Source organism: Pseudomonas nabeulensis (genome assembly GCF_004682045.1).
In the GTDB taxonomy this organism is placed as follows: domain Bacteria; phylum Pseudomonadota; class Gammaproteobacteria; order Pseudomonadales; family Pseudomonadaceae; genus Aquipseudomonas; species Aquipseudomonas nabeulensis.
Map to the genome: position 1 here is coordinate 55,803 of NZ_QUZT01000014.1, position 55,888 is coordinate 111,690.

A 55,888-nucleotide genomic window follows, 5' to 3' on the forward strand; every position below is an offset into this window, starting at 1 on the left:
TGCTGCCGGTGGTGAACAAGCCACTGATTCAGTACGGCGTCGAAGAGGCACTGGATGCCGGCCTGAACGAAATCTCCATCGTGACCGGTCGCGGCAAGCGCGCGCTGGAAGACCACTTCGACATCAGCTACGAGCTGGAAAACCAGATCAAGGGCACCGACAAGGAAAAATACCTGGTTGGTATCCGCAAACTGCTGGACGAGTGCTCGTTCTCCTACACCCGTCAAACCCAGATGAAAGGCCTTGGCCACGCGATCCTGACCGGCCGCCCGCTGATCGGTGACGAACCGTTCGCCGTGGTACTGGCGGACGACCTGTGTGTGAACCTGGAAGGCGACGGCGTACTGACCCAGATGGTCAAGCTGTACCAGAAATACCGTTGCACTATCGTTGCCGTACAAGAGGTTGACCCTCAGGAAACTAACAAGTACGGCGTAATCGCTGGTGACAGCATTGGCGATGACCTGATCCGCGTACGCGACATGGTTGAGAAACCAGCGCCGGAAGACGCACCGTCGAACCTGGCGATCATCGGTCGTTACATCCTGACTCCGGACATCTTCAAGCTGATCGAAGAAACCGAGCCGGGCAAGGGTGGCGAGATCCAGATCACCGACGCCCTGTTGAAACAAGCCAAAGACGGCTGCGTGATTGCCTACAAGTTCAAGGGCCAGCGTTTCGACTGCGGCGGCGCCGAAGGCTACATCGAAGCCACCAACTTCTGCTACGAGCACTTCTACAAGACTGGCAAGGCCTACTGATTCAAGGTAGTCGGCCTGCTCTGTACAAAGAAAGCCACCTTCGGGTGGCTTTTTCGTTTTTCAGCCCCAACTAAGCCGGTATGCTGATTGCCTGCCGAGGAGAGTGAAATGGCCTACGATTTTGACCTGTATGTAATTGGCGCCGGTTCCGGCGGTGTACGCGCGGCACGTTTTGCGGCGGGCTTTGGCGCCAAGGTGGCGGTTGCGGAGAGCCGTTACCTGGGCGGCACCTGTGTGAACGTGGGCTGCGTGCCGAAAAAACTGTTGGTCTATGGCGCGCACTTTGCCGAAGACTTCGAGCAGGCCAGCGGTTTTGGCTGGTCACTGGGTGAGGCGAACTTTGATTGGGCGACGTTGATCGCCAACAAGGATCGCGAGATCAATCGCCTCAACGGCATTTATCGCAATCTGCTGGTGAACAGCGGTGTGACCCTGCATGAAGGGCATGCGCGCGTGGTCGACCCGCATCAAGTGGAGATCAATGGCGAGCGCTTTACTGCCGAACACATCCTGATCGCCACGGGCGGCTGGCCACAAATTCCCGACATCCCGGGGCGCGAGCACGCCATCGGCTCCAATGAGGCGTTCTTCCTCAAGGAATTGCCCAAGCGTGTACTGGTGGTGGGGGGCGGCTACATTGCCGTCGAATTCGCCGGCATCTTCCACGGGCTGGGTGCGCAGACGACGCTGCTGTATCGCGGCGATCTGTTCCTGCGTGGTTTCGACGGTTCGGTAAGGACTCACCTTAAGGAAGAGCTGACCAAGCGCGGCCTTGACCTGCAATTCAATGCTGATATCGAGCGAATCGACAAACAGGCTGACGGCAGTCTTAAAGCTACGTTGAAAGATGGCCGCGTGCTGGAAGCTGATTGCGTGTTCTACGCCACCGGTCGCCGCCCGATGCTCGATAACCTGGGGCTGGAAAACACTGGGGTTAAACTCGACAAGCGTGGTTTTGTCGAGGTGGACGACCTGTACCAGACCGCCGAACCGTCAATCCTGGCCATCGGTGATGTGATTGGTCGCGTACAGCTGACGCCCGTAGCCCTCGCCGAAGGCATGGCTGTAGCGCGCCGCTTGTTCAAGCCTGAGCACTATCGCCCGGTGGACTACGCGATGATCCCGACAGCAGTGTTCAGCCTGCCCAATATCGGCACGGTGGGCTTGACGGAAGAAGAGGCGAAAGAGAAGGGGCATAAGGTGCAAATTTTCGAAAGCCGCTTCCGACCAATGAAACTGACCCTGACGGAGTGCCAGGAGAAAACCCTGATGAAGCTGGTGGTCGACGCCGACACTGACAAGGTGCTGGGTTGCCACATGGTCGGCCCGGACGCTGGCGAGATCGTCCAGGGTTTGGCGATCGCGCTGAAAGCGGGCGCGACCAAGCGGCATTTCGACGAAACCATCGGCGTGCATCCTACGGCGGCGGAAGAGTTCGTCACCATGCGCACGCCTGTAGCAGGCTGATCAGTCTTGCGGTGTTGCGTCTGGCGTCGTTGCAACGACGGCCGCCAGGCGCAATGCCTCAATGTTGGACTGGGCCTTGATCAGGTCCAGTTCCAGGGTTTTGTTAGTGTGCTGGTGCTCGGTCAGCGCCTCTTGGCGTGACTGACTTTCCAGCACAGCCACTCGCAAGCGTTCCTGAAGCAGCGTGCGTTCGCTGTCTATTTGGCTCACTTGCTCGCTCAGCTTGAGCTGCTGGGCTTGATCCTGGCGCGATTGCTCTTGCAGTGCAGCCAATTCCTTCGTCGTTACTCGATGCTCAATCAACAGCCGTTCGTTGTCGCGATGCAGTTGGGTGATTTCATCCTGGCGTACCAGTGCGCTTTGCTGCGCCTGGCGCAATTCAGCCTGAACTTGTTGTAGCTGACCCTCATGGCGTCGCTGTTCCTGCTCGCGCTGATCCTTGATGGCATTGCGGTAATGCTCCAGGGCATCGCGGGCGTGCAGGTGTTTTTCCTCCAGTGAACGAATCTGTTCGTCTTTATCGTTGATACGCAGCTCGTAATCGCTGCAAGCCTGGCTGAGCCCCGCATTACGCGTTTGCTCAGTCTGCAGGCTGGTGCTGGCGGTTTGCAGGGCGGCACTTTCTTCCGCCAGGGCGGCTGCCTGAATATCGAATTGCTGCTTGAGCAGGCCGTGGGCCTCTTCGAGGGCCTCTACCTGCGCGAGCAGGGCGGCTTTGTGTTGCTCGAATTGCGCCAGGGCCTGGTCGATAGGCTCCTGGGCTTTGTCCTTGAGGCGCTGCGCGAGGCGAGATACCAGCTCTCCCAGCTCATCATCCAGCGGCGCTTCGGTGATGGTCAGCCGCGTCTCGCTGGCATCCAACTCTTTCAAATAGCGGTGAATAGTGGTTTTCGAGCCGGTATTGCCCATTTCAATGCGCACGGCATCGATGCTGGGGTTTTCGCCGCGGGCGAGGATTGCCAGGCGTGCCGTCTGGACTACTGCTTTGTTGATGCCGCCACGAGCCATGGGGTCTCCGTCGATTTAGTACTGTGGTACGTAGTATGTAGATACATACCTTATCACGAATGAAATCTTGTTTAAATTCATGATTTAACAGATGGGATATTGGCGTATTATCCCGTGTCATACGCGTTTTGAGCGCATAAACACCCGCCAGCAGTACGAATAGGCCCCCCATGAGCGATCTGGATCGATACCTGAATGCCGCCACCCGCGACAACACGCGGCGTAGTTACCGGGCGGCCATCGAGCATTTCGAAGTGAGCTGGGGCGGATTCCTGCCCGCGACCAGCGATAGCGTGGCGCGCTACCTGGTGGCGCATGCGGGCGTATTGGCGGTTAACACCTTGAAGCTGCGCCTCTCGGCCCTGGCCCAGTGGCATACGAGCCAGGGGTTTCCCGACCCCACCAAGGCGCCGGTGGTGCGCAAGGTGCTCAAGGGTATTCGCGCCGTGCACCCAGCACAGGAAAAGCAAGCCGAGCCGTTGCAGCTCAAGCATCTGGAACAGGTGGTGGCGTCGCTTGAAAGCGAGGCAACTGGTCATGATCCCGCTCGGCAACTACGCGCCAAGCGCGACAAGGCCCTGATCCTGCTGGGTTTCTGGCGTGGCTTTCGCAGTGACGAACTCTGTCGCCTGGAGATTGAGCATGTGCAAGCCACCCCCGGCGCGGGCATCAGCCTGTATCTGCCGCGCAGCAAAAGCGACCGCGACAACCTTGGCAAGACCTATCACACCCCGGCATTACTGCGTCTTTGCCCGGTGCAGGCCTACAGCGAATGGCTCAGTGCCGCGGCCTTGGTTCGCGGCCCGGTATTTCGCGGGATTGACCGCTGGGGCAATCTGGCGGAGGAGGGCTTGCACGCCAACAGTGTGATCCCGTTACTGCGCCAGGCGCTGGAACGCGCCGGCATCCCCGCCGAGCAATACACCAGCCACTCTCTGCGACGGGGCTTCGCCACTTGGGCTCACCGCAGCGGTTGGGACTTGAAGTCATTGATGGCTTACGTCGGCTGGAGCGACATGAAATCTGCCATGCGCTATGTTGAAGCGACGCCCTTTCTCGGCATGACCTTGGCCACCCAACCGCTGCTTTAAGATTTCTTCTATTAATACAGTCACCTGATAGGGAAAACCAATCGTCAGCATCAGGTTTGCCAATGAGCCATCGACCGAGAGAGTGGGTAGGATTCACCTCATCAACTTTGTAAGCCCTTTCTACAAACCCTGACGGAGAGTCACCGATGCCTATCATCAACAGCCAAGTAAAACCGTTCAAAGCCACCGCATTCAAAAACGGCAGCTTCGTAGATGTGTCCGACGCTGACCTGAAAGGCAAGTGGTCGGTCGTGTTCTTCTACCCAGCCGACTTCACCTTCGTTTGCCCAACCGAGCTGGAAGACCTGGCTGACAACTACGCTGAATTCCAGAAGCTGGGCGTCGAGATCTACAGCGTTTCCACCGACACCCACTTTGCCCACGCGGCCTGGCACAACACTTCGCCTGCCATCGGCAAAATCCAATACACCATGATCGGCGACCCAACCCTGACCATCTCCCGCAACTTTGACGTGCTGATCGAAGAAGCTGGCCTGGCAGACCGCGGTACTTTCGTGATCAACCCAGAAGGTCAGATCAAGATTGTTGAACTGAACGACGGTGGTGTTGGCCGTGACGCTTCCGAGCTGCTGCGCAAAATCAAGGCCGCTCAATACGTTGCTGCCCACCCAGGCGAAGTGTGCCCAGCCAAGTGGAAAGAAGGCGAGGCCACCCTGGCTCCGTCCCTGGACCTGGTCGGCAAGATCTAAGTCTGTGACACACCTCAGGGCGGGTAATCCGCACCTTAAGTAAGCTGCAACCGCCCTCAAAAATGCCCGGGCGAGATTCGCTCGGGCATTTTTTTGTCTGCAATAAACCGAATTAATAGGAAATCGCCCGTATGTTGGACGCCAATCTTAAAGCTCAGTTGAAGTCATACCTGGAACGGGTCACCCAGCCGATCGAGATCGTCGCCTCCCTCGACGACGGTGCGAAATCCCAGGAAATGCTTGCTCTTTTGCAGGACGTAACCAGCCTCACCACGCTGATTACCCTGAAAACCGATGGCGATGATGCGCGCAAGCCATCGTTCTCCATCAACCGCCCGGGTGCCGAGATCAGCCTGCGTTTTGCCGGCATCCCCATGGGCCATGAATTTACTTCGTTGGTACTGGCCCTGCTGCAAGTCGGTGGCCACCCGTCGAAGGCCAGTGTCGAAGTGATTGAGCAAATCCGCGCCCTCAAGGGCGAGTTCAGCTTCGAGACGTACTTCTCGCTGTCCTGCCAGAACTGCCCGGATGTCGTCCAGGCGTTGAACCTGATGGCCGTGCTGAACCCGAACATCCGCCACGTCGCCATCGACGGCGCGCTGTTCCAGGCGGAAGTGGACGAGCGCCAGATCATGGCGGTGCCCAGTGTGTACCTCAACGGCGTGAACTTCGGCCAGGGCCGCATGGGCCTGGAAGAAATCCTCGCCAAGCTCGACACCAGCGGCATTGAAAAAGCTGCCGAGAAGATCAGCGCCAAAGACGCGTTTGATGTACTGATTGTCGGCGGTGGCCCGGCCGGTTCGTCGGCTGCGATCTATGCGGCACGTAAAGGTATCCGTACCGGTGTGGCGGCTGAGCGCTTTGGCGGGCAGGTGCTGGACACCATGTCCATCGAGAACTTTATCTCGGTCCAGGAAACCGAAGGGCCGAAACTGGCCAGCGCCCTTGAAGCCCACGTGCGTCAATACGATGTGGACATCATGAACCTGCAACGAGCCAGCAGCTTGATCCCGGCGAAAAACCCCGGTGAGTTGCACGAAGTGCGCTTTGAAAGCGGTGCGACGCTCAAGTCCAAGACCGTGATCCTGGCCACTGGTGCTCGCTGGCGTGAAATGGGCGTGCCGGGCGAGCAGGAATACAAGGCCAAGGGCGTGTGCTTCTGCCCGCACTGCGATGGTCCGCTGTTCAAGGGCAAGCGCGTGGCAGTGATCGGCGGGGGTAACTCCGGCGTGGAAGCGGCCATCGACCTGGCCGGTATCGTCAGCCATGTGACCCTGCTTGAGTTCGACAGCAAACTGCGCGCCGATGCCGTGTTGCAACGCAAGCTGTACAGCCTGCCAAACGTCGATGTGATCACCAGTGCGCTGACCAGTGAAGTCAAAGGTGATGGCCAGAAAGTGACCGGCTTGGCCTACAAGGATCGGGACAGCGGCGAGTTCAAGACCGTCGACCTGGAAGGGATCTTTGTGCAGATCGGTTTGCTGCCCAACACCGACTGGCTCAAAGGCACCGTGGAGCTGTCGCCTCGTGGTGAGATCATCGTCGATGCGCGTGGCGAGACTTCATTGCCAGGTGTATTCGCTGCCGGCGACGTCACGACGGTGCCGTACAAGCAGATCGTGATCGCAGTAGGCGAGGGCGCCAAGGCTTCCCTGAGTGCTTTCGATCACCTGATCCGCACCTCCGCCCCAGCGTAAATTCTGCAACGGAAATGAAAAACCCCATGAGTGATCATGGGGTTTTTCTCGTTCCCACGCTCCGCGTGGGAATGCATTCGGTGACGCTCCGCGTCACACTCTGCGCTTACAGCGGCGCTGGCTGAATGATCTCGACCCAATACGCATCCGGGTCCTTGATGAACGCCAGGCTCTTCATGCGGCCATCGGTCAGGCGCTTCTGGAAGTCACAACCCAGCGCTTCGAAACGCTCGCATGCAGCGACGATATCCGGCACCGAAATGCAAATATGGCCAAAGCCACGCGGGTCGGTATTGCCGTTGTGGTAGGCGAAGTCGGCATCGTTTTCAGTGCCATGGTTATGGGTCAGTTCCAGGATGCCTGGGATCGACTTCATCCACTGGGTGCGCTCGGCGGCGTCGGCCGGAATCTGGGACTTGTCCACCAGGGCCAGGAAGTACAGGCTGAATTCGGCTTCCGGGAAGTCGCGCTTCTCAACCAGGGAGAAACCCAGGACGCGGGTGTAGAAATCCAGCGATTTGGTGATGTCCTTGACCCGCAGCATGGTGTGGTTAAACACGAAGTTCGCGGTGGCGGTGTCAGGCTGGGCAGTGACGCCCGGGAAAGTGTTCAGTTCGTGCAGGCTCATGGGCCCTCCAGAAAAAAATGGGGCAAACGCGGCTCCGGTGAGGGGAGCGTTCCCTTGGCTTGCGGCTGGCATCCGTGCAGCGCAGCCATGATACGCAAGGGCCGCCCGCAGCGCCAAATGAAAAAGGTTATGCAGGCCTTGCGAGCAGAGGGGGCGAGCCTCAGACTTTGCGGCTGGAACCTTGGGTGTTTTTCGCAATGATCGAGCTACGTAATTCGCTGTTGACCTGCGTGTGTTTGCTGTTGGCCTGCCCACTTGTATTGGCGGATGACCCGCAGATCCATTGGCCCAGCGGCTGGCAGATCGAAGAAGTGGTACCCGAGGGTGCGGCGGCGGATAAACCTCAATCCGTGTCCCGGCAACGGGCAATCAAGAACGATGAGAATGGTGCGACGCTGATGGTCATGGAGTTGACCGCGACGCCTATCGAGGCAGGACATACGGTTAATCTTGCAGGTGTCTTGCTGGAGATGCGCAAGTCCATCCAGAAAGATTTTGCCCAGGGCGGCTATCAAAGTGTGTGTAGCAAGATGCGCCCGACAACATTGAGTGGTCTTGATGCATTGGAAACTACTTGCGTGATTACCCAGAACGGACGACGTGTGCTCTCGCAAACATTGGTCGGCGCTGTTGATACCGATAAAGCGTATGTTTTCTCATACGCCGGCCAGACCGACGCGTACGAAGCCAGCAAGGATGAAGTCAGTTCGGTGCGCGACAGTCTGAAACTTTAGATTCTGAACAAAGTGAAATGTTATTTAAGTTCGGTTTCGAACGCCCGAAATAAAAGAGCCCCGCGAATGCGGGGCTCTTTGTTAGTGCGCGTTGGTCACTTGCGCAACCAGGAATCTACAGTGGCAGCGCCGTGCTGTTCTTTCCACGCTTTGAGGCCGCGGTGGTTGCCGCCCTTGGTTTCGATCAGTTCGCCGGTGTGCGGGTTCTGATAAACCTTGACCACGCGCGCGCGGCGTTGTTTGGGTGCCGCGGTGGCCGCTGCGCTGGACTTGCCCGGGTTAGGGTCAAGAATCGAAATGATGTCCCGCAGGCCTTTGCCGTAGGTTTTCATCAGCGCTTGAAGCTTTTCTTCAAATTCGATTTCTTTCTTCAGGCCAGCATCGTTCTTCAGGGATTCCAGCTGGGCCAGCTGCTCTTGAAGGGCTTTTTCTGCTGCGCGAAATTCGGCGAGTCTGGACAAAATCTGTACTCCAATAGTGTATTTGGCTGATATCAACTGCAGACAAAGCTATAAGCCAAAAGCTTTAGGCGACTCAAAAGAGAAGTCGTCCTGCGAGTTCTGCACAGGCAGGAAAAATTGTAGTAGTTAATCCGCTAAGAGTAAATCACGTCTTTTGTCTAAATAACATTATTTCTAAATGTCTAGTGCAAGCCCTATTCACTGGTTGGCCAGTGACTTAATGAACTCATCGCACGGCAATGGTCTTCCGAACAGATAACCCTGCAGGAAGTCCACCCCCTGCGCGGCCAGGTATTCGCATTGCAGCGCTGTTTCCACGCCTTCGGCCACGATGCCCAGGTCGAGCTTGGCGGACAGTTCGATGATGCTGTCCAGAATATGCCGCGAGAGGGCATCAGCGCCGATCATGGCGACGAAACTTTGGTCGATCTTCAAGTAGTCGACATTGAAGTTGCGCAAGTAGCCCAGGCTTGAGTGACCGGTGCCAAAGTCATCGATGGCAATCATCACGCCGAGTTGATGCAGGGCATCGAACAGGCGTCGGGTGGTATCGGTAGGTACGATGAGCTCACGTTCGGTCAGCTCCAGCACCAGGATGACCTGGCCGGGCGGGAAGGCTGCCAGGAACTCACGGCAATCGTCTACCAGGTCCAGGTCCTTGCAATGACGTGCGGTGATATTCACGCCGATATGGAAACCCGGTTTAAAACGCTCAGCGTGGGGTGCCAACTGGGCAGCGGTCTGGCGTAGCAAAGCACGGGTCATCGGCAGGATGAGGCCGGAATGTTCGGCGAGCGGGATAAACAAATCGGGTCGCACCAGGCCTTCTTTAGGATGTTGCCAGCGCATCAGCACTTCGCACCCTGCCCATTCGCGGGTACCACCGCGTACCACGGGTTGGTAGTACGGGATGAATTCGTTGGCGCCCAGTGCGCGTTGTAATTCATGGGTCGGCGCCGAAGATCGTTTTTGCAGCCAATGTGCCAACAGGCCCGACAACACGCCGAAGAACAGGACCAGGCTGAACACGGCGGGATAACGATCCTGCATATAACGCCACACTTCACCGGCGGGCATGCCGGCTTCAACACTGTATTGATAGCGCTGCGAGGCCATGTGCTGATGGGCGACCGCAAACGTCGGCACCGCGGTATTGCGGACTTTGCCATCGTCGCTCAACCAATTGGGACCGACTTGCAGGATCAGGTTCGCGTAGCGGCTGATCAGGCGCAGCGCATTGGTCAGGTGGTAACCGTCAATCGAGGCGAAGGCAGCCTTATCGCCCTCGACCAGGCGATACACCAGCAACGCTGTATCCGGCGTGACCGGGTTGCCATTCATCAGCCACAACCGGCCGTCTACATAGTCATCCGGATTCACCGGCGACTGGTAGTTGCTACCGAACAAGGAGCTGCAATAGATGTTCTTCTGCCAGGACAACGTGGTGGCACGCACAAATGGCCGCCGCGTGACCTGCTCGCGCAGGGCCAATTGTGCGCCGTTATCGCACGGCTGGCCGGCCAGCGGCAGTAAGGCCTGGGCGGCGAGCGCGGTGTTGTCGAGCATCAGGTCGAATTGGCGAACGGCCTCTTCGGCGGTTTGTGCGGTGTTTTTTTGCAGGGTGCGTTCGGCCTGCCAATGCAGAATCATCACACCCAAGGCGATCGGCAGCAGGCCGCTGAGAGCGGTGACAAGGTAGCGCGAAGCGCGCTTGCGCGGGCCTGTGACGGAAAGGGGCATAGAGGGGCCGACCTGTAATGTGGATACCTCGATGATAGAGGGCGCGGTGCAAATTAGCTCGCGCTACCTAGCCGTTCGGTCAGTAGGCGCCGTCAGAATAGTTACCTAAGATCGAGCCGTCGGTTTTTGCTTTGATGAGGTATCGATCATGAACAGCAAATGGTTGGCGGTGGCGTTTATGGCAACGAGCACTGCTTTTGCGGCGGATGGGACTATTACGATTACGGGTGAGATTCTAGGGTCCACTTGCACGATCAGTGGCGGTACCAGCGCAACGCCGGGTACCACTGCGAATTTCCCCGTCGTGTTGGAGCGCGTGCAGGCGTCTGCGCTGAGTGCAGAAAAGGCCGTTGCTGCCTATAAGCCTTTCTTTATTCACATCGGTGGAGGCGCCACTAATTGCCCAGCACAATCCGTTGCGGTGCTATTTGAACGCAATAGCCCTGCGATCAGCGCGATCACCGGCAACCTTATAAATCAATCGACAACTCCCGCAGCCAATGTGGAGGTGCAAATCATCGATGTAACGGCAAATGCGGCACTCAACCTAAGCCTGGGAACACCATCAACAACCGTGGCAGTCGGCGCTTCGGGTACCGCAACACTGCCCTTCGCCGCGCAGTATGTGGCCGTTGGCGGCGCAGCGGAACCCGGCAATGTGAGCACAAGCGTCCAGTATTCGGTCACATTCCCCTGAGCATGGCTCGGGCAGGAGGGCGAGATGAGGCGCCGGTGCAGTTTAACGACCTGCATGATGGTCATTTCCTTGTTGCTGGGTGATCAGGCCAGTGCCGGCATCATCATCACCGGCACCCGTCACATCTACCCCGAGCGCCAGCGTGAAATCACCATCCAACTGACCAATGATGATCGGCGCGCCCCTCGTCTGGTCAAAGCCTGGTTGGAGCGGGGTGACAGCCAGGCGCGGCCCGAATCCAGCGATGTCCCGTTCAGCCTTTCTCCCCCGGTGTTTCGCATTGACGCGGGCAAAGGCCAGGCCATGCGCCTGGTGTATACCCGCGAGCCATTACCGGCCGACCGCGAGTCGTTATTCTGGCTCAACGTGCTGGAGGTGCCGCCCCGGGCCCTGGAGCTAGCGGACGAAAACCAACAGAAAAACCTGCTGCGCTTTGCCTTTCGGATTCGTACCAAGGTGTTTTTTCGCCCGGCGCAATTGCCGGGCACGCCCGAGGACGCCGTTGGCCAATTGAGTTGGACACTGTTGCAAGGCCTGGAGGGGACCACATTGCAAGTGTCCAATGCTTCGGCCTACCACATCACTTTCAACGAAATTGCCCTGGCGATGGGACCGCAACCCGATGCGTCATTAGTGAGTGCAGAAAGTGGCATGGTCCCGCCGGGCGCGACGGTACGCCTGGCCATCCAGCGGAGAGTGTCAGACGTGCCGGCCAATGCTCAGGTGCATTTCAAGTACATCAACGACTTCGGCGCGTTTTCCGCGCCCCAGCGTGCGGCGCTGAAGTTCTGATCATGAACGGGCGCTCGCTGTCGGGTGGGCTGATCGGCGCAATCATATTGGCGATTGAAGAGGTGTTTGCCGCTGAATTGCTCTTTGACCTGCAGGCCTTTACCAGCGATATCGCCTCGGATGTCGATGTGTCACGCTTTAATGCCCGCAGTGTGATGCTTCCGGGCCGGTATCGTGTGGATATCATCGTCAATGGCCAACGCTCAGGCCGCCGCGAGGTTGAGTTTCTGGCTGCGGATGAGCGCAGCGATGCACAACCCTGCGTGGACCGTGCGTTACTTGAACAATTGGGGGTTGCGCTTGATCAGGACGACCCCGCTGAGTCGTGTCCGGCCCTGAACCAATGGCTGCCCATGGCGACTAGCCAAGTCAACGCCGCCACGTTGGAGTGGTCAGTCGGTATTCCCCAGGCCTACCTGAAACCTTTGGCACGGGGATATATCGACCCAGTGTTCTGGGATGAAGGCATCACTGCCGGTCTGCTCAACTACACCTTCAGTACCTCCCATGTCACCACCGGCGATGCCGCCGACCGCAGCTATCTGGGCCTCAACAGCGGGCTCAACCTGGGCAGTTGGCGCTTGCGTCACCAAGGCGCACAGGCGTGGAACTCCAATACGGGGCGCCAGCCTTACCAAAACACCGCCACTTTCCTGCAACGCAGCATCGCGCCGTGGCAAGCGCAATTGATCCTCGGCGACAGTTTCAGCAGCGGACAGATCCTTGAAGGTGTGCGGGCACGGGGCGTTACCCTGGCCAGCGACGAGCGTATGCTCGCGCCGTCATTGCAAGGCTATGCACCGGTCGTACGCGGCATGGCCGAGAGCAACGCCACGGTAACCATCCGTCAAAACGGCTACATCCTTTACGAAACCACGGTGGCACCGGGGCCGTTCGAGATTGGCGATCTCTACCCGACAGGTTATGGCGGCGACTTGAACGTCAGCGTGACGGAAGTGGACGGGCGTCGCACTACCTTTGTCGTACCGTACGCCGTCAGCCCGCAATTGCTGCGTGACGGCACCTGGCGATACCGCGCCACGGTGGGGCAGGTCAATCAGCTGGGTTTGAGAGGAAACAACCCGCTAATGGCCCAAGGCACATTGGCCCATGGCGTCACCAGCGATTTTACGGTCTACGGGGGCGGCACCCACTCGGACGGTTACACCCAAGGCAAAGTCGGGGCAGCATTGGGAACCACACTAGGGGCGTTCTCTCTGGATGTGACGGGCTCACGAACACGTCTTGGTGAACAGGCCAGCGTCAACGGGCACCGCTTGGGCCTGGGTTTCAGCAAGCATCTGCCTACCTCCGGAACCCACATTGTGTTGGGTGCCTATCGCTATTCTTCGCCGGGCTATTTCAGTTTGTACGACGCGTTGACTGCCCGCGAGCAAGCGCGCCGGGGCTACCCATTCCTGGCGCGGCAGAAAACTCGCCTGGACATCAATATCAGCCAGCAACTGGGTAGCGGCACACTCAGTCTGTATGGCAGCTCCGTTGCCTATTGGGACCAAGGACGCCACACATCCTTCACCCTCGGCTACGGTTCAACATGGAGGCGCGTCGCCTGGAACCTGTCACTACAGCGCTCACGCATCGACGACACGCCACTACGCCTCAGCGACCGGGAGCGCAGCGACGAGGTGTTTTTCGTGGGCCGGCAGCAACCTGGGCGTTTGGACAACCGCATGGTGCTCAGCCTGTCTCTACCTCTGGGGGGCGATGCCCGCGCTCCGAGCGCCACCACCTCACTGGCGTGGGACCGTGGGGACCGTCGTGGTAGCCAACAACAAGTCGGCATCAACGGCTTGTTGGGCGAAGACGCGTCGGGCCATTACGGCCTCTGGGCCAGCCGGACAACGGGACAATCCGAGAGCGCACGCAACGTCAATGCCTATGCCGGTTACCGTGGTAGCGCGGGCGCCTTGCGCGCAGGTTATGGGCGTTCCAATGACAGCGCCCAACTCTCATTGAGCGCAGAGGGGGCAGTGGTTGCCCACCAGGGCGGGTTGACCCTCTCCCAGAGCCTGGGGGAGTCAGCAGCGTTGGTACATGCACCGAACGCGCAGGGCGCACGGCTGACCAATGCCAATGAGGTGAGCATCAACCCCAGCGGTTACGCCGTTGCGCCGTCCTTGAGGCCGTTTCAACACAATGTGCTAGGGCTCGACCCCCAAGGCATGCCCATGGATGTGGAGTTGCTGGAGTCCAGTCAGAGCGTGGTGCCGACCCTCGGTTCATTGGCCTTGGTGCAATTCAAGGTGACGAGTGGCCGCGCCGTGGTGGTCAAGGCGGCACGGGCAGATGGCACGCCGTTGCCTTTCGCGGCCCAGGTATTTGACGAACAGGGACGCGAAGTCGGGGTGATCGGCCAGGCCAGCAAGGCGTTTGTCAGGGGCATCGCCGATACAGGGCGGCTTACGGTTCAGTGGAATGAACGCGAAGATGGCCGTTGTTATATCGACTACCAACTGCCTGCCCGGGATTCAACCGAGCGCCAGCTCCACGCCGATTGGCTGAGCGGGCGCTGTGTGTCCGATAACCTTCAAGGAGTGAGCCCACCATGAACTGGCGTACGGTGACGTTGCTGGTGTTGAGCCTGTTGGCCAGTCGCTGGGGTGCGGCGGCGGGTGCTTGTACGCCGGCACCCGTGACCCTGATCACAGTGCCGCCCATTCTCAATCTGCCGGCCAGCCCAACGGTGGGGCAGGTCCTGGGGAACCCGGATGGCTACACCTTCGATGTGCCGAATGCCCTCACATGCACCTACGACCCGAGCTTCGTAGAGTATTGGTTCGAGACGTCCGTACCGCCGGAAACGCTGACCGGCGGCGCGTATGTCACCCATTACGGCGTGCGCATGCCGATTTATTTCACTGGCCTGCGCGGCGTGGGGTTTGGCGTGCTCGCCGAGGACCGGGACAGCGGCGGTTTAAAGTCCGTAACCACTGGCGTAACGGTATTGCGCGGGCCAATGTTCCCAGGGTTGCCAACCTGGGGCATGCGGGGGCGCTTGTTCTTCTTTGCTACGGGACCGATCAGCGCAGGATTGATCAGCTCGCGTACCGTTGCCACGGTTGAGGTGCGAGGGGCGACAGGTATCCATGCGGTTATGTTGGGCAATACGGTGATCGGCCCGCCGCAAAAACCCACATGCTCTATTACCACCCCCTCGATCGCCATGGACCTGGGTACCGTGAAGGCCAGTGAGTTCGCCGGTGTGGGCAGCGCCGCCGGCAGCGTGACCAACACCATCGTGCTGCAGTGCGCTGGCGGCTCTGGTGCCAACGCCGATGTGTGGGTGACGCTGACTGACCAGACCAACCCCGGCAATCGCGGTGATCATCTGAGCCTCACCAAGAGCTCAACCGCCCAGGGGATCGCCTTGCAATTGCTGCACGGTGCCAACGTATTGCGTTATGGGCCGGATAACAGCGCCGTAGGCACCCCCAATCAGTGGATGGCGGGCAGTACCGATAACGGCACCTTCACAATCCCGCTGACGGCGCGCTACGTGCAGACCATGCCACGAATATCCCCTGGTACGGCGAACGGTGTGGCTACGTTCACGCTGAACTATCGATGAAAGGCTGGGGGCTGGCGTGTCTGCTCATCGTTGGGCACGCCCACGCAGAGGTTGTGTTGGATCGCACACGCACTGTGATCTTGACCAGTGCTCGCGAAGCCACGGTGCAACTGACTAATGAAGCGGACAGCCCAAGGGTGATTAAACTCTGGATCGACGCAGGTGATCCGCAACAGCCGCCGGAATTCGCTGACGTACCATTCACACTCCCCACACCGATCAAACGTATCGACGCGAAAAAAGGCTTGGCCTTACGGCTTATCTTTCATCCCGACCAGGCGCAACACCTGGCTACAGACCGTGAAACCGTGTATTGGCTGAATGTGCTGAGTGTTCGTCCGACCGTTGCGGGCAACGCCGTACACCTCGCATTTCGCACGCGCATCAAGCTGTTTGTGCGTCCAGAATCCCTGCCTGGGCGGGCCGAGGATGCACCCGGCGAATTACGCTGGCGGGTGGTCGACGGCGATCTGGAGGTACACAACCCCAGCGCCTATCACGTGACGTTATCGAGCGTTGCGTTCAACGCCCGCCGTAACGATGACCCGCCAATGCTTGCCCCTTACGGCACCACCGTAATTCCGCTGAAGACATCCTCGGACGGCACCGGCCTGCGGTTCAGCAGCATCGATGATCATGGCACGATCCAACAACACCAGGTCCAGGGGCCACTTGATTAAACCCCTTGCATGAAAGAGGGCAATGGGGATTTGATAAGAGTACGGACAAACTTCGTTACGCTGTGTAGAATCAATTTACGCATACAAGAATATGGACTTGCGCCTCACGCAAGCCTTAGCCGTCAGAGACTGATGTAACCATGAAGCTATCCGGCTGCCCCCTCATCTTTGGTGACTTTCTCGCCCGCAGCGTGCGAGGCCTTTCCTGTGCGCCACCCCGCAACCTCATCCTTGCTCGCAATTAACCCTGTGTTTATGACAAGAATGATGAGGTGCCACCATGGTCAACCAAAACGAAAACCCAATGGACCTGATGGGCTTTGAGTTTATCGAATTCGCATCCCCAACCCCGGGCACCCTGGAGCCGATCTTCGAGATCATGGGCTTCACCAAAGTCGCGACCCACCGCTCCAAGAACGTGCACCTGTACCGCCAGGGCGAGATCAACCTGATCCTCAACAACGAGCCCCACAGCATCGCCTCGTACTTCGCGGCCGAGCACGGCCCGTCGGTGTGCGGCATGGCGTTTCGCGTGAAGGACTCGCAAAAAGCCTACAACCGCGCCCTGGAGCTGGGCGCCCAGCCGATCCATATCGAAACCGGTCCGATGGAGCTCAACCTGCCGGCCATCAAGGGCATCGGCGGCGCGCCCCTGTACCTGATCGACCGTTTTGGCGAAGGCAGCTCGATCTATGACATCGATTTTGTGTTCCTCGACGGTGTAGACCGCAACCCGCAAGGCGCCGGCCTCAAGGTCATCGACCACTTGACCCACAACGTGTATCGCGGACGCATGGTGTACTGGGCCAACTTCTACGAGAAGCTGTTCAACTTCCGTGAAGCGCGTTACTTCGATATCAAGGGCGAATACACCGGCCTGACCTCCAAGGCCATGAGCGCGCCGGACGGCATGATCCGCATCCCGCTCAACGAAGAGTCGTCCAAGGGCGCCGGCCAGATCGAAGAGTTCCTGATGCAGTTCAACGGCGAGGGCATCCAGCACGTTGCGTTCCTCACCGACGATCTGGTCAAGACCTGGGATGCGTTGAAAAAGATTGGCATGCGCTTCATGACCGCGCCGCCAGACACCTATTACGAAATGCTCGAAGGCCGCCTGCCCAACCACGGCGAGCCGGTGGATCAATTGCAAGCACGCGGCATCTTGCTGGACGGCTCGTCCATCGAAGGCGACAAACGTCTGTTGCTGCAGATTTTCTCGGAAACCCTGATGGGCCCGGTGTTCTTCGAATTCATCCAGCGCAAGGGTGATGACGGATTTGGCGAGGGCAACTTCAAGGCGCTGTTCGAGTCCATCGAGCGTGACCAAGTGCGTCGCGGTGTGTTGACGACTGACTAATCGTTAAACGGTATGACCGAGCCCGGTAGAGCAGTATTTCTACCGGGCTTTTTGTTGTTTAAAGAAATGGAACGTGACCTCAATCCAAGTACACATAGAGGGCAAGGCAACAGGAAACTTCCTGCGCGCTGAAGGAGTGTCTGCCCACCTTGGGCTTCATTTTGAAAGGTACGTTTTATGCGAATCGATACATCCCCCTCCCAAAACACGTTTACACCCGCACATGCCAACCAGGCTCCGTCCGTACGTAGCGTGCGTTCGGTCGATCATTGGCATCCCGTTGACAGGGCGAGACATACGTTCACTCAGCGCGCGCAAGAGGAGTTTCAAGAAGACTCATTGAGTAAAAAGGGGCTGGAACTGGCACGCGCTACGGTTGCACCAAACAAGGTCGGGGCGCCAGGCGTACAGGTTTCAACCTTTGCGGTCGACGGTGTGCAAGCCAATGATATCGTACTGACCAAGCGTGTCCCCCCCACGGCTGATGGACCGAACTTTGTGCTGTTTGTACCCGATGCCGACGGCCCGTCGTTCCACGAGTTCAAAACCGGTGAGGAACTGACCGCCTGGGTCAAGGAACAAGCCAATGATCCGGAAAAACGCGACAAGTTTGCTGCGCATTTCGCCCATGAGGCTGCGCCCAATCGAGAGGCGAGAGTCAAGGACAAGCTCAAACGGTTTGCCGAAGACGATATCAACGTTGTGGTCGGCAGCTACGCTTATGAGAGGGGGGACATTTTTACGCGCTTGGACAAAGATGTCACCCGTCCGCCCGTACCCGTCAACGGTTTAACCGATACCCACTTTTACCGTTTCAACGACCAGGGCGACCCTACCTATAAAGGGTATCTGGCGGACGGGAAACAGATGCTCTACAAGTACGATGCATACGGAAACCTGCACGGAGCCAGCGGTAAAAACACCTTCTATTTCGTGCGAAACGGCCTGAACAACAATGAACCGCTCGAGCCGATATCGTTGAAACAGTACACCCGAAAAGTGATCGCCGAGAGCCTTGACAACGTCGGCGCCAATAACCTGAGCGGACTATTTCACGAATTTATCCGGCAACTACGAAACCCCGGGGAAGGTCTTGGAACCGCGTTGGTCGTGTTTGGGGTGCCCTCCGACGTGGCGTATTCCATCGAAGAAATTGTCAAGAACCCGGTCAAAGGCACCTTGGTGCAATTGAATCATGACAACCGGCTGGGCAAGTTGTTTGGCGTCGACAAGGAAACGATGGATACATACCTTGAAAAGGTCGGCGATGAGCTGCAATCACGCATCCCCCATTACGGTAAAGCCCGGGAACGATTGGATGCCTTTGCAGACATCCTGGAAAAATTTGGTCCGCCTGCACCTGACACGAACACTAAAGTGAATACGCGCTAAGCCCGCAGCGTATGCACCAAGCGGGGTATGGACGCCCCCACACGAGCGCCCATCACGTCCTGCGCTGACGCACTAAGTGCTTGAACCCTTCAAAGACCAGCACCATCACCGCCATCCAGATCGGGATGTAGGTGAACCACTGGCCGCCTTTGATCCCTTCACCCAAAATCAACGCCACGCCCAGCAACAGCACCGGCTCTACATAGCTGAGCAACCCGAACAGGCTGAACGCCAGCAAGCGGCTGGCAATGATGTAACTCACCAACGCCGAGGCACTGATCAGGCCCAGCAGGGGAATCAACACATACAATCTCGGGTGAGTATCCATCACGGCAATTCCCTGTTCACCGCTCTGCACAAACCACCACGCCACTGGCAACATCAACGCCATATCGAGCCAGAGCCCGCCCAAGTGGTCGGTCTTAAGGTATTTGCGCACGATGAAATAGACCGGGTAACCGATGATCACCACCAACGTGGCCCAGGAAAACCCGCCGGCTTGATACAGCTCGTTCAACACGCCGAGCGCGGCAAACACCACGGCAATCTGTTGCAAACGCGACAGCCGTTCGCCGTAGACCAGGCGACCGGTCAGCACCATGGTCAACGGCAGCAGGAAATAGCCCACCGACACATCCAGGCTGTGACCATTAAGTGGCGCCCACATAAACAACCACAACTGCACACCCAACAGGGCCGAAGACAACACCACGCCGCCAATGACGGCAGGCTTGGCTGCCAGCATCTGCAGCAATTCCCAGACGCGGCGCCATTCACCGCTGACGATCATGAACACCGTCATGCACGGCACAGTCAGCAGCATGCGCCAGCCAAAAATCTCCAGGCCGCTCAACGGCGTGAGCAGCGATGTGAAGTAATACATCACGGCAAACAACACCGAGGCCGATACCGATAACACAACACCTTTAGACACGCTGTCCTCGCGAAAACCGATTGATACAAGAGAGGAGGGGATTATGGTGCTTTTGGCGGGCGAGGGTTGCGCTGTTTTGGGGCGATTTTCGCGAAAATGTCTTGGGCTTGCACAATAGGAGTGACTTTAATGTGGCGAGGGAGCTTGCTCCCGTTGGACTGCGCAGCAGTCCCCAGCGCTTTCAGGGGCGCTGCGCCCCCCAGCGCAAGCAAGCTTGCTCGCCACAGTGGAACGGGCTACAGCCGGGCAATGCGGCCCGACACAAAATGCCCCACATCATTAAAGCCCGGCGTCGACGAATGCCCCGGCGTCACCAACGAATCGATAAACGCTTCATCTTCAGCGCTGATCTTCACCTCCAGCGCGCCGGTATAGGCATCCCACTGCGCCTCGGTGCGCGGCCCGACAATTGCCGAACTCACCGCGCCATTATTCAACACCCAGGCAATGGCGAACTCGACAACCCCCACGCCACGCCCTTGGGTGTATTGCTGGATCTGCTGCGCAATGCGCAACGATTCCACGCGCCACTCGGTTTCGAGGATGCGCTTGTCCTGCCGCGCAGCACGGCTGCCGGCTTCGGGGGTGACATCCGGCGCGTACTTGCCGCTGAGCACGCCCCGGGCCAGCGGGCTGTAAGGCACCACGCCCAGACCGTAGGCGGCAGCGGCGGTGATCTGTTCCACCTCGGCCTGGCGGTTGACGATGTTGTACAGCGGCTGGCTGATGATCGGCTTGTCGACCCCCAGTCGCTCAGCCACGCGAATCACTTCGGCAATGCGCCAGCCGCGATAGTTGGACAAGCCCCAGTAACGGATCTTGCCCTGGCGAATCAGGTCGCCAATCGCCGACACCGTCACCTCCAGCGGGGTGTCGTGGTCTTCGCGGTGCAGATAGTAGATGTCGAGATAATCGGTATCCAGACGAGTAAGGCTGGCTTCCAGTGCGTTGAAAATGCGCTTGCGGCTCAGCCCACTGCGATTCGGTACGCCATCGGTGGGGCCAATCGCGACCTTGGACGCCAGCACCCAATCCGAGCGGTGGCGGGCAATGGCTTCGCCGACGATTTCCTCCGAACGGCCGCCGGTGTAGACGTCGGCGGTGTCGATAAAATTGATGCCCTGGTCCCAGGCCTTGTCGATGATGCGCAACGAGTCTTCGGTGCTGGTCTGTTCGCCAAACATCATGGTGCCCAAGGTCAAGGCGCTGACCTTCAACCCGGACTGGCCCAACGTGCGATAAATCATGGAAAGCTCCTCTTGGCCGAAAAACGTGCCTATGCAATACCAGACTCAGAGGCTCTGGAACAAGCCCTTGGCGCGTTTCTTCATGGACTGAGCAACGCCTCACAACGCGCCTGCAGAAATCGATGCAACACCTTGACCCGCTCCGACACCTGCAAACGATGAGGGCACATCAGGTTGAACGGGGTGGGTTCGCCTTGCCATTCGGGCAGCAGTGGCACCAGGCGCCCAGCCTGGAAGTCACGAGCCACGTCCAGGTTGGCTTTATAGGCGATGCCATGTCCGGCCAATGCCCAGCGTCGTACGATTTCGCCGTCATCACTCAGGTAATCACCGGTCACCTCGACTTCCTGGTGCACTGCGCCCTGATAAAAATGCCAGGTGCTGTTGGCCTGGCCACGACGCATATAGCGCAGCGTGCAGTGTCGGGCCAAATCAGCAGGCGTTTGCGGGGTTCCATAACGCGCCAGATAGTCGGGGCTGGCGCAGGGGATGCGATGGTGGCCCGGCACCACAGGCAGCGCGACCAGGCTGGAGTCCCTCGGCACGCCGAAGCGCAGGGCGATGTCGACGGTATCGCGGAACAAGTCGGCATTGCTGTCGTTGAGCAACAGCTGAATGCGGATGGCGGGGTGTTCCACCTTGAACTCATCCAGCCAGCCCAATAGCACATTGCGCCCGAAGTCCGAGGGCGCCGACAGCTGCAACAGCCCACTCAGGCTCTGGCCTTGCTGCTTGATCGCGCGTTCACCCTCTGACAACGTCTCCAAGGCTAGCCGCACGCTGTCCAGGTAACGCGCGCCTTCTTCGGTCAGGCGCATGCTGCGCGTCGAGCGGGCCAGGAGGCGGATGCCCAACCGGGTTTCCAGGCGTTTGAGGGCGATACTGGCCGCCGCTGGGGTGAGGTTGAGGTTGCGTGCCGCCGCCGAGAGGCTGCCGGTGTCAGCGGTGCGCACAAACACTTCGAGGTCGAGGGTTGAACTCATTTGTAAAAATCCTTTAAAGATCTTGTCGTTTTACCGGGATTTTTCGCGGATTGCCAAGCTGGGAACATGAGTGCTCACTTTCTCATCCAGGAATCTTCCCTATGACTTCTTCCCTCAACGGCAAAACCGTCATCGTGATCGGTGGCAGCAGTGGTATCGGCGCAGCGGTTGCCAAGGCTGCTGCCGACCGTGGTGCCCAGGTGGTATTGGCCGGGCGACGCCTGTCTTCAGGTAGCGAGAATGGCCTGCGCAGCGAGCCGGTGGACGTGACCGATGCGGCTTCCTTGCAACGCCTGTTTGAAGCGGTTGGACGTTTCGATCATTTGATCTACACCTCTGGTCCGTCGGTGCGCGCAAAGAATCTGATCGAGACTGACCTCAATGAGGCCCAGGACAACTTCAATGTGAAACTGTGGGGCTCGCTGCGGGCTATCCAACTGGCCCTGCCTTACCTTGACGAACACGGCAGCATCACCCTGACATCCGGGCAACTGGGGCGTAAGTTGGCGCCGGGTCAGTTCATCAAGACCGGTATCAACGCCGCAACCGAAGCGCTCGGCAAACAGTTGGCCAAGGAATTGGCACCGCGTCGGGTCAATGTGGTCAGTCCAGGGGTAATTGACACGCCGGCCTATGCCGGACTGGCGGAGGAACAGCGGTTGGCGATGTTTGCCAAGGCGGGCGGGGCATTGCCGGTTGGCCGGGTAGGGCAGGCGGAGGAAGTGGCGGCGGGGTATGTGTTGGCGATGGAGAATGGCTTTATGACCGGCGCTGTGATCGACATTGACGGCGGCGGCCTCCTGTAAACACTAAGGTCCAATGTGGGAGGGGGATTGCTCCCGATAGCAGTTTGTCAGCCAGCTAACCTGTATCTGATACACGGCTATCGGGGGCAAGCCCCCTCCCACAATGACCGCGTCAGACCTTGAGGGTACGCGTCATCCGCAGGGCAAGCACACTACCGGCCACAATCACTGCCGCCAGCAGGTACAACGCCACATCCGTCGACCCGGTGGCATCCTTCACAAACCCAACGATATACGGGCTGAGAAAGCCCGCCATCTGGCCCATGGAGTTGATCAACGCCAAGCCACCGGCCGCAGCGCCGGCACTGAGCATGGCGGTAGGCACCGGCCAGAACATCGGCAAACCGGTCAGGGCGCCCATCGTCGCGATGGTCAGGCCCAGAATTGCAATCGCCGGGGTCGTGGCGAAGTTCACCGCAATCACCAGGCCAATTGCGCCCATCAACATCGGCACCACCAAGTGCCAGCGACGTTCCTTGCGCAAGTCCGCCGAGCGGCCCACCAGCAACATAAACACTGCCGCCAGTAGATATGGAATTGCACTGAGCCAGCCAATCACCAGGTTATCGCTGAACCCCAGGTTCTTGATGATCGACGGCAGCCAGAAGTTGATCGCGTACACGCCACTCTGGATGCAGAAGTAGATCAGGCCGAACGCCCAGATCGCCGGGTTCTTGAACACTTCGGCGAGGGAGTCGGTGGTGGTCTTGGGTTTGTTGGCCAGGTCAGTCGCCTGGTCGGCTTCCAGCACCGCACGCTCGTGGGGTGTGAGCCACTTGGCGTTGGCGAAACTGTCGCTGAGCAGGAAGTAGGCCAGGGCGCCCAACACCACGGTCGGAATGCCTTGCAGCAGGAACATCCACTGCCAACCGGCGAGCCCCCCTTGGCCGGCGGCGAAGTGGTTGAGGATCCAGCCGGAGAACGGGCTGCCCAGCAGGCCCGACACCGGGATCGCCGACATGAACAGCGCCATGATGCGACCGCGACGGAATGTCGGGAACCACTGCGAGAGGTACAGCACCACGCCCGGGAAGAAGCCCGCTTCGGCGGCACCGGTAAACAGGCGCAGGGTATAGAAGTGGGTCGGCGTGGTGACGAACAGCAAGCACGTGGACAAGGTGCCCCAGACGATCATCATCAACGCAATCCAGCGCCGTGGACCGAACTTGGTCAACGCCAGGTTGCTCGGTACGCCGCACAGCACGTAGCCGATAAAGAAGATCCCGGCACCCAGGCCGTACACGGTCTCGCTGAACTTCAATGCATCGAGCATCTGCAATTTGGCAAAGCCAACGTTTACCCGGTCGAGGTAATTGAACAGATAGCAGATAAAGATGAAGGGAATCAGGCGCAGGGTAATGCGCTTGTAGATGGCGTTTTTATCGTCATCGGTGGCCAGTGCGGCAGTGGCGCTCTGTGACATGGCAGTCTCTCTTTATTATGATTTTTCGCGATGCGCGGGTAACGTTGATCGCCCAAACAGTCTCGGTGACGCAACGGGGTACTGTCTTTGTGCTCGCGCACAGTGAAGCACCCTTTGCGCTGTGCCGGTGAACAACCTCTCATTCAAGGAACTTAGCCCCATGTTCGAGCTGGATCATGACCTGGCGCAGGATATCGTCAATCGCACCATGGCGATCCTGCCCTATAACGTCAATGTCATGGACAGCCAGGGGTTGATTCTCGGCAGCGGCGAGCCCGAGCGCATCAACACCCGCCACGAAGGCGCGCAACTGGTATTGGCCAATGGGCGCGTGGTGGAAATCGACGGGCAAACCGCCAAGCACCTCAAGGGGGTGCAGCCGGGTATCAACCTGCCCTTGCTGCATGACCAGCGCCTGATTGGCGTGTTGGGGATTACCGGTGAACCGGAAGGGCTGCGCACCTACGCCGAATTGGTGCGCATGACGGCCGAAATGCTGGTCAGTCATCGTCACCAGCAAGCCGAGCAACAGTGGCGACGCCAACGTTGCGATGATTTGTTGGCATTGCTGCTGGCCGAAAGCGGTGACTCGCCGCGCCTGGTCGACGAGGCGCAACAATTGGGGCTTAAACCCAATATGGCACGCACGCCCTATCTGTTTGAACTGGGCATCGGCCAATCAGCCGAAGCCCTGAGCGCCTGGCTGACCAGCCGCTATCCCGACAGTTGGTGTGTCAGCTCGGCGCAATTTTCGTTGCTGTGGTGCAGGCCTGCCGCCGTGCAAGTGGACAACCCCCGGTTGCTGGAGAAACTCGAAAGCCTGGGCTGGAACGTGCTGCGCGTTGCCGTCGGTGGACAGGCCGATGGCTTGGCCGGACTGCGCCGTTGTTATCGCCGCGTCGGTGATCTGCTGGCCTACGGGCGCGACATCCTCCCGCAATCGAAGTTACTGACGCTCAACCGCTATCGCCTGCCGGTGATGCTCTGGCGCCATCGCAACGACGATGCATTGGACGAGTTACTCAACCCCCTGCGCAAGGTGTTGGCCAAGGACACCAACGGCCAGTTGCTGGCGACACTGCGCAGCTGGTGCGAACACGACGGCCAAAGCCAGGCCTGTGCCGATGCGCTGGGCATTCACCGCAACAGCCTGCGTTACCGCATGGAGCGCATCGCCGAACTCAGCGGTGTCGACCCGCTGACCCTGGATGGCATGCTTGCACTGTATCTGGGTGTACAGCTGTTGCCCCAGGCTTTGTCGGAATGAACAACAAACCTGTCGCGCACTTGTGCATCGGACCGGCGTCATCGGCGATGCCAACTGGCAGCATGGGCCCTATAAAAACCGGAGAAAGCCCATGAAAATCATCATCGCCCCCGACTCATTCAAGGACAGCCTGAGCGCCGAAGGCGTGGCCCAGGCCATTGCAGCAGGGCTGGCACAGGTCTGGCCGCAGGCCGAGTTGGTCCAATGCCCCATGGCGGACGGTGGTGAAGGCACGGTTGAGTCAGTACTCGCCGCGTGCAATGGCGAGTTGCGCAGCCAATCGGTTCGCGGCCCATTGGGTGCAACCGTTGAAGCCCGCTGGGGCTGGTTGGCCGATAGTCAAACCGCAATTATCGAAATGGCCGAAGCCAGCGGCCTGCAACTGGTGCCACCCGGTCAGCGCGACGCGTGCACCAGCAGCACGTTCGGCACCGGCGAATTGATCCGCGCTGCGCTGGACCTGGGCGCCCAACGCATCATCCTGGCGATTGGCGGCAGTGCCACCAATGACGGCGGCGCGGGCGCAATGCAGGCCCTGGGGGTTCAGCTGTTGGACGCCGAAGAGCAAGCGCTGCCACCGGGCGGCCTGGCCCTGGCCAAACTGGCCCATATCAACCTCAAACACCTCGACCCGCGTCTGGCCCACGTGCGCTTCGAAATCGCCGCCGACGTCAACAATCCTTTGTGCGGCCCCCACGGGGCCTCGGCAATTTTCGGCCCACAAAAAGGCGCCACACCCCAGCAGGTGCAACAACTGGACGCGGCCCTCGGCCACTTCGCCGACCACTGCGCCAAGGTCCTGCCCAAAGACGTACGCGACGAACCCGGCAGCGGCGCCGCCGGCGGCCTCGGCTTTGCCGCCAAAGCCTTCCTGGGTGCGCAGTTCCGCGCCGGTGTGGAAGTGGTGGCCGAGCTGGTTGGCCTGGACCAGGCCGTACGCGGCGCCGACTTGGTCATCACCGGCGAAGGCCGCTTCGACGCCCAGACCCTGCGCGGTAAAACCCCATTCGGCGTGGCGCGTATTGCCCAGCAACACGGCGTGCCGGTGATCGTCATCGCGGGCACCCTGGGCGAGGGCTATGAGCAGATGTATGCCCACGGTGTGGATGCCGCATTCGCCTTGCCTGATGGGCCGATGAGCCTGGAACAGGCATGCAGCGAGGCACCGCGTTTGTTGCGCGAGCGGGCAGCGGATATTGCGCGGGTGTGGCGGGTGGCGGCGTTGCGCATGCGATAGGGGCGCCTCTACACTGACCGGCCACGTGTCTTTCAAAGGATGAAACGCCATGCACGCGCCTGAACCCCTTATCGTCATCCAGCGCTTTACCGAGGCTCACCTTGAGGGCGTCGCCGCGCTCTATAACGAACCGGCGGTGTGCCGTCAGGTGCTGCAAATGCCTTTTCAGTCGGTTGAGGCGTGGCGCAACAAGCTGGAGATGGATAACGAACGGCGCCTGCAGTTGGTGGCGGTGCATGGCGGTGAAGTGGTCGGCCAGCTTGGCCTGGAACAGTTACTGCGCGTGCGCCGTAGCCATGTTGGGGCATTCGGTATGGGCGTGGCGCCTGCCTGGCAGGGCAAAGGCGTGGGCTCGCAGTTGCTGGCGGCCGCGCTGGACGTGGCCGACAACTGGATGAACCTGCGTCGTGTCGAACTCACGGTGTATGCCGACAATGAAGCCGCGCAGAAGCTGTACCGCAAGTTTGGCTTTGAGGTGGAAGGTCGAATGCGTGATTACGCCGTGCGTGACGGCCGGTTTGTCGACACCGTGAGCATGGCGCGCATTCGCACGCCGGCTTAATCCTGCAATGCAAACGCCACCGCCGCGTGCGGCCAGGGACTCGATCACGCGTTGGTAGACTTTGCGAGGCATCGCAGCGGGTTGTTGGTTTGTTGCCGTTCCCGTTGGTCGAATATCGACGAAACCTGTTATTTCTGACAGTAGATTTTCGAACTGCTCTAGCGCCAAATCGATCTGTCGCTACCAGTTTACGGTGACACTTCGATATTTCTAGGCGGAGCTAGCAACCATGAAATCACATACAGAAGACAGATTCGTTATTTCCATTACTCAAATAACTCCCAATTCTGTAAAGTTTGAATGGAACGGCATTAAGGGTTATGAGTACGTCATCAGTTTTGAAGAATGGCTCACCGGAGAGGGGGGCACCTATACCACGACCAACACATCGAGCGTCATCAATGGTTTGGAACTGGGGCGTAGATATCGTTTAAGTATTTTTGAGACGTTCACTGGAAAAAGAGCAGGCACCACATTTGTTCCATATGACGCAAACCCAGGAGAGCCGGGCAATCCTAAGAAAATACAATATTTAATTTTCAATTATCCTTCGCAGACGCAACCTCAGAATTTTATTCGCGCTAGCTGGGCCAAATATGGTGACAAAGGGACTGTGTATACCCTGAGTTATTACATGGTAAGTGCGCCTGGGATCGTTAAAGAAGTAACGATCACCGAAAATGAATACACCGCGTCGGATCTGCAGTCGGGTCAAGACTACGTGTTTACTTTGCGGGCTGATTCAGGCACAGGCCCAACAGAACCGCTTCAGGGCAAAGCATCCACTGATGTAACTCGACGGCCTGACGTAACGTCAGGTCTAAGGGTTTTAGCGAAAGACAAAACATTTATAGAAATGGGCTGGTACCCCGATGCACGTGCTGCCTATTACGAAGTAACCCATAACCAAAAAGAAAGGACTGACACTCAAACCGAAACGACCGTCCGTTTTGAAGGGCTGACACCCGCTACACGGTATATGGTTCTTGTTTTTCCCGTCAGTCAAGAAGGTATTTCCGGTGGAGGTTCTTTTGCGGAAGTGTTCACCACCCCGTAACGTTGAATATGCTGGAGCCTTCCCTAACCGGCTTAATCCTGCAACGCAAACGCCACGGCCGCCTGCGCATGCAATTCGGTGGTGTCCAGCAGTGGCAGGTCGCTGTGTTCCGGTTTGATCAGCAAGCCGATCTCCGTACAACCCAGGATGATCGCCTGGGCACCGCGTGCGGCCAGGGACTCGATCACGCGTTGGTAGACCTGGCGGGAGGCATCGCTGATCACACCGACGCACAACTCCTCATAAATGATCCGGTGCACGGCCTGGCGCTCATCTGCGTCGGGCACCAGCACGGTCAGCCCATGGTCGGCCAGGCGCGACTTGAGAAAGTCCTGCTCCATGGTGAACGCGGTGCCGAGCAGGCCCACCGTCAGTGTGTGCGCCTCGACAGCAGCCAAACCCGCCGCGTCAGCGATATGCAGGAAGGGGATCGACACCGCCGCCTCGATACGTGGCGCCACCAAATGCATGGTGTTGGTACACAGCACCACACACTCGGCGCCGCCGGCTTGCAAACGGCGTGCGGCGTCTTCGAGGATCAGCGCGGTGTCGTCCCAGCGTCCGGCATGTTGGGCCTGTTCAACCGGGCCGAAGTCCACGCTGTACATCAAAATTTGCGCCGAACGCAGCGGGCCGAGCTGATCGCGCACACGCTGATTGATGATGCGGTAATACTCGGCGCTGGACTCCCAGCTCATGCCGCCGATTAGGCCGATGGTGCGCATGCAATGCTCCGGACAAGGAATGTCGCCTCACCTTACCCATTGACCATGGATTAGTCATACGCAGTTGCTGGCGAAAAGACCAGAGCAGTTCTGATCGGTCCATCACGCCACGGGAAATAGCGGCTATTTCCCAGGATGCGGCTATACCTACAGCTCAATGTTTCAGTGATGACCGCCAGGGAGTTCAATGATGAAACTAAGGCTAACGATCAGCGCACTGTGCATCGCCTCAATCGCAGGCTGTGCCAGTCACGTTACGCAACCTGATGAGTACTCCGGTTTTCTGTCGGACTACAGTCAGCTCAAGGAAGCCAAGTCACCGTCGGGTGCCGCGGTGATGCGTTGGGTTGATCCCAAGCTGGATCTGAGCCGCTACACCGCCGTGTATGTCGAGCCCACTCAGTTCTATCCAAAGCCACAGGCCACTGCAAAGATCCCCGACAGTACCCTCAACGGCATCAATACCTACTACAACCAGGCGCTCAAGCGTGAGCTGGAAAGATCCCTGCCGCTGGCCAACGCGCCGGGTCCCGGTGTGATTGTGGTGAGGGCGGCGATCACCGCTGTCAGTAGCAAGACCGAAGCCCTTGCGCCGTACGAATACATTCCCGTTGCGCTGGTCGTGGCGGCCGCCAGTACTGCGACTGGCCATCGTGACCAGGAAACCACCCTGGGCACCGAGGCGCAGTTCCTCGACGGCGCCAGCGGCAAAGTGATCGCTCAAGTGGTGCGCAAAGGCACTGGCAAGCCGCTGTCAAACGACGCCCAGGTGATGCAGGCCGACGATGTGAAAAGCGTGATCGACGGGTGGGCATCAGACTTGCACCAGTCGTATGTGAAGCTTAAGAAGCACTAGAACGTATTGCGCGCCTGCCGGTTGTAGTAGCTGAGCAGGACGTCGTAGCAGCGGGTAACGAGATCATAGTCGTCACTCAGCTGTTGCGGCGCAGCGCGCGCCCGCCAATCGTTTTCCAATGTGCGTAACGCCGCCAGGTACGCCTCGGCTGCAGGCGTGATGACGGACCACATGTACTCGGCTGCCTCGTCCCGCTCCGGGCGCGTGGGTTTGCGGATATAGGCCTTGGCGCCATCGGCGGCTCGTTGCAGCGCATCGGCCAGGGTGGCGACCGTCTGCGGCGTGAGGCTCGCATCCCGCATGCCGTGCTCGATCTGGTTCACGGCCTGACGCGCGGCGATCATGTAGTTGAGCATGTGCCAATGCACGTCGCGACCAAACCGTGACTCCAGCAGCGCCAGTTGTGCAGGCCGCATGTGCAGGTCTTCCAGCGCCAACGGGTTGCGCAGCTCGGCGGAAACGCGCCAGTAGTCCGCGCCTTTTATCTCAAGTTCCTGCGCCAGGTGTTTGTTCATCACCTGCGCGACCAGTTGTTGAGTGCTCGGCGGTATACCGTTGGCGCGATAGCCCGGCAAGACGGTGTCAGCCAGTGACGTGTATTGATTCAACTGAGCGGAATAGACGCTGGCCAACTCGACCATACGACTGCCCGGGTCCTGGCGTTCAAGCTTCAGGGTATAGAGCTGCGAGCAGACAGCCGCCTGGATCAGGCGCGGTTCGGGCTCCGTGCGGTCGCCATAGTCAACGGTGTCAGGCGCTTCGGGCTGGGCCGATCGCTTGCGGTAATAGGCCAGGCGCGTATCTCGGTCGATACGGTTCACACAATCAATGATCGGCGCCAGGGCGCTGGCGGCTGCGGTGTGGGGGCTGTCACGCTGGTCCAGCCACAATTGCACCCGCTGCAAGGGCTTGGTGGCGCCGGCCATACCGAGCAATCCCAAGCCCAACAATAGGCCGATGGGGAATAACCATTTCGGATTCATCGCGTGGCCTCCTGGCCGTACCACTGCGCCTCGGTGGCGGGCGCCTGGCATTCGGTGGCCGTGCGCGGCATGCGGCTGCACAGGCGTTCGGTCCACTGTTGCAGGCCTTGGTTGCGGGTGACCAGGTGCTGCCGGTCGAGCAGCACCAAACCGCCGTAGAGTGCAATCACAGCAAAGACTGCCAGCACCATGCCGCCCGCAGTCCAGCGGGGATGGCGGATCGTCCAGGGGGTGGGGTGGTTGCTCAATGGCCGCTTGATCAGGCCGATCAACGCCAGAGTGCCCACCAGCGTCACGCTGGCAACAGGACTGAAGACATACCCCAGTGCGCCTGCCAGGACCACTCCAGGCACCACATCGCGGATCGGCAGTAACTTCAGGGGCATGCGTGCGCCAAGTCGTTCATCCAGCACACGGTATTGATGGGCGAGTGGTCGCCAGACCTGCCAGGCCAGCCCTGCACCGACCACGGCGGCCAGCGCCCAAAGCATCCCGTAGCCCAAGGTGGGTATTACCTGACCGGCCAAGCGCTCCGCCTTGACCAGCACGCCCACCAGGCAACCCAGCACCAGCGCAACGATCCACGGCCAGGTGTCCGTGGCCGTGTCCCAGCCTTGCCAGAAATACACGGTGCCGCCGGGCATTGCTTCTGCGATAGCCACGTGGTCGGCATAGATATCGGCGCTGAGTGCCTGGCAGGCTTTCCAATCGTCTTGGTCCAAGCGCTGGGCGAAGGCGCGGCGTTGACTCAGGCTCATTGGCGCGAGCAAAAGGCGTGCGGCGCGCTGTTGCGCAGTGAAGGGCGGTTCAGCGGCCAATGCACGTTGGCGTGCAATGAAGATCGGCCCCTGCTGGCGCCGTAGCAACAGCGCCCAGTCGCCGGGTGGGCAGTTATGGTCGGCACCACCGTGCCAATCCTGGCCGACACAGACCGCGTCGAACACGGTACCGGACCAATAATGACTCTGGGCCAGCAGCCGGGCCAACCATTGGTTAAACCACGCGGCATGAGGATGGTTGTGTACCCAGGGCAGTTCATCGCGCGCTGCATAGGCGGCCAGGAACGCCGCTTCATCCTTTTGCTCAAGGGCTACGCGCAAGGGTAGCTGCAAGGCGGCACGGTGTTGACGTTCAAGTTTCTCGATCAGCTCGACGGGCAGTTCAAGCCGTTGCCAGGCCGTGAGCCAATTGAAGGTTTCGAAGGCCCATCGAGTGTCTTCGGCGCTGAGGTCACCTTCGATGCTGCGATGCAGTAGATGGACCTCGAAGAACAACGCGGTGCCATCCAGCATGGCTGCCTGATAGCGTTGGTCGAGGGTTTCACCCCGATGTGCGATCACGACTTCGACGGTTTGCCGGGGTTGCCCGCACCCTTGCAGTGCTGCCTCATAGGCTTCCCGCAGGCGCTGGAAACCCTCGGGATCGTCGTCCGGCCGGGTCTTCTTCAACAGCGCAGCGTATTGACGCTTGATCGTGCGGCTATCGGCATCCGGCGCCAGGCCAAGGACATTCCAGCAAGTCATGTGCGGTGCAACTCCCTAAACAATCGGGCGCACCTTACCTGTTTTAGGGGGGGATAAACCAGGGGTCGTACGTGCCCGGCCTAACCCTGCTGCGGCCGGGCACGTGCTGTCACTTGAGCGGCGTCAACGGTGGCAGCTTCCATTGACCGCTGCCCACTTCGGGCTTGGGCAGGTAGATACGCAGCACGGCATAAAACGGGCCCGTCGGGGCCGGTAACCAGTTGCTCTGTTCCGCTTTGGGCGGTTCGTGGTGCTGCAACGCCAGGGTCAGGCCGCCGTCGGCGTCCAGCTTGAGGTTGGGCAGCATGCGCGAATTGATCAGGTAGCGTTTCTTGTGGTTGGGCACCAGTTGCTTGGTCTTGGCGTCGTACATGGTCAGCGACCAGAACGCGTCGGTCGGCGGCAGTTGGTCCTTGGCGAAATGCACGGTGTAGCTGTGGCGTGCGCCGTTGGCCGGTTTGCCCTCGCTGTCGACGAAGTAGGTCTTGTAGATGGCTTCGTCAGTGGAATTGCCGAAAATGCCCAGGTCGGCACCGGCGTAGCGGTACAGATAGTTGTTATTGAGGTGATCACGGCTGCCGAACAAATCGCCGCTGGACACTTGATGGGTATCGATCTTGTCTTTCTTGAAGGCGGTAAACTCGGCACGGCCATCGGCAATCCCGTCTTCCAGAGCCTTGCGCTGTTCAGTGGTCAGTTGGTTGACCTTGAACGGGGCGCCAGGGGCAATCCCGATCTTTGCAAAGCGTGCCAGCAGGTCTTTTTCGCTGTCCTGGGGCGCAGCGAAAGCCAGCATGAAGTTCAGGTAACGGAACAACTGCGGGCCTTCGGTCATGGTGGCCATCGGTTTGGGCCATTCAATCTTCGGCTTGGCAGCCGGCGCCGGCTGTTTGACGTAGCTGCTCAGCGGCTGGACCTTGTAGCCGCTCTGGATCTGTTTGACCTTGCTCAGGTCTTTATCATCGAACAACTGTGTGCGGTACAGCGCGTAGGCAATATTGCTCTCGCTGTACACCACGCGGTCGATGTCCACCGGTTGCTGACCTTTCCAGTCCGGCCCGGCGATCATGTAGTGGCCGCCGTTGTTGCCCGTGCTGCGGGTGCCCAGGTAAGCGATGTTCTGCGTGTAAAGGTCGATCAACTGCACCGAGTAGTAACGGTCGTCCTCGATCTTGGGCAGGGTCAGCACCAACGGTTCCTTGCGCAGGTCCATCCACACGAACGAATACGGCGTATCCGAGTTGGGGGTGATCACCGCAGTGTCCTTGGGTGTCAGCACCTGGGCGGTGTTGGCGATGTGGTTGAACGGCGCCTTGTAGTGGGCGCCGCCTTTATCAACGGCCTGGGTGTAGAGCGTCTTGTACATCGCGACCACCGGGTAGCCATACAAGTAGGCTTCCTTGGCGATGGCCCGGGCTTCGGCAGGGGTGGCCGTGAAATCGGCCAGGGCACCGGTACTCATCACAATCGAGAGGCTCGCCAACAGCAGGCGCGTCGGTTTTCCAATCATGTTGTTGCGTCCTTCCAAAAAATCTGTGGGGCGTGGGAGATGAAAGCGCCGAGTTAACCGGTTTATTTGCCGTACGTCACGTTAATCCCTGCGAGCACCGTAGGGGAGCAGGGCATGTGGGTTGAAGTTAGCAGCTAAATACAGGGGCGCTAGGCACAATGCCAGTCAGTTAAGGGTTAGAAAGAGTAAAAGCTAACCTGTGGCGAGGGAGCTTGCTCCCGTTGGACTGCGCAGCTGTCCCATTTTTGGGGCCGCTACGCGGCCCAGCGGGAGCAAGCTCCCTCGCCACAAGTACTGTGTTTGCCCTTAACTGACTGGCATTTCGAGAGAGGGACAGGGCAAGGCGAAAATTGCCACCCCGGCTGGGCGGCGCTACGCAAAACAATCCATCAGGCGCAAAGCATCCCTTTCACTTTGTCGCGCAGTTGATCGATAGAAAATGGTTTCGCGATGACCTGCATACCGACAGGCACGTCAATGTTCTCGGCATAACCGCTGGCAAACAGGATCGGCAGCGCGGGCCGCAACTCGCGCACCAACGTTGCCAATTGCTTGCCGTCCATGTCCGGCAGGCCGACGTCGGTCATCATCAGGTCAATGACTTGATCCACCTGCTTGACCATAACCAGCGCCTCTTCGGCATCAGCCGCTTCCAATACGCTGAATTCCAACTCCTCTAGAACATCGACGATAAGCATACGCACGATGGCATCGTCTTCGACGACAAGGATGGTGGAGGCGACTGCGGACATAATTCGAAAATTCCCAAGAAAGACGAGGTTTACAGGCAGCGGTACAGAGCGGCCTCTTCCATGAGTAAGCGCGGACTCCCGACAAGTTCCCGCTGGCTGTAAAAACAATGCAAGACAAAAGAACAGAGAGAATAGCCTGTTCTACTGTAGGAATCTGTACAAAACCGTTCCAGAAAAATGGTCTTGCCTGTCGCTTTGGGGCAAACTCCCGGTTTTTCCACACTTGGCCAAGGCATGCCCATGACTCCTGCGTCGTCCATCGATGAAAAGAGCTTTCGTAACCTGTTGAGCCGCAATGTCGCGCTGCCACTGGGTGTGGGCGTGCTCAGCGCGGTGTTTTTCGGCTGCCTGATCACCTATTTGTTGTCAGTGATCCAGTGGGTGGAACATACCGACCGGGTTATCAATAACCTCAATGAATCGTCCAAGCTGACGGTGGACCTGGAAACCGGCATGCGTGGTTTCCTGATCACCGGCGACGAGCATTTTCTCGACCCGTACGAAGTGGCCAAGCCACGCATCATTGCCGACTTGCGCAATTTGCAGGGGCTGGTGGCGGATAACCCACAACAGGTAGATCGCCTGAAGCGCCTTGAGGCCCTGCAAGAAGAGTGGAACAAGTACGCTCAGTCCATGATCGATTTGCAGCGCGAGAGCGGTGATTACCGCAGCGCGGTCAAGGCCGGCCGTGGCAAGCGCCTGACTGACGAAATTCGCAAGGAATACGACGATGCGGTGGCCATGGAGCAACAGTTCCGGATTACCCGCAATGAAGAAGTCACGCGTACCACGGTGATCAGCGTCACGTTGTACCTGGCCTTCGTGCTGGGGTTGAGTGGTTTCCTGGCCTACATCGGTCGCAAGAATTTAATTTCACTGTCAGACAGTTACAACGCGAACCTCGCGTCACAACAAAGGATCGCGGGTCGCCTGGAGCAGCAAGCCTGGCTGCGTACCGGCCAGACCGAACTGGCTGAACAGGTACTGGGCCAGCTCACCTTGAACATGTTGGGGCGCAATATCCTGCAATTCTTCGCCCAGTACATGGGCTCGGCCGTCGCCGCGCTGTATGTGCGTGAAGAACATGGCGGCCTCAAGCGGGTGGCCACCTATGGCTTCTCCCGCGAGCAGGAACAACAGGAACAATCGATCTACAGCGACGAGGGCATCGTTGGCCAGGCTGTGCACATGAATCGCCTGATTCGCCTGGACGGTGTACCGGTGGACTACTTCAAAGTCAGCTCCGGCCTGGGCGAAGGCGTTCCGCACAGTGTGTTGGTGATGCCCACCAGTGATGACGGGCGCATCAACGGTGTGATCGAGCTAGGGTTCCTACGCACATTGGACGAACGCGATGAGGCGCTGATGGAACTGATTGCCGGCAATATCGGCACGTCCATTGAAGCTGCTCGCTATCGCCAGCGCCTGCAGGAAGTGCTGGCCGAAACCCAGCAGCTCAACGAAGAGCTGCAAGTGCAGCAGGAAGAACTGAAGACCGCCAACGAGGAACTGGAAGAACAGTCGCGCATCCTCAAGGAGTCCCAGGCGCACTTGGAGACCCAGCAGGCCGAGCTTGAGCAGACCAATGAGCAGTTGGCCGAGCAGACCGAGACCCTGGCCGAGCAACGCGACGCCATGGACCGTAAGAACATCGAACTCAACCAGGCTCAACTGGAGCTGGAAGACCGCGCCGAAGAGCTGCAACGCTCCAGCAAATACAAGTCCGAGTTCCTCGCCAACATGTCCCATGAGCTGCGCACACCGCTGAACAGCTCGTTGATCCTGGCCAAGTTGCTGGCGGAAAATCCCCAGGAAAACCTGAGCGGCGAACAGGTCAAGTTTGCCGAGTCGATCTATTCCGCCGGCAACGACCTGCTCAACCTGATCAACGACATCCTGGATATTTCCAAGGTGGAGGCCGGCAAACTGGAAATGCGTCCCGAGAACTCCAGCGTGGCGCGCCTGGTCGACGGTTTACGCGGGATGTTCGAACCACTGGCAGCCGACCGTAAACTCGGCTTCCACGTAGACGTCCAGGAGGGCGCGCCGGGCATGCTGTTTACCGACCGCCAACGCCTGGAGCAGATACTCAAGAACCTGCTGTCGAACGCGGTCAAGTTCACCGAGCAGGGGCAAGTCAGCCTGTCGGTCTCCCGTGCGCCGGGGGAGGGCATTGCCTTCGCTGTGCGCGATTCGGGGATTGGCATCGCGCCTGATCAGCAAGAAAGCATCTTCGAAGCCTTCCGCCAGGCCGACGGCACCACCAACCGTCGTTACGGCGGCACCGGCCTGGGCCTGTCGATATCCCGCGACCTGGCGACATTGCTGGGCGGTTACATCAGCGTCAGCAGCGAGCCGGGCAAAGGCAGCATTTTTACCCTGGTAATACCGGAACACTATGTTGAGCGCGACGAAGACGCAGCAGCAGTCGAACTCGCGCGCCAAGTAGTCGTGGCGCCGGCCCCGGTGCCGGTGGTGCCGGTGGTGCCGGCGCTCCCCGCGGCAGATATCGAGCTGATTCCGCGCTTTGCCGATGACCGCGACAAAGCACCGTTCACCACGCGCTGCATCCTGGTGGTGGAGGACGAGCCGAACTTCGCACGTATCCTCTTCGACCTGGCCCATGAGCTGGGCTACAACTGCCTGGTGGCCCATGGTGCGGATGAGGGCTACAGCCTGGCCGAAGAGTTCGTACCCGACGCGATCCTGCTGGACATGCGCCTGCCGGACCATTCCGGTTTGACCGTGTTGCAACGCCTCAAGGAACACGCCAGCACCCGGCATATCCCCGTGCATGTGATTTCCGTGGAAGACCGTGTCGAAGCCGCCATGCACATGGGCGCCATCGGTTATGCCGTGAAGCCGACCACCCGCGAAGAACTCAAGGACGTTTTCGCACGCCTGGAAGCCAAGCTGACCCAGAAGGTCAAGCGCGTGCTGCTGGTGGAAGACGATGACCTGCAACGCGACAGCATTGCCCGCCTGATTGGCGACGATGATATCGAAATCACTGCGGTCGGCTTCGCCCAGGAAGCCCTGGACTTGCTGCGCAATAACATCTACGACTGCATGATCATCGACTTGAAGCTGCCGGACATGCTTGGCAACGAGTTGCTCAAGCGTATGGCCACCGAGGATATCTGCTCGTTCCCACCGGTGATCGTCTACACCGGGCGCAACCTGACCCGCGATGAAGAGGCCGAGCTGCGCAAGTATTCACGCTCGATCATCATCAAGGGCGCACGCTCGCCGGAGCGCCTGCTGGATGAGGTGACACTTTTTCTGCACAAAGTCGAATCCCAGCTGTCCCATGAGCGCCAGAAGATGCTCAAGACCGCCCGCAGCCGCGACAAGGTCTTCGAGGGGCGCAAGATCCTGCTGGTGGACGACGATGTGCGCAACATCTTTGCCCTGACCAGCGCCCTGGAGCACAAAGGCGCGGTGGTGGTGATCGGGCGCAACGGCCGTGAAGCCATCGACAAGCTCAATGAAGTCGAGGACATCGACCTGGTGCTGATGGACGTGATGATGCCGGAGATGGATGGTTACGAGGCCACCGCCTTGATCCGCCAGGACCCGCGCTGGAAGAAACTGCCGATCATTGCAGTCACTGCCAAGGCCATGAAGGACGACCAGGAGCGCTGCCTGGCAGCAGGTTCCAACGATTACCTGGCCAAGCCGATTGACCTGGACCGGCTGTTCTCGCTGATTCGCGTATGGCTACCGAAGATGGAACGTATTTAAGTGGAGCAGTGTTTTTTGGACAAAAGCAGCGATATTGAGCTGCGCCTGCTGATCGAGGCGATTTACCTCAAGTACAGCTATGACTTCCGGGATTACTCCGGGGCGTCGGTCAAGCGCCGCGTGGCCCACGCGCTGCGTCAGTTCGACTGCGCAACCATCTCCGCACTGCAGGAGAAGGTGCTGCACGATCCGACGGCGTTCATGCAGTTGCTGCAATTTCTCACCATTCCGGTGAGCGAGATGTTCCGCGATCCATCGCACTTCCTGGCCATCCGCCAGGAAGTGGTGCCGCTGCTCAAGACTTACCCGTCGATCAAAATCTGGATTGCCGGGTGCAGCACGGGGGAGGAGGTCTACTCCATGGCCATCCTGCTGCGCGAAGAGGGTTTGCTCGATCGCACGATCATCTACGCCACGGACATCAACCCGGCCTCCCTGGAAAAAGCCAAGCAAGGGATCTTCTCCCTGGAAAACGTGCGCGCATATACCGCCAACTATCAGCAGGCCGGCGGCCAGCGCTCATTTGCCGACTACTACACGGCGGCATACGATTACGCGATCTTCGATAAGACACTGCGGGAGAATGTGACCTTTGCCGACCACAGTTTGGCGACCGACAGCGTATTCTCAGAAACTCAATTAATTTCGTGCCGTAACGTACTGATTTACTTCAATAAAAAATTGCAGGACCGAGCATTTGGATTGTTCCACGAGTCGCTGTGCCATCGCGGCTTCCTGGTGCTGGGCAGCAAGGAAACCCTGGATTTCTCTGCCTACAGCAAACAGTTCGAACCCTTGGTCAAGCAGGAACGGATCTACCGAAAATCATGAGCGCCGCCGCCACCAGCCCGGTCAACGGGATTGAAGCCATCGTCGTCGGCGCCTCTGCCGGCGGTGTGGAGGCGTTGTTGACGATTTTTGGCGAGCTGCCTGCGGACTTCGGCCTGCCGATCATCGCCGTGTTGCACCTGCCGGACGAGCGCCGTAGCCAGTTGGCGGAAGTCTTTGCGCGGCGCCTGCACATCCCGGTACGCGAGGCCCGCGACAAGGAAGTGATCGAGGCCGGTACGCTGTATTTCGCCGGGCCCGGTTATCACCTGTCGGTGGAGCACGATCGCAGCCTGTCATTGAGCCAGGAAGACCGGGTGCACCACTCACGTCCCGCCATTGACTACCTGTTTGCCTCGGCCGCCGACGCGTATGGCGCCAGCCTGCTGGCGATCCTGCTGACCGGGGCCAACCAGGACGGTGCCCACGGGCTGGCCCACGTCAAGCAATCCGGCGGCACCACCGTCGTACAGGACCCCAAGGAGGCGCGCATTGCCGTGATGCCCCTTGCGGCCCTGGCCCTACAGACACCTGACCACATTCTGCCTTTGAGCCGTATCGGCTCATTGCTGGCTTCGCTGGAATATTCCCCATGTTAAGTACTGTCCAGGCCAAACTGCTGATCGTCGATGATCTGCCGGAAAACCTGCTGGCCCTCGAAGCGTTGATCAAGCGCGAGGATCGGCAGGTATTCAAGGCATTGAGCGCCGACGAGGCCTTGTCCCTGTTGCTGGAGCACGAGTTCGCCATGGCGATTCTCGATGTGCAGATGCCCGGCATGAACGGCTTCGAGCTGGCTGAGTTGATGCGCGGCACCGAAAAGACCAAGAACATCCCGATTGTGTTTGTCAGCGCCGCCGGCCGCGAACTCAATTACGCCTTCAAAGGCTATGAAAGCGGCGCCGTGGACTTCCTGCATAAGCCGCTGGATATTCACGCGGTTAAGAGCAAGGTCAATGTGTTCGTCGACCTGTACCGCCAGAGCAAGGCGGTCAAGCAACAAGTGGAAGCCCTGGAGCGCAGCCGTCGTGAACAAGAGTTGTTGCTCGCACGCCTGCAGGCTACCCAGTCCGAGCTGGAACAAGCCGTGCGCATGCGTGATGACTTTATGTCCATCGTCGCCCACGAAGTACGTACGCCGCTTAACGGCCTGATCCTGGAAACCCAACTGCGCAAGATGCACCTGGCCCGGGATAACGCCGCCGCGTTCACCCTGGACAAGATGCACGCCATGGTGGACCGCGATGAGCGGCAGATCCAAAGCTTGATCCGCCTGATTGAAGACATGCTCGACGTATCACGTATCCGTACCGGCAAGTTGTCGATTCGCCCGGCGCGCTTTGACCTCGCCCAACTGGTGCGCAACCTGGTAGAGAACTTCGCCCCGCAAGTGGCGGCGGCGGATTCGTCCATGCACTTGGTGGCCGAGGGGTTGGTCGAGGGCAACTGGGATGAGTTCCGCATTGAGCAAGTGGTCACCAATCTGCTGACCAACGCGTTGCGTTACGGGGCCAAGAGTCCCGTAGATGTGCGGGTGTACAGCGAACACGGCGAGGCGCGGGTTGAAGTGCGCGACCACGGCATCGGCATCAGCGAAGAGAACCAGAAGCGCATTTTCCAGCAGTTCGAGCGCGTCTCGGCCAGCCACGTCGCGGCCGGCCTGGGCCTGGGGTTGTTTATTTCCGAGCAGATCGTGGCGGCCCATGGCGGCACCATCGAAGTCGAGAGCCAGATAGGCGAGGGCGCGCTGTTCCGGGTGTGCCTGCCCCTTGAAGCTGCGGTATGAAATCAATCGTCAGCTCGACGCAACCTCTGCGTGACCCCATGGTCGTAATTGCAGCTATTGACCGGACAAAGGCTTCCCATGAGTGAAGATGCACAAGATGTCGTTCTGATCGTCGAGGACGACGAATCCATTATGTTTGTGCTGGGTGAGTACCTGGCAGGCCTGGGCTATCGGGTATTGAAGGCGATCGATGGGGAGCAGGCCTTCGAAATCCTGGCGACCAAGCCGCACCTGGACCTGATGGTGACTGACTATCGCTTGCCTGGTGGCATTTCCGGCGTGCAGATCGCCGAGCCTGCGGTGAAATTGCGCCCGGAATTGAAGGTCATCTTTATCAGCGGTTACCCGCAGGAAATTCTCGACTGCAACAGCCCGATCACCCGTAACGCGCCCATCCTGGCGAAGCCGTTTGACCTGGATACGCTGCAAGAGCATATCCAACGCCTGCTGGCCTGAACGCGGACATTGCCAGGGCCGCAAAAGTAAGCCCTGGCAGAACGAGCGCCCACTCAGTCTTTTGCAAAATCCAATATGTCCCTGACCTTCTTCTCGTCGAACACGCCCGCGCCGGCATCATCACGCAGCGTGAATGAGCCATTCGGGGAAACGTCCACACCACCGGAACTGGCGTAGGTCACGGATACGTCTTTCCTTTGCAGCAGCTCCAGAAGAGGTTTTTTGCCGAGACTGTCTTGTTGACCAATGGCTGTCGCGACACCTACTACGCTGCGTGTCTCGGTGCCTCCGACAAAAATGATCTTGCCGCCGTTAGCCAAATTCTCTTCCATCTCTCTCACCCAGGCGAACCCGTTGCGCCCATTATTGACCGGTTGTTCCAGATTGCTTCCGGTCAAGTGAACGAGCGTGCGTTTCTGATAGACCCCATCCTTCAAGTCTGACAATACGATCACCGCAGAACAGTCGCTCAGGCTGTTAGTGCTTAGATGAGACGTTTTGTCTGTAAGTGTCTGGGACTGCCCCATCAAGACCTCTACTTTCGCGGGTTTGATCACCGAGACCTGCTTCGAACGCGGTAAGGACGGGGGAGTGATCCGCGCGGGCTCGATCACCAAAGGCACCTCCGTGAGGTTTTTGACCGTTTTGTCCGACACCTCCGTGGTTTTCTTCCATGCGTTGTCATACTCGCTGACTTCGAACTCCAACTTATTGGGGTCTTTGCTGTGGGTCACGTACTGGACCGACAGTTTTTTGTCGGTAAAGACCTTCTCCAAGCCACGTTTCAGCGCTCCCGGGCTGGAGAATGTAGCGAGGCCGAAATTAGGGTCATAAAAAAAGAATTTTTTGTTCAGGCCTTCACCCACGGTTCCCGCCACCATTGCGTGTTCGGGCGTGCTGATCATGAGGGTCTTTGGGCCGCTGGCATTGGTCAGCTCATCCATCATGGCTTTGTAGCTCATTTGCGGGCGAGGCTTGGCCGCGTGGAACAACGTGGGGCTGCCCAGTTGCTTTTGCACCCCCGCCAATTGAGTGATGAACTCCCGTGAACCCGGTGCGGTCGGGTTTGCGGCGGCCGTGAACATGTTGGCGATAAACGTCTTCTCTGTGCCTTGTTCCATGGCGCTGGCCATCAATCGTGACATGGCTGCGCATTGCCCCTTGGACAGAGGATTAGTCTGGCTGAGGTAGAACACTTGGGGGACAGGTACGAAGTTGCCACCCACCGCACTGATGTGCTCATAGACTTGGCTGACGCCCTTGAAACCATGCTGTACTGCCAGCCTTTCCGTCTGGCGAACCAGGCTGCCAATTTCTGCTGGCGTGAATTGACCGCTGGTTGCAAGTTTCATCACCTCTTCGGATTTCATCGTTTTGCGATAGCCGTGAACGTTCATCGGATCGCCTTCACTGTAGCCGCGCTGGAATTCGGCGCTGTCAGTAGCCGTTTTATGTTGCTCCACCAGCTCGGTCCACTGCTTGCGCAGGGCGTTTGACTCAGGCAAATGATTGGGCGTGGCCGTTGCCCATTCGCCCAGTCTCGGTTGGCTTGATCGAAGTGACGGCACAAAGTCATCCAGCGCCTTGCCATAGGCTTGCCCGCTGGCCGCATCGAAGGCATGCCATTTACCCTGGGTCAGCACCGCCGGGCCTTCGACCAGAGTGCCCTGCAGTTTGAAGGTCCCAGAGGCGCTGGCATCAAAACGCTTGCTGGCTTTTACCAAGTCATAACTGTCGAGGCTGCCACATAGCCAGCGGTAGGTATTGACCGAGCCTTTGGCGCCGGCCTTGGCCACTGTCGTGAGCAACTGACCGACGCCGTCCAGAGGGTTGAGCGAGCTGATCGCGGCGCGTCCGACAATCTTCCCCCCAAAGGCCACTTTGTTCGCTATAGACGCGCCTACCTGGAGTGCCTTGGCGCCTTTGGCTGCTACGTGCAAGCCCATCAGGAAGCCGAAGGCATCCATTGTCATGTCCACGATTCCTTCACCATAGTGATCTTCGCTGAAGTTTTTGATCGCGGACCTCAGGGGAATCAGGTTCAACATGAACTCAACAGCGGCCTTGTAAAAGGGCGCTTCGGTATCAAATGTGGTCTGTCCTTTGGCGGCCAGTTTGTACCCGTCGATATTCGCTTCTTTTACCATCGCGTCGGCGATGTAGGCCGTACGTTCACTGTTGAAACTTTTGGGGACACCCGATGCGTCTTCGCGCTCACCACTGATACCGGTGGAATATGTTCCAGAGGGCACAATCTCTCGGTATTCAATAGATGGCTCTTTTAAGTCGCTCTTATAAAAGTCATTCAGGTCATCGCGATGCAGGATCTTGTTCTGCTTAATATCGATCTCATAGATGTTGATTTTGCCTTCGAGCTCGGTTTTCACCAGCAAGCTTTGACCTTCAGAGACGATGCTGCTTGTTTTGACCCTGCTGTAAGGTGAGTACTGATTGATAACCTGTTTGGCCAGGGTGACTTTGCCAAACTCGAAATTTTTCCGATGCTCCAGGCTCTGCGTTGAAATCAATTGTTTGACTTGGGTAGCGATGCTCTTGTTGTACGCATCTGTGTAGAGGGGAAAAGCAACCCGGAAGTACTCTTTCAGGTTTGGCAGATCGACCAGCGTGGCGTGTATTTTATTGAAGTCGACATCGGCTGAAGTCGATATCCACTGGTTTGCGCTGTCGGCTGTGTCCCTTGTAATCCCGTCATAAAAACCCGGCGTCCCGCGTGCACCGTCGTGCATGTACAGATCAAGGATCGAGTAAGGCCCGGGGAAATCCAGGTGCTGGCGCTTTAGCTGAATGCATTTTTTCTTAAAGAGAGCGGGGTCCATGTCTGGAAAGGCATTCTTCAGTTCTTGCAGTCCCTTTGCCTCGACATTCGGCATTTCCATGGATTGAGCGGCGGAAGCTGAACGCAACTCTTGGATGGTTTTATCAAATGCGTTGCGGACTTCCAGTATCGCAGCCTCGGTCAGTGGATAGCCCATCCCGTTGACCACTGCCCAGTCTTTGAGCGCGACTTGTTGGGCCCGGTATTCGACCTCACGTTGCTCAGCGGTGATGGGTGCAATGTCCGCCGCGAGCATGACTTGGGCATAGGTCATGCGTGCCGTGGCGCCTGGTGCATCTGCCTCGACCCGTTCGACGGCCGTTGCAAAGCTGACCCAGCTGTGGGTGCCGAACCTCACCGCATCAGGAATGGCCTGAACCAGAAATTCCGGCGCCTGGGATGACAGTTGCAGGTACGCTTGAAGTTGGGCTTTTTCGAAAGAGGATGACCTGCGGGTGTCGAGTAGATGATTAGTCAGACTCGAAACAATATCCGCGGCTGTTTGGCCTCCATTTCTGGCATCCGTGAGGAGAAAACCCGCCACCTGGCGTTTTTGGCCCGGCTGCGTGTGTTGCGGGTCGACACTCATGGCCGCCAGCAACCAATCATTCACGCTGCCCTTTATGGCTTTGGCATCAAACCGAGCCTGAATCGCCTTGCCCAGTGCCTGGCCCTTTGGTGTGTTGATCAGCGTATTGAACAACTCACGCGGATTTTTTAGCGCAGAAGGCTCAATGAACTGATTGTGCAACAGGTACTCAAGCACATTCGAAAACGCGCGGGTGTCGATGCCATCAAAAGCGCCGTTGCGCAGGTCGGCCATCAGTTGAATCTGCGTGGTGTTTTCAACCGGTATGGACCACGCCAGCGCGCCACCGTAGTTACCGTGCTCAAGGCTAGCCGGACGTGGGGTTGCCAAAGCCCTTACAAGGTTCTCCAGCTCAGCCTGATCGGCGGGGATATCCCAGCCATTGCTGTCGAAGAGTTGTTTGAGGCTGGGGGTCGTGCCGGCGTACTCTGAATGACTGTCACGATGAACCGATACATGATAATCCGCCAGGTACGTTGGGATATCGGCAGTGCCCGATTTCAGCCCGTTGATCAGCGTATTGAGCGTTTCAACAACCGCGTGGAGGCTATGCACATCGCCCAGCATGGCCTTTTGATTCAGTAACGCTTCTTCGTTGCGCTGCTCGCGTAAATAGGTAAATACAGGGTCATTGATGGTCTCGAAGCCTTTTCCCGCGGCGAACGCGGCTGTGAGCTCCTGAGTAGTCAGTTGGCGACCACTATTGTTGACCCCATTGTGAACCCTGTAAAAATGGCTGATCAGCTTCAAGGGCGCAATGTCCCTGTTTTTTGCCTGGGCCGGCTTGAACGTCGAGAAAAACGAGCCCGCTGCAATGATCCGACCGGCCGCCATCAAATGACGGCTGGCGGCGGCCCACTGAACATCATCCTGACCTACCGTCCGCTGTATCCTGCGCGGGTCGAGTGCGTGTTTAAGGCGGAAGATGATCTTGCCCGAGCCAGGATTGATTTCTACCGAGTCAGGATCGATGCCGCGATCATTCATCCATTGAGTGATATCCGGTGCTTGGAAGGCGTGCCTGAGTTGCGCCCACCACTCACCGAATGTCGAATGGGCCGCGATGGGTGAGACACTGATGTCTCCTTCATGGCCGTTCAGTGTTTTGGCCAAGGACAGTCCGTACTGTCTTGAAAGCTCCAGGTCGCCTTGGCTACGAGGACTTCCAGTGACTATCCCGGGCCCGGCACTCTGATCTTCAGGAGCCTGTTGTGCGTTCGTCCGTTGTTGTAGCTGAGGAGTCATCAGGCTGCGAGAAGATGGCTGGATTAGAGATATCGCCGTCATAGGGTCACTCATCAGGAGGTTATGAATACTTGGCCGTTTGTATTCATAAGCCCGCTCGCGGTTCCAATCGCCCTGCGTCCAACTGTATCGGGACATCTCGCGCTTGATTGCCTGATCATCTCCCGCGCTTTCGCCGTCAGCAGATCAACGGTGAACCGCTTGGTTTAGAGACCTTGCTGTAATCCAGGACCCGAAGGAAAGGCCCTGGGTGTCCCGCTCACCACACGTCCCGGATCATTTCTCGGACCTTGGCCGTCAGCAGGTCGAACGTGAACGGCTTGGTGATCAGTTGCATGCCTGGGTCGAGAAAACCACCGCGCACCGCCGCGTGCTCGGCATACCCGGTAATGAACAACACCTTGAGACCTGGCCGAATCTGACGGCCGATCTCCGCCAACTGGCGTCCGTTCATGCCGGGCAGGCCGACATCGCTGATCAGCAAGTCGATGCGCTGCTCCGACTCGATGATTGGCACGGCCGTATCGGCATCACCGGCCTCCACATAGGCATAACCCAATTCCTTGAGCACTGCGCTGACCAGCACCCGTACCGCGGGGTCATCTTCGACGATCAATACCGTCTCGCCTGTCTCGGCAAACGGTAGAAGGGCGGGATCAGCAACTTGCGCCGCGACGACTTCGCCGACATAACGGGGCAGGAACAGGCTCAAGGTAGTGCCTTTGCCGACCTCACTGTGAATGGTGACATGGCCATGTGACTGACGGGCAAACCCGTAGATCATCGACAGCCCCAGGCCTGTGCCCTGGCCAATCGGCTTGGTGGTGAAGAACGGGTCGAACACCCGGCCCATCACGCTCTCAGGGATGCCGCAGCCGGTGTCGCTGACGCTCAGTTCCACATAGTCGCCCGGCTGCAAGGTGCCATAGGCGGCGGTAAACACGTTATCCAAGTGGCGGTTGGTGGTTTCCACCGTGAGCTTGCCGCCGCCAGGCATGGCATCTCGCGCATTGATCACCAGGTTGAGCAGGGCGCTTTCCAGTTGATTGGGGTCGGCTTCGGCCGTCCACAATGCGTCGGCGAGGCGCATATCCAGCTCGATGCTTTCGTTGATGCTACGTTGCAGCAGCTCCCCCATGGAGCTGACCAGTTGATTGATTTCCACTGGCTTGGCATCGAGGGACTGGCGCCTGGAGAAGGCTAACAGCCGGTGAGTGAGACCCGCCGCTCGGTTGGCCGAGGTGACGCCCAGGTCGATCAGACTGTCCAGGTCGTCCAGCTTGCCCCGGGCGACGCGCCTGCGCAGCAACTCCAGACTGCCGATAATCCCGGTGAGCATATTGTTGAAGTCGTGAGCGATACCGCCCGTCAACTGGCCGACCGCTTCCATTTTCTGCGATTGGCGCAAGGCGTCTTCGTTATGACGCAGTTGGGCAGTGCGTTCTTCGACTTGCTGTTCCAACGTCTCCAGCGTGCGTTGCAGGCGCAGTTCGCTTTCACTCAGGTCGATCAAGCGGTCTCGCGCTTCGTACTGCCGACGACGGCCGCGCAGGGCGGCGCTGACCAGGCTGATCAAGGTTACCGGGTGGAAGGGGCGTTCGAGGAAGGTCACGTTGCCGAGCAAGCCACTTAACTGTGATGAGCCGTTCTGCTCGCTGCCACCGTGGTGGGTCATCAGCACGATGGGCAAGTCCGACCAGGCCGGCTGCTGGTGCAGATACACCAACAGGGGGTCAAGATCGACGCCACGCAAGGCCTCGGCGGCAATGATCAAGAGGCCGACGCCGTGTTCCAGCGCTTCACAGAGCGCGCTCAGGTTCTGCGCCACGATGCCGTTGTACCCGGCTTCATTGAGCATCATCAACGCCAGAGAGCTGTCGCGTCCAAGCGGCGCCAGGATGATAGCGCGCTCGAAGACGGGAGCAAGGTCGCTCACGGCACATCATCCTTAAGTAGCGGTGAGCCAACACCCAAGTAAGTGGGGACGCCGCGCAACACGCCCTGAAAGGCTTCCAGCGGCTCGCCGATAGTCATGCCTTGGCTGCCGATGCGATATTCACGAATGGTCGACTCGTGGCTGCCGGTCCGTTTCTTGATAATGGAGACAGCGCGCCGAACTTTACCCAACGCCTCGAAGTACCGCAGCAGAATGACAGTATCCGCAAGGTAGGTGATGTCTACCGGCGCCTGCATGTCACCCACCAGGCCATGCTGGGCTACGGTCATGAACGTCGCGGCGCCTCGTCGGTTGAGATACAGCAGCAGTTCATGCATGTGCAGGATCAACGCGTTCTCTTCCGGCATAGCGGCCTGATAACCGTTGATACTGTCGATGACCACGGTCTTGATGCCCCCATCATCCACGCACCGCCGTACCCGATGTGAGAATTCGCCCGGAGACAACTCGGCGGCGTCGACCTGCTCAATCAGCAGGTTGCCGGTTGCTTGCAGGGCCTGCAGATCGATACCCATGTTCTTCATGCGCTCGAACAGCAAACCCAATTCTTCGTCGAAAATAAACAGCGCCGCTTTTTCCCCCCGTGCCACGGCAGCGGTCGCGAAGATCATCGATATCAGCGACTTTCCAGTGCCTGCAGGGCCGAGTATGAGGCTGCTTGAACCCGTTTCTATACCGCCACCCAGCAGGGCATCCAGTTCGGGGATTGCGCTGCTCAACGTCTGCCGGAGATAACCGCTACGGTGTTCCGCAGCCACCAACCGAGGAAACACGTGCACGCCGTCTTCCAAAATAGTGAAGTCATGGAAGCCACCGCGGTATTTTTGGCCGCGGTATTTCATCACGCGCACTCGTCGACGCTCTGCGCCATAGGCAGGTGTCAGCTCTTCCAAACGAATCACACCATGGGCCACACTGTGCACTGTCTTGTCGAGCGACTCGGTAGTCAGGTCGTCCAATAGCAAGACCGTCGCGTCGTAGCGTACGAAGTAATGCTTGATCGCCAGAATCTGTCGGCGATAACGCAGGGAGCTCTGAGCCAGCAATCGGATCTCTGACAGACTGTCAATCACCACCCGGGTGGGTTTGACCCTTTCCACCACTTCAAAAATCTGCTTGGTCGCTTCGCCTAGTTCCAGGTCGGAGGAATACAGCAAGCTTTGCTGATGATCTGCATCGAGCAGGTTCTCAGGTGGGGTCAGTTCGAAGATATTGATCGCATCGACCAGGTCCCAGCCATGGGATTTGGCGCCCTGGCGCAATTCCCGCTCGGTCTCGGAGAGGGTGATATACAGCGAGGTCTCACCATTTTTCGCCCCAGCCTGCAAGAACTGCAAGGCGACGGTGGTCTTGCCGGTACCCGGTTCCCCTTCCAGCAGGAATAGATGACCGCGTGATAGTCCGCCGGACAGAATGTCATCAAGACCTTCGATGCCGGTGGCCGCCTTTTCACTGATCAGCTCGTTGGATGTAGTCAAGGAGTGCCCTCAGGTCACGTACAAAATGGAAGGACGCACCGCCTTGGGCGCGCCATATTCACTTGACCGTAGTGGCCCGAAGCCGTTCCCCGTTTCGTAAAAATTGTACAAGGCAACTGGGGACGTCAAAGGCCCTGCTGCAGCGCCGGATCATCCGGATTTTGTTGCTCAAGTTGCGCCAACAGCACTTGGACATTCTGCAATTGGCCGCTTTCTTTCCAGTAGTTGACCAACAACACCCGCGCCTTGCGGTTGGCCGGATGGCGCTGGATGATTTCCTCCAACTGACGCTGGGCCGCTTCCAATTCAGCCTGGGCATGCAGGGTAGTGGCCAGGTCGTAACGGTAATCCTGATTGTCCGGCTCCAGCTCCACCGCCTTGGATAAGCCAAGCAGCGCATAGGTACGCTCGCCATGGTGCAGCAGCCACATGCCCAACGCGTGTTGCAGGTACGCCGATTCGGGGTGGGCCGCCAGTTGCCGGGCCAGCAATTGGCGGGATTCTTCAGTCTTGCCTTGTTTATCCAGCAATTCGATTTGCGCGACCACGGCTTGCAGGTTGTCCGGTTCCAGGCGCATGGCCTGTTCCAAGGCAAGCTGGGCATCCGGCAGTAGGGAGCTGTGGATGTACAGGCGTGCCAGTTGAATCCAGCTTTCGGCGGTTTCGGGCTGGGCCTTGAGGTATTTCACGAACTCATCGAGTACCTGCTGCAAGGGTCCGAAGTACAACCCCAGGGTGTCCGGTGACAAACCCAGCAAGGCATTGGCGGCGGCAAAGCGCACGCCTTGTTCAGGGTCATCCAATACCGGGCCCACCAACAAGGTGCGCTGGCCGGAGGGCACCAGGCCAACGATGCTGTGGATCGCAGCTTCACGCACCAACGGTGAGTCGCTGGCCAGGTCCTTATCGGCGAGTTTCAGCGCCTGCGGGCTGGGATAGTTGGGCAACTCGGCGTGCAGCGCAGCGCGGCGCTCCGGGGAAAGGTCCGGACGGCCCAACTGCTGATACAGCACCCGTGCAGCGCCAGGCTCGCCATTACGCGCCTGTTTCAGGGCTTTTGAGTAGCCATGGGCAATCGCCGGCGGCACCGGCGGCGTCGTGGACCGGGTGAAATACCAAGCGAGCACTACGATAAACAACAGGGCGCACAGGCCGATGATGGAGTAACGGCGTGACTTTGACATGCAGGCGTCCAAGCGGGTGCAAAGCGCCAAGCTTCGACCAGCGCACGGCGAGTGTCAAACCCGCGTCAGGTGAGCACGTACTCCACAGGCTCCAGGGCAGGCGGCAGCGGCTCGCCGAGGGCCGCGAGGATTTCCCGCTCCAGGGTTCGCACGATGGCGTTGCACGGCAGATCGTTTTCGTCGAAGCCGAACGGGTCTTCCAGGTCGTCGCCAATTTCATCGAGGCCAAAGAAGGTGTAGCTGACGATGGCCGTAAAGATCGGCGTAAGCCAACCCAGGGGTTCGGCCATGGCAAACGGTAGCAGGATGCAGAACAGGTAAATGGTGCGGTGCAGCAGCAAGGTGTAGGGGAAGGGCAGTGGCGTGCTCTTGATGCGCTCGCACGAGGCTTGCACCTGGCTCAGGCTCACCAGCCGCGTCTCCAACTGGGTGAAGCGCCATTCACTGATCACGCCTTGCTCCGCCAACTCGGAAAAGCGTGCACCGATTTTTTGCAGCACGTTGTCCGGAAGGTTAGGGTGGTTGGCCTCGACGTCAATCCACGGCTTGATCGCCCGGGCCTCATCTTCAACGCGCAAACGTGCGATCAAGCCATGGGCAAAGCCGCACAAGCCGCGCAGCAGGCCTGCGCGCTCCACTGGATCACTGAGTATCTGGGTCTCGCGGATCAGTGAGCGCACATCGATGATCATCTGCCCCAGTTGCTTGCGGCCTTCCCACCAGCGGTCATAGCAGGCGTTGTTGCGAAAGCTCATGAAGATCGACAACGACAGGCCGAGCAATGTGAACGGTGTGGCATTGACCTTGGAGAAGTACGCGGGGTGCAGGGTTTCCACCAGCACAATCACCGAGGCCAGCAGGGTGACCAACAGGCTGCGCAAGGCGATGCGCTTGGCAATCGACCCCTTGAGGGAAAACAGGATGCCCAGGAGGTTGGGCTTGGGACGGACAATCATCGCGGGGAGGACTTCTTTGGTGGCGCAGGCCCTCAGGTTAGAAGCTCGTACCCAAGGCGTCCAATCGCTTGGACTGACCAACTGATCAGCGGGATCGATGACTGGCCAAACCAGTCAGCCATCTTGATGGCTTTGACCATTGCTGGGAGGGCTCGTCGGGGCGATTATCGGGGAGATTCGGATAGCCCAAGGAAAACAATAATGCAGATTCAAAATAAGGTGTTCCTGGTCAGCGGCGGGGCCTCGGGCCTGGGTGCGGCCACGGCTGACATGCTGGTCGCTGCTGGCGCCAGGGTGATGCTGGTGGACTTGAACGCCGAGGCGGTCGCGGCCAAGGCCGAGCAGTTGGGCGACAACGCCCGCAGTGCGGTCGCCGATATCAGCCAGGAAGCCGCCGCCGAAGCAGCGGTACAGGCGACTGTCGCGGCGTTCGGCGGCCTGCACGGCTTGGTCAACTGCGCGGGCGTGGTGCGCGGCGAGAAAATCCTTGGCAAGAACGGCCCCCATGCCCTGGCGAGCTTTGCTCAAGTGATCAACGTCAACCTGATCGGCAGCTTTAACTTGCTACGTCTGGCCGCTGCGGCCATCGCCGAGACCGAAGCGAATGCCGACGGCGAGCGCGGCGTAATTATCAACACCGCCTCGGTGGCGGCCTTTGACGGTCAGATCGGTCAAGCAGCGTATTCGGCGTCCAAAGGCGCCATTGCCAGCCTGACGTTGCCCGCTGCCCGTGAACTGGCGCGTTTCGGCATCCGTGTGATGACCATCGCCCCCGGCATTTTCGAAACCCCGATGATGGCCGGCATGACCCCGGAAGTGCGCGACTCCCTGGCGGCTGGCGTGCCGTTCCCGCCACGCCTGGGCAAACCGACTGAGTACGCGGCGCTGGTGCGCCATATCATTGAAAACAGCATGCTCAATGGCGAGGTGATCCGTCTCGACGGCGCCTTGCGCATGGCGGCCAAGTAAGGAGTATTGCCATGAACGACCCCATCGTCATCGTCAGCGCCGTGCGCACCCCCATGGGCGGGTTCCAGGGCGACCTCAAGGGCCTGACCGCGCCGCAACTGGGCTCCGCCGCCATTCGTGCCGCCGTCGAGCGCGCTGGCATTGCCAGCGATGCCGTGGATGAAGTGCTGTTCGGCTGTGTACTGCCCGCCGGTCTCGGCCAGGCGCCTGCACGCCAGGCGGCGCTGGGGGCCGGGCTGGACAAGTCCACCCGTTGCACCACGCTGAACAAAATGTGCGGCTCCGGCATGGAAGCGGCGATTTTGGCCCACGACTCACTGCGGGCCGGCAGTGTCGACGTCGTGGTCGCCGGCGGCATGGAAAGCATGTCCAACGCACCCTACCTGCTAGACCGTGCGCGCAGCGGCTACCGCATGGGCCACGGTCGCGTGCTGGACCATATGTTCCTCGATGGCCTCGAAGACGCGTACGACAAAGGCCGCCTGATGGGCACCTTTGCCGAAGACTGCGCCTTGCACCACGGCTTTACCCGTGAGGCCCAGGACGCTTTCGCCATTGCCTCCCTGACCCGTGCACAGGAAGCGATCACCCACGGTAGTTTCGCCGCCGAAATCGTGCCGGTGCAGGTCACGGTCGGCAAAGAACAGAAAACCATCCAGCACGACGAACAGCCGCCCAAGGCCAAACTGGACAAGATCACCACTTTGAAGCCCGCTTTCCGCGAAGGCGGCACCGTCACGGCAGCCAACTCCAGCTCCATCTCGGATGGCGCGGCTGCGCTGCTGTTGATGCGCGAGTCCGAGGCTGTGAAACGCGGGCTAAAGCCCCTGGCGGTGATCCATGGGCATGCGGCCTTTGCCGATGAGCCTGGCTTGTTCCCGGTGGCGCCGGTCGGCGCGATCCGCACGCTGATGACCAAGACCGGCTGGAAGCTCGATGAAGTCGACCTGTTCGAGATCAACGAAGCGTTTGCCGTGGTCAGCCTGGTGACCATGACCCAGCTGGAGATTCCCCACAGCAAGGTCAACATCCACGGCGGTGCCTGCGCCCTGGGCCACCCGATTGGCGCCTCCGGTGCACGGATCCTGGTGACCTTGCTCTCGGCCCTGCGCCAGAAAGGCCTCAAACGTGGCGTAGCAGCCATCTGTATCGGCGGTGGTGAAGCCACGGCCATGGCTGTCGAATGCCTGTATTAAGGACGAATCACCATGCTGCCCAATGACGAACAACTGCAAATCAGCGAAGCCGCCCGGCAATTTGCCCAGGAGCGCCTCAAACCCTTCGCCGCCGAGTGGGACCGCGACCATCGCTTCCCCAAGGAAGCCATTGGCGAAATGGCCGAGCTGGGTTTTTTCGGCATGCTGGTGCCGGAACAGTGGGACGGTTGCGACACCGGCTACCTGGCCTACGCCATGGCCCTGGAAGAAGTTGCCGCCGGTGACGGCGCCTGTTCCACCATCATGAGCGTGCACAACTCGGTGGGCTGCGTGCCGATCCTCAAGTTCGGCAATGACGACCAGAAAGAACGCTTCCTCAAACCCCTGGCCAGTGGCGCCATGCTCGGCGCCTTTGCCCTGACCGAGCCCCAGGCCGGCTCGGACGCCAGCAGCCTGAAAACCCGTGCGCGCCGTGACGGTGACCACTACGTGCTGAATGGCTGCAAACAGTTCATCACCTCCGGGCAAAATGCCGGGATCGTGATTGTGTTTGCCGTCACCGACCCGGCGGCAGGCAAACGCGGGATCAGCGCCTTTATCGTGCCGACCGATTCACCGGGCTATAAGGTGGCACGGGTCGAAGACAAGCTCGGCCAGCATGCCTCGGACACCTGCCAGATCCTGTTTGAAGACGTGCAGGTGCCGGTCGAAAATCGCCTGGGCGAAGAAGGCGAGGGCTACAAGATCGCCCTGGCCAACCTTGAGGGTGGCCGCGTGGGCATTGCCGCGCAAGCGGTGGGCATGGCCCGTGCCGCCTTTGAAGCCGCCCGCGACTATGCCCGCGAGCGCGAGAGTTTCGGCAAGGCCATCATTGATCACCAGGCCGTGGCCTTTCGCCTGGCCGACATGGCCACGCAAATCGCCGTCGCCCGGCAGATGGTGCATTACGCCGCCGCCCTGCGTGACAGCGGCAAGCCCGCACTGGTCGAGGCGTCCATGGCCAAGCTGTTCGCTTCGGAAATGGCGGAAAAAGTCTGTTCTGCCGCCTTGCAAACCCTGGGCGGTTACGGTTACCTGAGCGACTTCCCCCTGGAGCGCATCTACCGCGACGTGCGGGTCTGCCAGATTTACGAAGGCACCAGCGATATCCAGCGCATGGTCATCTCACGCAATCTCTAAGGAGCCGATACATGAGTTACGAAACTATTTTGCTCGAAGTCCAGGGCCGCGTCGGGCTGATTACCCTCAATCGCCCGCAAGCCTTGAACGCCTTGAATGCGCAACTGGTCAGCGAACTGAACCAGGCGCTGGATGGTTTGGAAGCCGACCCCGAGATTGGCTGCATCGTCCTGACCGGCTCGAAAAAAGCCTTCGCTGCCGGCGCCGATATCAAGGAAATGGCCGAGCTGACCTACCCGCAGATCTACATGGACGACCTGTTCAGCGACAGTGACCGCGTGGCCAATCGCCGCAAGCCGATCATCGCTGCGGTCAACGGCTTCGCCCTTGGTGGCGGCTGTGAACTGGCGTTGATGTGCGACTTCATCCTGGCGGGCGACACCGCCAAGTTCGGCCAGCCCGAGATCAACCTCGGCGTATTGCCGGGCATGGGCGGCACCCAGCGCCTGACCCGTGCGGTGGGCAAGGCCAAGGCCATGGAAATGTGCCTGACCGGACGTTTTATTGATGCGGTGGAAGCGGAGCGCTGCGGCATCGTTGCGCGTATCGTGCCAGCCGATGAACTGTTGGAAGAAGCGCTGAAAGCCGCCACGCTGATCGCCGGCAAGTCGGTGCCTATCAGCATGATGGTCAAGGAAAGCGTTAACCGCGCGTTTGAAGTGAGCCTATCAGAAGGCGTGCGCTTTGAGCGTCGGGTATTCCATGCGGCGTTTGCGACGCAGGATCAGAAGGAAGGCATGGCAGCGTTCGTGGCCAAGCGCGCGCCTGATTTCAAAGACCAGTAACCCAATCCCAAAAACACCAGTGTTCAAATGTGGGAGGGGGCTGTGTCAGTTAGAGTGGGTAGTTTTTCAG

The 55,888-nt window shown here is 59.1% G+C and carries 46 protein-coding genes (1 of these 46 running past the window's edge); 28 read left to right on the forward strand and 18 right to left on the reverse strand.

What is annotated here, in order from left to right:
* Positions 1-761 carry the 3' portion of a UTP--glucose-1-phosphate uridylyltransferase GalU gene (galU, locus tag DYL61_RS10030; protein ID WP_105697330.1) on the forward strand. The gene continues 79 nt to the left of window position 1, outside the view, so only the last 761 of its 840 coding nucleotides appear in the window; its start codon lies beyond the left edge, outside the window; its stop codon occupies positions 759-761.
* A gap of 108 nt (positions 762-869) precedes the next feature.
* Positions 870-2,228 (forward strand): glutathione-disulfide reductase, encoded by a 1,359-nt coding sequence (gorA, locus tag DYL61_RS10035; RefSeq protein ID WP_135308208.1) that lies wholly within the window; start codon positions 870-872, stop codon positions 2,226-2,228.
* Here the strand turns inward: gorA and DYL61_RS10040 are convergent, their stop codons facing one another.
* Positions 2,229-3,236 (reverse strand): DNA-binding protein, encoded by a 1,008-nt coding sequence (locus tag DYL61_RS10040; protein WP_135308209.1) that lies wholly within the window; start codon positions 3,234-3,236, stop codon positions 2,229-2,231.
* Between the two features lie 170 nt (positions 3,237-3,406).
* Between DYL61_RS10040 and DYL61_RS10045 the strand changes: the two genes are divergently transcribed.
* The 3 genes from DYL61_RS10045 to ahpF all read left to right on the forward strand — a co-directional run bounded on the left by DYL61_RS10045 (position 3,407) and on the right by ahpF (position 6,734).
* Entirely contained in the window at positions 3,407-4,327 is a 921-nt protein-coding gene (locus tag DYL61_RS10045) for a site-specific integrase (protein WP_135308210.1), read from the forward strand.
* 146 nt (positions 4,328-4,473) lie between these two features.
* Positions 4,474-5,037 (forward strand): alkyl hydroperoxide reductase subunit C, encoded by a 564-nt coding sequence (gene ahpC / locus DYL61_RS10050; RefSeq protein WP_034119642.1) that lies wholly within the window; start codon positions 4,474-4,476, stop codon positions 5,035-5,037.
* Positions 5,038-5,168: 131 nt separating this feature from the next.
* The gene (gene ahpF / locus DYL61_RS10055; protein ID WP_135308211.1) at positions 5,169-6,734 is read left to right on the forward strand and encodes an alkyl hydroperoxide reductase subunit F; all 1,566 of its coding nucleotides are present in this window, start codon (positions 5,169-5,171) and stop codon (positions 6,732-6,734) included.
* A 106-nt stretch (positions 6,735-6,840) separates the two neighbouring features.
* Here ahpF and gloA read toward each other — a convergent pair whose 3' ends face one another.
* Positions 6,841-7,362 carry a lactoylglutathione lyase gene (gloA, locus tag DYL61_RS10060; protein WP_025856006.1) on the reverse strand — a complete coding sequence of 174 codons (522 nt, stop codon included), beginning with the start codon at positions 7,360-7,362 and terminating at the stop codon, positions 6,841-6,843.
* A gap of 197 nt (positions 7,363-7,559) precedes the next feature.
* On the opposite strand from gloA, the gene DYL61_RS10065 reads away from it, so the two are divergent.
* On the forward strand, positions 7,560-8,096 hold the full coding sequence (locus DYL61_RS10065; protein ID WP_135308212.1) for a DUF4946 domain-containing protein: 537 nt from the start codon (positions 7,560-7,562) through the stop codon (positions 8,094-8,096).
* 95 nt (positions 8,097-8,191) lie between these two features.
* Here the strand turns inward: DYL61_RS10065 and DYL61_RS10070 are convergent, their stop codons facing one another.
* Both DYL61_RS10070 and DYL61_RS10075 read right to left on the reverse strand, forming a co-directional pair.
* Positions 8,192-8,557: a histone-like nucleoid-structuring protein, MvaT/MvaU family gene (locus tag DYL61_RS10070; protein ID WP_105697335.1), complete on the reverse strand. Its 366-nt coding sequence runs from the start codon at positions 8,555-8,557 to the stop codon at positions 8,192-8,194.
* 198 nt (positions 8,558-8,755) lie between these two features.
* Positions 8,756-10,297 carry an EAL domain-containing protein gene (locus DYL61_RS10075; RefSeq protein ID WP_135308213.1) on the reverse strand — a complete coding sequence of 514 codons (1,542 nt, stop codon included), beginning with the start codon at positions 10,295-10,297 and terminating at the stop codon, positions 8,756-8,758.
* A gap of 148 nt (positions 10,298-10,445) precedes the next feature.
* On the opposite strand from DYL61_RS10075, the gene DYL61_RS10080 reads away from it, so the two are divergent.
* From DYL61_RS10080 to DYL61_RS10110, 7 genes are all read left to right on the forward strand, one after another.
* Positions 10,446-10,994 (forward strand): fimbrial protein, encoded by a 549-nt coding sequence (locus tag DYL61_RS10080; RefSeq protein ID WP_135308214.1) that lies wholly within the window; start codon positions 10,446-10,448, stop codon positions 10,992-10,994.
* A gap of 54 nt (positions 10,995-11,048) precedes the next feature.
* Complete coding sequence (locus DYL61_RS10085) at positions 11,049-11,786, forward strand: fimbrial biogenesis chaperone (protein ID WP_238704556.1); 738 nt, start codon at positions 11,049-11,051, stop codon at positions 11,784-11,786.
* A 2-nt stretch (positions 11,787-11,788) separates the two neighbouring features.
* A complete protein-coding gene (locus tag DYL61_RS10090) occupies positions 11,789-14,356 on the forward strand; it encodes a fimbria/pilus outer membrane usher protein (RefSeq protein ID WP_135308216.1) in 2,568 nt (855 codons plus the stop codon).
* A complete protein-coding gene (locus DYL61_RS10095; RefSeq protein WP_135308217.1) occupies positions 14,353-15,375 on the forward strand; it encodes a fimbrial protein in 1,023 nt (340 codons plus the stop codon). Before DYL61_RS10090 ends, DYL61_RS10095 begins: the two co-directional genes overlap by 4 nt.
* Entirely contained in the window at positions 15,372-16,055 is a 684-nt protein-coding gene (locus DYL61_RS10100) for a fimbrial biogenesis chaperone (protein ID WP_135308218.1), read from the forward strand. Before DYL61_RS10095 ends, DYL61_RS10100 begins: the two co-directional genes overlap by 4 nt.
* A 280-nt stretch (positions 16,056-16,335) precedes the next feature.
* The gene (hppD, locus tag DYL61_RS10105) at positions 16,336-17,412 is read left to right on the forward strand and encodes a 4-hydroxyphenylpyruvate dioxygenase (RefSeq protein ID WP_135308219.1); all 1,077 of its coding nucleotides are present in this window, start codon (positions 16,336-16,338) and stop codon (positions 17,410-17,412) included.
* 177 nt (positions 17,413-17,589) lie between these two features.
* Positions 17,590-18,804, forward strand: coding sequence for a dermonecrotic toxin domain-containing protein (locus tag DYL61_RS10110; RefSeq protein WP_238704557.1), 1,215 nt, complete (start codon positions 17,590-17,592; stop codon positions 18,802-18,804).
* A 52-nt stretch (positions 18,805-18,856) separates the two neighbouring features.
* Here DYL61_RS10110 and rarD read toward each other — a convergent pair whose 3' ends face one another.
* The 3 genes from rarD to DYL61_RS10125 form a co-directional block, all read right to left on the reverse strand.
* Positions 18,857-19,738, reverse strand: coding sequence for an EamA family transporter RarD (gene rarD / locus DYL61_RS10115; RefSeq protein WP_135308220.1), 882 nt, complete (start codon positions 19,736-19,738; stop codon positions 18,857-18,859).
* 236 nt (positions 19,739-19,974) lie between these two features.
* Entirely contained in the window at positions 19,975-20,985 is a 1,011-nt protein-coding gene (locus tag DYL61_RS10120; protein ID WP_135308221.1) for an aldo/keto reductase, read from the reverse strand.
* Positions 20,986-21,065: 80 nt separating this feature from the next.
* Positions 21,066-21,968 carry a LysR family transcriptional regulator gene (locus DYL61_RS10125; RefSeq protein ID WP_135308222.1) on the reverse strand — a complete coding sequence of 301 codons (903 nt, stop codon included), beginning with the start codon at positions 21,966-21,968 and terminating at the stop codon, positions 21,066-21,068.
* Between the two features lie 101 nt (positions 21,969-22,069).
* Between DYL61_RS10125 and DYL61_RS10130 the strand changes: the two genes are divergently transcribed.
* A complete protein-coding gene (locus DYL61_RS10130; protein WP_135308223.1) occupies positions 22,070-22,774 on the forward strand; it encodes an SDR family oxidoreductase in 705 nt (234 codons plus the stop codon).
* Between the two features lie 112 nt (positions 22,775-22,886).
* Here the strand turns inward: DYL61_RS10130 and DYL61_RS10135 are convergent, their stop codons facing one another.
* On the reverse strand, positions 22,887-24,197 hold the full coding sequence (locus DYL61_RS10135; RefSeq protein ID WP_135308224.1) for an MFS transporter: 1,311 nt from the start codon (positions 24,195-24,197) through the stop codon (positions 22,887-22,889).
* Positions 24,198-24,357: 160 nt separating this feature from the next.
* On the opposite strand from DYL61_RS10135, the gene DYL61_RS10140 reads away from it, so the two are divergent.
* The 4 genes from DYL61_RS10140 (at position 24,358) to DYL61_RS10155 (ending at position 28,320) form a co-directional block, all read left to right on the forward strand.
* Complete coding sequence (locus tag DYL61_RS10140) at positions 24,358-25,464, forward strand: sugar diacid recognition domain-containing protein (RefSeq protein ID WP_135308225.1); 1,107 nt, start codon at positions 24,358-24,360, stop codon at positions 25,462-25,464.
* A gap of 91 nt (positions 25,465-25,555) precedes the next feature.
* The gene (locus DYL61_RS10145) at positions 25,556-26,701 is read left to right on the forward strand and encodes a glycerate kinase (protein WP_135308226.1); all 1,146 of its coding nucleotides are present in this window, start codon (positions 25,556-25,558) and stop codon (positions 26,699-26,701) included.
* Between the two features lie 49 nt (positions 26,702-26,750).
* Positions 26,751-27,263: a GNAT family N-acetyltransferase gene (locus DYL61_RS10150; protein ID WP_135308227.1), complete on the forward strand. Its 513-nt coding sequence runs from the start codon at positions 26,751-26,753 to the stop codon at positions 27,261-27,263.
* Between the two features lie 229 nt (positions 27,264-27,492).
* Positions 27,493-28,320 carry a hypothetical protein gene (locus tag DYL61_RS10155; RefSeq protein WP_135308228.1) on the forward strand — a complete coding sequence of 276 codons (828 nt, stop codon included), beginning with the start codon at positions 27,493-27,495 and terminating at the stop codon, positions 28,318-28,320.
* 32 nt (positions 28,321-28,352) lie between these two features.
* Here DYL61_RS10155 and DYL61_RS10160 read toward each other — a convergent pair whose 3' ends face one another.
* Positions 28,353-29,045, reverse strand: a complete 693-nt coding sequence (locus DYL61_RS10160; RefSeq protein ID WP_135308229.1) for an aspartate/glutamate racemase family protein — start codon at positions 29,043-29,045, stop codon at positions 28,353-28,355.
* A gap of 190 nt (positions 29,046-29,235) precedes the next feature.
* Here DYL61_RS10160 and DYL61_RS10165 point away from each other — a divergent pair, with 190 nt between their 5' ends.
* Positions 29,236-29,901 (forward strand): DUF3313 domain-containing protein, encoded by a 666-nt coding sequence (locus DYL61_RS10165; RefSeq protein WP_135308230.1) that lies wholly within the window; start codon positions 29,236-29,238, stop codon positions 29,899-29,901.
* On the opposite strand, the gene DYL61_RS10170 is transcribed toward DYL61_RS10165, so the two are convergent.
* The 4 genes from DYL61_RS10170 to DYL61_RS10185 form a co-directional block, all read right to left on the reverse strand.
* Positions 29,898-30,884, reverse strand: a complete 987-nt coding sequence (locus DYL61_RS10170; RefSeq protein ID WP_135308231.1) for a DUF3829 domain-containing protein — start codon at positions 30,882-30,884, stop codon at positions 29,898-29,900. The two genes, DYL61_RS10165 and DYL61_RS10170, sit on opposite strands and share 4 nt — an antisense overlap.
* A complete protein-coding gene (locus DYL61_RS10175) occupies positions 30,881-32,407 on the reverse strand; it encodes a J domain-containing protein (RefSeq protein ID WP_135308232.1) in 1,527 nt (508 codons plus the stop codon). The genes DYL61_RS10170 and DYL61_RS10175 overlap by 4 nt, the downstream gene beginning before the upstream one ends.
* A 109-nt stretch (positions 32,408-32,516) precedes the next feature.
* A complete protein-coding gene (locus DYL61_RS10180; RefSeq protein ID WP_135308233.1) occupies positions 32,517-33,917 on the reverse strand; it encodes a DUF1254 domain-containing protein in 1,401 nt (466 codons plus the stop codon).
* Between the two features lie 389 nt (positions 33,918-34,306).
* The gene (locus tag DYL61_RS10185; RefSeq protein WP_135308234.1) at positions 34,307-34,669 is read right to left on the reverse strand and encodes a response regulator; all 363 of its coding nucleotides are present in this window, start codon (positions 34,667-34,669) and stop codon (positions 34,307-34,309) included.
* A gap of 240 nt (positions 34,670-34,909) precedes the next feature.
* On the opposite strand from DYL61_RS10185, the gene DYL61_RS10190 reads away from it, so the two are divergent.
* The 5 genes from DYL61_RS10190 to DYL61_RS10210 all read left to right on the forward strand — a co-directional run bounded on the left by DYL61_RS10190 (position 34,910) and on the right by DYL61_RS10210 (position 41,483).
* Positions 34,910-38,413: a response regulator gene (locus tag DYL61_RS10190; RefSeq protein WP_135308235.1), complete on the forward strand. Its 3,504-nt coding sequence runs from the start codon at positions 34,910-34,912 to the stop codon at positions 38,411-38,413.
* Positions 38,414-39,244: a CheR family methyltransferase gene (locus DYL61_RS10195; protein WP_181157304.1), complete on the forward strand. Its 831-nt coding sequence runs from the start codon at positions 38,414-38,416 to the stop codon at positions 39,242-39,244.
* Entirely contained in the window at positions 39,241-39,840 is a 600-nt protein-coding gene (locus DYL61_RS10200) for a chemotaxis protein CheB (protein ID WP_135308236.1), read from the forward strand. Before DYL61_RS10195 ends, DYL61_RS10200 begins: the two co-directional genes overlap by 4 nt.
* A complete protein-coding gene (locus DYL61_RS10205; protein WP_135308237.1) occupies positions 39,834-41,027 on the forward strand; it encodes a hybrid sensor histidine kinase/response regulator in 1,194 nt (397 codons plus the stop codon). Before DYL61_RS10200 ends, DYL61_RS10205 begins: the two co-directional genes overlap by 7 nt.
* A 78-nt stretch (positions 41,028-41,105) precedes the next feature.
* On the forward strand, positions 41,106-41,483 hold the full coding sequence (locus tag DYL61_RS10210) for a response regulator (protein WP_135308238.1): 378 nt from the start codon (positions 41,106-41,108) through the stop codon (positions 41,481-41,483).
* Positions 41,484-41,536: 53 nt separating this feature from the next.
* On the opposite strand, the gene DYL61_RS10215 is transcribed toward DYL61_RS10210, so the two are convergent.
* From DYL61_RS10215 to DYL61_RS10235, 5 genes are all read right to left on the reverse strand, one after another.
* A complete protein-coding gene (locus DYL61_RS10215; protein ID WP_135308239.1) occupies positions 41,537-46,021 on the reverse strand; it encodes a hypothetical protein in 4,485 nt (1,494 codons plus the stop codon).
* 391 nt (positions 46,022-46,412) lie between these two features.
* Complete coding sequence (locus tag DYL61_RS10220; protein ID WP_135308240.1) at positions 46,413-48,089, reverse strand: ATP-binding protein; 1,677 nt, start codon at positions 48,087-48,089, stop codon at positions 46,413-46,415.
* The gene (locus DYL61_RS10225) at positions 48,086-49,588 is read right to left on the reverse strand and encodes an ATPase domain-containing protein (RefSeq protein ID WP_135308241.1); all 1,503 of its coding nucleotides are present in this window, start codon (positions 49,586-49,588) and stop codon (positions 48,086-48,088) included. The genes DYL61_RS10220 and DYL61_RS10225 overlap by 4 nt, the downstream gene beginning before the upstream one ends.
* 125 nt (positions 49,589-49,713) lie before the next feature.
* A complete protein-coding gene (locus DYL61_RS10230) occupies positions 49,714-50,772 on the reverse strand; it encodes a tetratricopeptide repeat protein (protein ID WP_135308242.1) in 1,059 nt (352 codons plus the stop codon).
* 65 nt (positions 50,773-50,837) lie between these two features.
* Positions 50,838-51,728 (reverse strand): bestrophin family protein, encoded by an 891-nt coding sequence (locus DYL61_RS10235; protein WP_135308243.1) that lies wholly within the window; start codon positions 51,726-51,728, stop codon positions 50,838-50,840.
* Positions 51,729-51,929: 201 nt separating this feature from the next.
* Here DYL61_RS10235 and DYL61_RS10240 point away from each other — a divergent pair, with 201 nt between their 5' ends.
* Genes DYL61_RS10240 through DYL61_RS10255 form a run of 4 tightly spaced genes read left to right on the forward strand, consistent with a single transcriptional unit; the run spans position 51,930 to position 55,818 of the window.
* Positions 51,930-52,697, forward strand: a complete 768-nt coding sequence (locus DYL61_RS10240; RefSeq protein ID WP_135308244.1) for an SDR family NAD(P)-dependent oxidoreductase — start codon at positions 51,930-51,932, stop codon at positions 52,695-52,697.
* Positions 52,698-52,708: 11 nt separating this feature from the next.
* On the forward strand, positions 52,709-53,893 hold the full coding sequence (locus DYL61_RS10245) for an acetyl-CoA C-acyltransferase (RefSeq protein ID WP_135308245.1): 1,185 nt from the start codon (positions 52,709-52,711) through the stop codon (positions 53,891-53,893).
* 12 nt (positions 53,894-53,905) lie between these two features.
* Positions 53,906-55,033 carry an acyl-CoA dehydrogenase gene (locus DYL61_RS10250; RefSeq protein WP_135308246.1) on the forward strand — a complete coding sequence of 376 codons (1,128 nt, stop codon included), beginning with the start codon at positions 53,906-53,908 and terminating at the stop codon, positions 55,031-55,033.
* Between the two features lie 11 nt (positions 55,034-55,044).
* Complete coding sequence (locus tag DYL61_RS10255; protein WP_135308247.1) at positions 55,045-55,818, forward strand: enoyl-CoA hydratase; 774 nt, start codon at positions 55,045-55,047, stop codon at positions 55,816-55,818.
* The last annotated feature ends 70 nt before the right edge of the window (positions 55,819-55,888 follow it).

Bases quoted from the DNA above. Each gene is read 5' to 3' on its own strand.
- DYL61_RS10255 (WP_135308247.1), top strand. From the start codon at position 55,045: ATGAGTTACGAAACTATTTTGCTCGAAGTCCAGGGCCGCGTCGGGCTG.
- gloA (WP_025856006.1), bottom strand. From the start codon at position 7,362: ATGAGCCTGCACGAACTGAACACTTTCCCGGGCGTCACTGCCCAGCCT.
- DYL61_RS10175 (WP_135308232.1), bottom strand. From the start codon at position 32,407: ATGACTTGCTGGAATGTCCTTGGCCTGGCGCCGGATGCCGATAGCCGC.
- DYL61_RS10190 (WP_135308235.1), top strand. From the start codon at position 34,910: ATGACTCCTGCGTCGTCCATCGATGAAAAGAGCTTTCGTAACCTGTTG.
- DYL61_RS10110 (WP_238704557.1), top strand. From the start codon at position 17,590: ATGCGAATCGATACATCCCCCTCCCAAAACACGTTTACACCCGCACAT.
- DYL61_RS10045 (WP_135308210.1), top strand. From the start codon at position 3,407: ATGAGCGATCTGGATCGATACCTGAATGCCGCCACCCGCGACAACACG.
- DYL61_RS10085 (WP_238704556.1), top strand. From the start codon at position 11,049: ATGATGGTCATTTCCTTGTTGCTGGGTGATCAGGCCAGTGCCGGCATC.
- DYL61_RS10145 (WP_135308226.1), top strand. From the start codon at position 25,556: ATGAAAATCATCATCGCCCCCGACTCATTCAAGGACAGCCTGAGCGCC.
- DYL61_RS10165 (WP_135308230.1), top strand. From the start codon at position 29,236: ATGAAACTAAGGCTAACGATCAGCGCACTGTGCATCGCCTCAATCGCA.
- DYL61_RS10135 (WP_135308224.1), bottom strand. From the start codon at position 24,197: ATGTCACAGAGCGCCACTGCCGCACTGGCCACCGATGACGATAAAAAC.
- DYL61_RS10120 (WP_135308221.1), bottom strand. From the start codon at position 20,985: ATGATTTATCGCACGTTGGGCCAGTCCGGGTTGAAGGTCAGCGCCTTG.
- DYL61_RS10205 (WP_135308237.1), top strand. From the start codon at position 39,834: ATGTTAAGTACTGTCCAGGCCAAACTGCTGATCGTCGATGATCTGCCG.
- DYL61_RS10230 (WP_135308242.1), bottom strand. From the start codon at position 50,772: ATGTCAAAGTCACGCCGTTACTCCATCATCGGCCTGTGCGCCCTGTTG.
- DYL61_RS10100 (WP_135308218.1), top strand. From the start codon at position 15,372: ATGAAAGGCTGGGGGCTGGCGTGTCTGCTCATCGTTGGGCACGCCCAC.
- DYL61_RS10245 (WP_135308245.1), top strand. From the start codon at position 52,709: ATGAACGACCCCATCGTCATCGTCAGCGCCGTGCGCACCCCCATGGGC.
- DYL61_RS10080 (WP_135308214.1), top strand. From the start codon at position 10,446: ATGAACAGCAAATGGTTGGCGGTGGCGTTTATGGCAACGAGCACTGCT.
- DYL61_RS10200 (WP_135308236.1), top strand. From the start codon at position 39,241: ATGAGCGCCGCCGCCACCAGCCCGGTCAACGGGATTGAAGCCATCGTC.
- DYL61_RS10075 (WP_135308213.1), bottom strand. From the start codon at position 10,297: ATGCCCCTTTCCGTCACAGGCCCGCGCAAGCGCGCTTCGCGCTACCTT.
- ahpC (WP_034119642.1), top strand. From the start codon at position 4,474: ATGCCTATCATCAACAGCCAAGTAAAACCGTTCAAAGCCACCGCATTC.
- hppD (WP_135308219.1), top strand. From the start codon at position 16,336: ATGGTCAACCAAAACGAAAACCCAATGGACCTGATGGGCTTTGAGTTT.
- DYL61_RS10210 (WP_135308238.1), top strand. From the start codon at position 41,106: ATGAGTGAAGATGCACAAGATGTCGTTCTGATCGTCGAGGACGACGAA.
- DYL61_RS10130 (WP_135308223.1), top strand. From the start codon at position 22,070: ATGACTTCTTCCCTCAACGGCAAAACCGTCATCGTGATCGGTGGCAGC.
- DYL61_RS10095 (WP_135308217.1), top strand. From the start codon at position 14,353: ATGAACTGGCGTACGGTGACGTTGCTGGTGTTGAGCCTGTTGGCCAGT.
- DYL61_RS10065 (WP_135308212.1), top strand. From the start codon at position 7,560: ATGATCGAGCTACGTAATTCGCTGTTGACCTGCGTGTGTTTGCTGTTG.
- DYL61_RS10180 (WP_135308233.1), bottom strand. From the start codon at position 33,917: ATGATTGGAAAACCGACGCGCCTGCTGTTGGCGAGCCTCTCGATTGTG.
- DYL61_RS10040 (WP_135308209.1), bottom strand. From the start codon at position 3,236: ATGGCTCGTGGCGGCATCAACAAAGCAGTAGTCCAGACGGCACGCCTG.
- DYL61_RS10150 (WP_135308227.1), top strand. From the start codon at position 26,751: ATGCACGCGCCTGAACCCCTTATCGTCATCCAGCGCTTTACCGAGGCT.
- ahpF (WP_135308211.1), top strand. From the start codon at position 5,169: ATGTTGGACGCCAATCTTAAAGCTCAGTTGAAGTCATACCTGGAACGG.
- DYL61_RS10185 (WP_135308234.1), bottom strand. From the start codon at position 34,669: ATGTCCGCAGTCGCCTCCACCATCCTTGTCGTCGAAGACGATGCCATC.
- DYL61_RS10155 (WP_135308228.1), top strand. From the start codon at position 27,493: ATGAAATCACATACAGAAGACAGATTCGTTATTTCCATTACTCAAATA.
- gorA (WP_135308208.1), top strand. From the start codon at position 870: ATGGCCTACGATTTTGACCTGTATGTAATTGGCGCCGGTTCCGGCGGT.
- DYL61_RS10140 (WP_135308225.1), top strand. From the start codon at position 24,358: ATGTTCGAGCTGGATCATGACCTGGCGCAGGATATCGTCAATCGCACC.
- DYL61_RS10170 (WP_135308231.1), bottom strand. From the start codon at position 30,884: ATGAATCCGAAATGGTTATTCCCCATCGGCCTATTGTTGGGCTTGGGA.
- DYL61_RS10090 (WP_135308216.1), top strand. From the start codon at position 11,789: ATGAACGGGCGCTCGCTGTCGGGTGGGCTGATCGGCGCAATCATATTG.
- DYL61_RS10125 (WP_135308222.1), bottom strand. From the start codon at position 21,968: ATGAGTTCAACCCTCGACCTCGAAGTGTTTGTGCGCACCGCTGACACC.
- DYL61_RS10240 (WP_135308244.1), top strand. From the start codon at position 51,930: ATGCAGATTCAAAATAAGGTGTTCCTGGTCAGCGGCGGGGCCTCGGGC.
- DYL61_RS10250 (WP_135308246.1), top strand. From the start codon at position 53,906: ATGCTGCCCAATGACGAACAACTGCAAATCAGCGAAGCCGCCCGGCAA.
- DYL61_RS10160 (WP_135308229.1), bottom strand. From the start codon at position 29,045: ATGCGCACCATCGGCCTAATCGGCGGCATGAGCTGGGAGTCCAGCGCC.
- DYL61_RS10235 (WP_135308243.1), bottom strand. From the start codon at position 51,728: ATGATTGTCCGTCCCAAGCCCAACCTCCTGGGCATCCTGTTTTCCCTC.